Annotated in this window: 42 protein-coding genes (1 of these 42 running past the window's edge); 30 read left to right on the forward strand and 12 right to left on the reverse strand. The window is 45.4% G+C overall.

The genetic code is table 11. The annotated features are described in order from the left end of the window. From QUA25_RS12260 to QUA25_RS12275, 4 genes are all read right to left on the reverse strand, one after another. On the reverse strand, positions 1–1,816 hold a 1,816-nt coding region (locus tag QUA25_RS12260), incomplete at its 3' end, for an AAA-like domain-containing protein (protein ID WP_333038032.1). Next, a complete protein-coding gene (locus QUA25_RS12265; protein WP_333038034.1) occupies positions 1,816–3,591 on the reverse strand; it encodes an AAA-like domain-containing protein in 1,776 nt (591 codons plus the stop codon). The genes QUA25_RS12260 and QUA25_RS12265, both read right to left, overlap by 1 nt. 241 nt (positions 3,592–3,832) lie before the next feature. Beyond that, complete coding sequence (locus QUA25_RS12270; RefSeq protein ID WP_333038036.1) at positions 3,833–4,564, reverse strand: WecB/TagA/CpsF family glycosyltransferase; 732 nt, start codon at positions 4,562–4,564, stop codon at positions 3,833–3,835. Between the two features lie 207 nt (positions 4,565–4,771). Beyond that, positions 4,772–4,909, reverse strand: a complete 138-nt coding sequence (locus tag QUA25_RS12275) for a hypothetical protein (protein ID WP_333038037.1) — start codon at positions 4,907–4,909, stop codon at positions 4,772–4,774. A gap of 111 nt (positions 4,910–5,020) precedes the next feature. On the opposite strand from QUA25_RS12275, the gene QUA25_RS12280 reads away from it, so the two are divergent. From QUA25_RS12280 to QUA25_RS12290, 3 genes are all read left to right on the forward strand, one after another. After that, positions 5,021–8,230, forward strand: coding sequence for a glycoside hydrolase family 15 protein (locus QUA25_RS12280; RefSeq protein ID WP_333038038.1), 3,210 nt, complete (start codon positions 5,021–5,023; stop codon positions 8,228–8,230). Between the two features lie 151 nt (positions 8,231–8,381). Continuing rightward, positions 8,382–9,221: a TdeIII family type II restriction endonuclease gene (locus QUA25_RS12285; RefSeq protein WP_333038041.1), complete on the forward strand. Its 840-nt coding sequence runs from the start codon at positions 8,382–8,384 to the stop codon at positions 9,219–9,221. 74 nt (positions 9,222–9,295) lie between these two features. After that, entirely contained in the window at positions 9,296–10,246 is a 951-nt protein-coding gene (locus QUA25_RS12290; RefSeq protein WP_333038044.1) for a PmeII family type II restriction endonuclease, read from the forward strand. Positions 10,247–10,291: 45 nt separating this feature from the next. On the opposite strand, the gene hisB is transcribed toward QUA25_RS12290, so the two are convergent. Both hisB and fabI read right to left on the reverse strand, forming a co-directional pair. Beyond that, positions 10,292–10,930, reverse strand: a complete 639-nt coding sequence (hisB, locus tag QUA25_RS12295; RefSeq protein ID WP_190657741.1) for an imidazoleglycerol-phosphate dehydratase HisB — start codon at positions 10,928–10,930, stop codon at positions 10,292–10,294. A gap of 211 nt (positions 10,931–11,141) precedes the next feature. Next, positions 11,142–11,918: an enoyl-ACP reductase FabI gene (fabI, locus tag QUA25_RS12300; RefSeq protein WP_333038047.1), complete on the reverse strand. Its 777-nt coding sequence runs from the start codon at positions 11,916–11,918 to the stop codon at positions 11,142–11,144. 330 nt (positions 11,919–12,248) lie between these two features. Here fabI and ntcA point away from each other — a divergent pair, with 330 nt between their 5' ends. The 3 genes from ntcA (at position 12,249) to QUA25_RS12315 (ending at position 15,099) form a co-directional block, all read left to right on the forward strand. Beyond that, positions 12,249–12,914: a global nitrogen regulator NtcA gene (ntcA, locus tag QUA25_RS12305; protein ID WP_006634020.1), complete on the forward strand. Its 666-nt coding sequence runs from the start codon at positions 12,249–12,251 to the stop codon at positions 12,912–12,914. Between the two features lie 77 nt (positions 12,915–12,991). Then, entirely contained in the window at positions 12,992–14,674 is a 1,683-nt protein-coding gene (locus QUA25_RS12310; RefSeq protein ID WP_333038050.1) for a DUF3084 domain-containing protein, read from the forward strand. A gap of 29 nt (positions 14,675–14,703) precedes the next feature. After that, on the forward strand, positions 14,704–15,099 hold the full coding sequence (locus QUA25_RS12315) for a pre-16S rRNA-processing nuclease YqgF (RefSeq protein WP_333038052.1): 396 nt from the start codon (positions 14,704–14,706) through the stop codon (positions 15,097–15,099). Between the two features lie 133 nt (positions 15,100–15,232). Here the strand turns inward: QUA25_RS12315 and QUA25_RS12320 are convergent, their stop codons facing one another. Both QUA25_RS12320 and QUA25_RS12325 read right to left on the reverse strand, forming a co-directional pair. After that, positions 15,233–15,727, reverse strand: a complete 495-nt coding sequence (locus tag QUA25_RS12320) for a hypothetical protein (protein ID WP_333038053.1) — start codon at positions 15,725–15,727, stop codon at positions 15,233–15,235. Positions 15,728–16,187: 460 nt separating this feature from the next. Continuing rightward, a complete protein-coding gene (locus tag QUA25_RS12325) occupies positions 16,188–17,768 on the reverse strand; it encodes a photosystem II high light acclimation radical SAM protein (RefSeq protein ID WP_333038056.1) in 1,581 nt (526 codons plus the stop codon). A 374-nt stretch (positions 17,769–18,142) separates the two neighbouring features. Between QUA25_RS12325 and QUA25_RS12330 the strand changes: the two genes are divergently transcribed. The 3 genes from QUA25_RS12330 (at position 18,143) to QUA25_RS12340 (ending at position 20,565) form a co-directional block, all read left to right on the forward strand. Continuing rightward, the gene (locus QUA25_RS12330) at positions 18,143–18,532 is read left to right on the forward strand and encodes a DUF1830 domain-containing protein (RefSeq protein ID WP_333038060.1); all 390 of its coding nucleotides are present in this window, start codon (positions 18,143–18,145) and stop codon (positions 18,530–18,532) included. A gap of 237 nt (positions 18,533–18,769) precedes the next feature. Further along, positions 18,770–19,360 carry a hypothetical protein gene (locus tag QUA25_RS12335; protein ID WP_333038063.1) on the forward strand — a complete coding sequence of 197 codons (591 nt, stop codon included), beginning with the start codon at positions 18,770–18,772 and terminating at the stop codon, positions 19,358–19,360. 249 nt (positions 19,361–19,609) lie between these two features. After that, positions 19,610–20,565, forward strand: a protein-coding gene (locus QUA25_RS12340; protein ID WP_333038064.1) for an IS630 family transposase whose coding sequence is annotated in 2 segments (ribosomal slippage) — positions 19,610–19,952 and positions 19,952–20,565 — 957 coding nt in all. Because the reading frame shifts where the segments join, the coding sequence is not laid out codon by codon here. Positions 20,566–20,821: 256 nt separating this feature from the next. Here QUA25_RS12340 and QUA25_RS12345 read toward each other — a convergent pair. Further along, positions 20,822–23,095, reverse strand: a complete 2,274-nt coding sequence (locus QUA25_RS12345) for a bifunctional (p)ppGpp synthetase/guanosine-3',5'-bis(diphosphate) 3'-pyrophosphohydrolase (protein WP_333038066.1) — start codon at positions 23,093–23,095, stop codon at positions 20,822–20,824. A 463-nt stretch (positions 23,096–23,558) separates the two neighbouring features. Here QUA25_RS12345 and patD point away from each other — a divergent pair, with 463 nt between their 5' ends. From patD to QUA25_RS12395, 10 genes are all read left to right on the forward strand, one after another. Continuing rightward, complete coding sequence (patD, locus tag QUA25_RS12350; protein ID WP_333038068.1) at positions 23,559–23,957, forward strand: heterocyst frequency control protein PatD; 399 nt, start codon at positions 23,559–23,561, stop codon at positions 23,955–23,957. Positions 23,958–24,002: 45 nt separating this feature from the next. After that, the gene (locus tag QUA25_RS12355) at positions 24,003–24,587 is read left to right on the forward strand and encodes a zf-TFIIB domain-containing protein (RefSeq protein WP_333038070.1); all 585 of its coding nucleotides are present in this window, start codon (positions 24,003–24,005) and stop codon (positions 24,585–24,587) included. 426 nt (positions 24,588–25,013) lie between these two features. Further along, a complete protein-coding gene (locus tag QUA25_RS12360) occupies positions 25,014–26,687 on the forward strand; it encodes an ABC transporter ATP-binding protein (protein ID WP_333038073.1) in 1,674 nt (557 codons plus the stop codon). A gap of 126 nt (positions 26,688–26,813) precedes the next feature. After that, positions 26,814–27,887 (forward strand): RNA polymerase sigma factor, RpoD/SigA family, encoded by a 1,074-nt coding sequence (locus tag QUA25_RS12365; RefSeq protein ID WP_333038075.1) that lies wholly within the window; start codon positions 26,814–26,816, stop codon positions 27,885–27,887. Between the two features lie 175 nt (positions 27,888–28,062). After that, positions 28,063–28,554: a GNAT family N-acetyltransferase gene (locus QUA25_RS12370; protein ID WP_333038076.1), complete on the forward strand. Its 492-nt coding sequence runs from the start codon at positions 28,063–28,065 to the stop codon at positions 28,552–28,554. A 242-nt stretch (positions 28,555–28,796) separates the two neighbouring features. After that, positions 28,797–29,003 (forward strand): glycogen debranching protein, encoded by a 207-nt coding sequence (locus QUA25_RS12375; RefSeq protein WP_333038077.1) that lies wholly within the window; start codon positions 28,797–28,799, stop codon positions 29,001–29,003. Between the two features lie 374 nt (positions 29,004–29,377). Continuing rightward, positions 29,378–30,373, forward strand: a complete 996-nt coding sequence (locus QUA25_RS12380) for an AEC family transporter (protein WP_333038078.1) — start codon at positions 29,378–29,380, stop codon at positions 30,371–30,373. Between the two features lie 74 nt (positions 30,374–30,447). After that, positions 30,448–31,266, forward strand: coding sequence for a Uma2 family endonuclease (locus tag QUA25_RS12385; protein ID WP_333038080.1), 819 nt, complete (start codon positions 30,448–30,450; stop codon positions 31,264–31,266). A 76-nt stretch (positions 31,267–31,342) separates the two neighbouring features. After that, the gene (locus QUA25_RS12390) at positions 31,343–31,756 is read left to right on the forward strand and encodes a nuclear transport factor 2 family protein (protein WP_190657739.1); all 414 of its coding nucleotides are present in this window, start codon (positions 31,343–31,345) and stop codon (positions 31,754–31,756) included. A gap of 362 nt (positions 31,757–32,118) precedes the next feature. Then, on the forward strand, positions 32,119–32,607 hold the full coding sequence (locus tag QUA25_RS12395) for a hypothetical protein (protein ID WP_333038082.1): 489 nt from the start codon (positions 32,119–32,121) through the stop codon (positions 32,605–32,607). A gap of 123 nt (positions 32,608–32,730) precedes the next feature. On the opposite strand, the gene QUA25_RS12400 is transcribed toward QUA25_RS12395, so the two are convergent. From QUA25_RS12400 to QUA25_RS12410, 3 genes are all read right to left on the reverse strand, one after another. Beyond that, a complete protein-coding gene (locus tag QUA25_RS12400; protein WP_333038085.1) occupies positions 32,731–33,399 on the reverse strand; it encodes a 2OG-Fe dioxygenase family protein in 669 nt (222 codons plus the stop codon). A gap of 188 nt (positions 33,400–33,587) precedes the next feature. After that, entirely contained in the window at positions 33,588–34,352 is a 765-nt protein-coding gene (locus QUA25_RS12405) for an aldolase/citrate lyase family protein (RefSeq protein ID WP_333038089.1), read from the reverse strand. 88 nt (positions 34,353–34,440) lie between these two features. Beyond that, entirely contained in the window at positions 34,441–34,953 is a 513-nt protein-coding gene (locus QUA25_RS12410; RefSeq protein WP_333038093.1) for a hypothetical protein, read from the reverse strand. 161 nt (positions 34,954–35,114) lie between these two features. Between QUA25_RS12410 and QUA25_RS12415 the strand changes: the two genes are divergently transcribed. From QUA25_RS12415 to QUA25_RS12465, 11 genes are all read left to right on the forward strand, one after another. Then, positions 35,115–37,223: an FAD-dependent oxidoreductase gene (locus QUA25_RS12415; RefSeq protein ID WP_333038096.1), complete on the forward strand. Its 2,109-nt coding sequence runs from the start codon at positions 35,115–35,117 to the stop codon at positions 37,221–37,223. Positions 37,224–37,515: 292 nt separating this feature from the next. Beyond that, entirely contained in the window at positions 37,516–43,332 is a 5,817-nt protein-coding gene (locus QUA25_RS12420) for a HAMP domain-containing protein (RefSeq protein WP_333038098.1), read from the forward strand. Positions 43,333–43,505: 173 nt separating this feature from the next. Continuing rightward, positions 43,506–44,333, forward strand: coding sequence for a protein-glutamate O-methyltransferase CheR (locus QUA25_RS12425; protein ID WP_333038100.1), 828 nt, complete (start codon positions 43,506–43,508; stop codon positions 44,331–44,333). Further along, entirely contained in the window at positions 44,305–45,012 is a 708-nt protein-coding gene (locus tag QUA25_RS12430) for a chemotaxis protein CheB (protein WP_333038102.1), read from the forward strand. Before QUA25_RS12425 ends, QUA25_RS12430 begins: the two co-directional genes overlap by 29 nt. Positions 45,013–45,019: 7 nt before the next feature. Next, a complete protein-coding gene (locus QUA25_RS12435) occupies positions 45,020–47,086 on the forward strand; it encodes a response regulator (protein ID WP_333038104.1) in 2,067 nt (688 codons plus the stop codon). 142 nt (positions 47,087–47,228) lie between these two features. Then, positions 47,229–48,056 (forward strand): type I methionyl aminopeptidase, encoded by an 828-nt coding sequence (gene map / locus QUA25_RS12440; protein WP_333038106.1) that lies wholly within the window; start codon positions 47,229–47,231, stop codon positions 48,054–48,056. 205 nt (positions 48,057–48,261) lie between these two features. Further along, entirely contained in the window at positions 48,262–48,954 is a 693-nt protein-coding gene (locus QUA25_RS12445; RefSeq protein WP_333038110.1) for a response regulator transcription factor, read from the forward strand. Positions 48,955–49,060: 106 nt separating this feature from the next. Next, positions 49,061–49,204 carry a hypothetical protein gene (locus QUA25_RS12450; protein WP_333038113.1) on the forward strand — a complete coding sequence of 48 codons (144 nt, stop codon included), beginning with the start codon at positions 49,061–49,063 and terminating at the stop codon, positions 49,202–49,204. Positions 49,205–49,577: 373 nt separating this feature from the next. Further along, positions 49,578–49,937, forward strand: a complete 360-nt coding sequence (locus QUA25_RS12455; RefSeq protein ID WP_333038115.1) for a hypothetical protein — start codon at positions 49,578–49,580, stop codon at positions 49,935–49,937. A gap of 630 nt (positions 49,938–50,567) precedes the next feature. Further along, the gene (locus QUA25_RS12460; protein WP_333038117.1) at positions 50,568–55,775 is read left to right on the forward strand and encodes a WD40 domain-containing protein; all 5,208 of its coding nucleotides are present in this window, start codon (positions 50,568–50,570) and stop codon (positions 55,773–55,775) included. A 215-nt stretch (positions 55,776–55,990) separates the two neighbouring features. Next, a protein-coding gene (locus QUA25_RS12465) for an FdhF/YdeP family oxidoreductase (RefSeq protein WP_333038119.1) crosses the window boundary here: on the forward strand, positions 55,991–57,671 show its 5' portion. It continues 605 nt past the right edge of the window; the window shows 1,681 of its 2,286 coding nt (coding positions 1–1,681); its start codon is at positions 55,991–55,993; its stop codon lies beyond the right edge, outside the window.

Consider the following 57,671-nt stretch of genomic DNA (forward strand, 5'->3'; position numbering starts at 1 on the left):
TCCACAGTTTTATCGTCTTGTCATCGCTGGCTGAAGCCAAGGTTTTGCCATCTGGGCTAAAGGCGACACTCCAGACCCAACTGCTATGGCCTTCCAAACTATTGCGCTCTTTGACTTCAAAAACAGCTTTTTGCAGCGCAGGTATCACTTGTCCTTTCACATCTTTTGTTGTCTCGGCTGAAGCCTCGATTTGTTTGAAGGTTCGTCCTGCTTTTAAGGCTTCCAACAGAGCTTGAAAAGTTTGCCCAAAACTCAAGGATTGACTGGAAAAAGCTGTTTCCTGGAGAACATTGGCTAAAATATTAGCTTGCTCCACTTGCTTGTTAGCTTCAGTGACCTGCTTGTTAGCCTCAGTGACTTGCTTCCAGGTAAAAAAAGATGCTGCAAACGCCACGAACAAAGCTACCCCAGCCACAACCGAAGTCACCGTTCTAATCTTTAATGCCTTTTGCTGTGCTTGAGTAAGCGTTCGATTTGCCTCGGTCAAAAGTTGATTGGCTTGTTTCTGTGTTTCTAAATCTCGTTCAACTTCCCGTTGTTGGAGTTCCCTGCCGGCATTTAAAAACTGATAATCTAAATCACTCAAACTTTTGCCTGCTGCCCAAGTTTGAGCCTCTTGCAATGCCTGACCCCGCAACAGCCGCGATTCATCTTGACAGTCAGACTCAATCCAAACTTTAAAACTTTCGCTATAGGGGCGGAGATTGGCTAATTGTTTTTCTACCCAATCTCGATTAAACACTGACTGATAAATTGGGTTATAAACTTTCAGTTTGCCGGATTGCTTAACAACTAAGCCAGTTAAGCGTAATTCCATTTGTTCAGCCGTATCATCAGCCGCGATTTCGTTGTGTTGCAAAATTTGCTGATATAGCCCCAACAGCCTGCTGGCTCGTTGTTCGCTGCGGAGAATGCGATCTCGAATCGTCTTTAAATGTTCGGGTTCATCCTGCCCTTCCCAATTTTCTATCACCTTTTCTCGAACTAAACTTGCTACCCACTCAGCCGGATCTCGGATTAAGGAAGAATTGGCATGATTGAGAAGTAATTTACAAACTTTTTGCGTTAAAAATGGCTGTCCGCCAGTCCAATACAATACCGATTCTAACAAGGCTTGAGAATTTTCTGCTTGAGTTTCTAATCCAACAGCCAAAGGTTTGGCTTCTGTTTTTTGAAAGCCTGTTAATTCAATTGCCCGCCCAATATTAAAGGGAGTGCGAAGGTGATTACTAATTAAATCAGAAGGCGCTGCGACCCCTATTAAAGCAAAAGTCAAGCGGTTATAGCCGGGTTTATCTGCCCGTTGGTTAAAACAATCTCGGATGAGGGCAAAAAAATCATCAATATTAAACGGTAAAGCCAATACACTATCAATTTCATCAATAAAGATAACAATTGAGTTTTTAATAAATTTTAGTAATACCTCTCCGAGAAACTTGCTAAAGCGTTGCATCGGAGACAGCAACTCGTGACTCATCCACCACTCATAGGAATCAAAATAATTGTAAAGTTCAAAACTATTCACCAGCGAGTCAATGATGCCAAAATACCACTCTTTAGGACTAATATCTGAAGTACCAATTGCTGTAATATCAACTGCAGCACAGGCAAATCCTTCTTGCTGCAATCTAGCCATTGTTTGCACCCGTAAGCTGGATTTTCCCATCTGTCGCGAGTTGAGAACGTAACAAAATTCTCCGGCTTTTAATCCGTCATAAAAATCTTGGTCAGCTTGTCTCCTAACATAGGTTGGTGCATCTACAGGTAGGCTACCACCTACTTGATATTCGTAATGTAAATCAGGTTTTTCATTCATTAATGAACTTCCAATCTATCTTTAAAATAAAGGCGGTAGAGATTGCACAGAGGAATTACATCATTACCCCGCAGTTTCACCAAACCCAGACTGCGAAGTTTAAACGCTAGATTTGCTTCTAATCGTACCGGATGGGAACTAGCAATTACTTGTTTCATTGCTGCTTCCAAATTAGGATCGTCAGTGACATTAAATAAATGGCGACGTAAATGATCGCCATAAATTCCTTCTTCTGTAGGTGCCATTTGTAAAAATTGTTTTAGGTTCAAAGAACCGCGAGCAATTTCATAAAGGGCTTTTCTTAACAGGTAAGGATGCCCGTCTACCATTCCTATGAGTTGTTCTATTTCACTTTCCGAGCAATTCACTTGATGTTTTTGTACCAATTCATTAATTTGTTGAGGGTTGAATTCCGGCAACTCAATTGGTAAACCGACATTAAACGGCGATTGGTTGATATTGAGGGGAATATAAACTTCTTTGGAATGGGAGATTACTAAACGCAGTTTTTTCCAAGCTGGTTCGTTTTTCCCTTTTTCATGCCACGCCCGCAGTAATCCAAAGAATTCTTGGGCAATCTCAGGATACTGAAAAACTTGATCGACTTCATCCAATCCCAAAGTTAAGGGGGAAGTAATGGTTGCTAACAGATAGCGCTGAAAATAGTTGCCGCATTTTTGCTTGCTCCCCATGCCTTGTTTCCAGTAGTCTGCTACTCGATGTTCTAAGTTTAATTCATTGGTGATGTCGCCACAGAACCACTGCAACAACTCCTCAATATTGGTAAGAAAACTTGCATCAGCAGATTGAAAGTTTAAATACGCAGTCTGATGTCCTTGTTCTGTTGCCTGGTGCAGAATGCGCTGTAATAAAGAGGTTTTTCCCATTTGACGGGGTGCTTTTACTCGGATCAAAGCTCCTGGTTTGAGAATGGTTTGGTAGCAGTCGGATTCGATGGGAGGACGATAGATATATAGCTGACAATCTAAGCTAACAGAACCTTCTGGGTTATCTAAGTTGGAAATTGAAATGGCGGGTGAGGCAATGGCTCGGGTTTTTTCAATCGCAACTGGTAAATCTTCAACATTCTCGCTTACTGCTGTCTCTAAAGCCTCTGTCTCTTCAACTGTTGTCTCTACAGGAGAATCAGGCTTTGTCTTCAATACCGGGGTGAGTTTTTCTGGAATGCCGGCCATACTAATACTGGTACAACCCCATTCATAAGCGAATTCGACAGTTCTACCGGCACCCAATGCGTCGTAAAATCCTACCGCGAATTCTCTGGCAGCATTATCACCGACGGCTTGGTTCATGCCAATCACATAAGGAATATAGTCAGCGATGGCTTTGGCTTGCACTTCTGAATAACAAGCGTTTAGTACCACACACTCTACTTGATCCTGAAACAGTTTAAAGAGGCCGGCTAATGCTTTTGCATTCACCAGCTTAATTTGTCCTGTGTCATCTTCAAGGGCTAACCCGCCTTCTCCTGCACCATGTCCGGAAAAATGGACAATTTCTGGATTAAAATCTAAGACTGCTCGCTGCATTTCTCGTGGCGTCACCGCCCACTGTTGCTCCAGTTGAAATTTGTCACGCTTTTTAGAACGTTGCAACCCATCGGCAATTTCTTGAACTTCTTTACCTAAGCGCAGGGGCGTGGAGTTTTTGGGGTTAGCTGCCAAAAACAAGATGGTTTTTTTCTTTCTTGGGGAACTACTCATAAATGGGACTTTGACTAAAGGTGATGCACTATTACTCCCTTTGGGCCCCAAGAATATCTAGTGAAGAGGACAAGGCTTTGCTGCGGCCTTTGATAGATATTGGCTCGCGATCGCCCATACAAGATATTATTGTTTTTTCATGCCGATCTACTTACTAGATTAAGTTTACCAGCTCTACGGGAATATACTGTACCATGTCAGAGAAATTAACCACAATTATTGTAGCCGCGGGTTCACGCGCGATCGGCAATATCAGCCATAACACCCGTAAACCCGATTCTATTGGGAACTTTTAAGCTCGAAAATCCCCCAAAGCTTTCAATGCAAACTGTGGCAAAGCCAACATCCTGCGCCACCGCCAAGGTTCTTGATAAAGTCGGTACAGCCATTCTAAATGATTGTCGCAAAACCAAGCCGGCGCGCGGTCTTTTGTTCCCGCCCAAATATCAAAACTGCCGCCAACTCCCACCCAAATTGACTGAGGACAAAGGTGTCGGTGTTCGGCAATCCAAAATTCTTGGCGAGGCACTCCCAAGCCGACAAAAATCAGTTTGGGCTGCATTTGTTTGAGGCTTTCACGGAAGTCTTTCTCTTCATCTGCAGAAAGATAACCGTGTTGAGAAGCAATCGACAAGCCGTTAACCTTTTGTTGCCAATTTTCTGCCGCCGCAGCCGCCACTCCTGGGGAACCTCCAAAGAAAAATAGTGGTTCCGAATCAGGCAATTTTCCGGCTTGTTGTAGCAGCGATTCTGCTAATTCAATCCCCGGATAGCGCTGTGCCGGTTTGCCACGCAGCCGCAAGTACAGCACCACTCCCGAACCGTCGGGAATCACCAGTTCCGCTTTGCGGATTACATCTGCTAAAGCCTGATTTTGCTCGGCTTGCATCGCCATTTCAGCATTCAGCGTCACGACGTGACTTCCTAACCCTTGATGCAGGCGCTGCATCAGCCAACCTGCATAATCCTCTAATATGTGAACTGGTAATCCCAGCACTGAAAATTGCGGGCGCGATCCATCCATATTTTTTTCTTTGAGATTCCTACACACCTAGTTATTTAAATTAGCTGAGATTGGCGATCGATGCTAGACCACTTTTGGACGCAAAAAACCCGGTTTGTGCCACCAAAAGTCTGTTAAGTCATCGTTCGGTGGCCCAGAAACCGGTTTTTTTGTAAGCGACGGGTTGCCCAAGTTCATTAGAGTTGGCCAGCCAAGTGCGATCGAGCATTAGCGTTCGATTTTTTTGACTGATCCGTCTGCGTACCATTCCATCGGTACTAGCTCAATTTTACCATTAATTTTCACTGTAGAGTAGACAACTTTCACGAAAGGAACGCTGTTATTATTGTGGTTTTGGGTAGACATGGCAATTACCTTCTTGTGTTTGGATAACTTGAGAAATGATCTAATCTCTGATATATTTAAAAGTCTATTCACCGCAAATCTACTCGCATCAGGAAAAACAAGGAAAACGAAATGGCGATCGCAAAAACCCAGCGGCAAACCAGGTTGGATTATTACTACCAGCAAATCAAAAACATCATCCTCAAGCGCCAAAATCCAATTACTGGTTTGCTGCCGGCGAGTACCGCCGTTAACGCCCACGGCGACTACACCGATGCCTGGGTGCGCGACAACGTGTACAGCATTCTCGCGGTTTGGGGTTTGGGTTTAGCTTACCGCAAAATTGATGGAGATCAGGGCAGAACATTTGAACTAGAACACAGCACAGTCAAACTGATGCGCGGCTTGCTGTTTGCGATGATGCAGCAATCGAGCAAAGTAGAACATTTTAAAAATACTCAGTCGCCCCTAGATGCCCTGCACGCTAAATACAATACTCAAACTGGAAGTATTGTTGTAGGTGATGACAAGTGGGGACATTTACAGTTAGACGCTACATCTATATTCTTATTAATTCTTGCTCAAATGACGGCTTCCGGGCTGCACGTAATTTTTACAATAGATGAAGTCAATTTCGTGCAAAATTTAGTTTACTACATCGGTAGAGCCTACCGCACGCCGGATTACGGAATTTGGGAAAGAGGTCATAAAATCAATCGCGGCAATGCAGAATTGAACGCCAGTTCAGTTGGCATGGCAAAAGCAGCGCTGGAAGCAATAAATGGCTTGGATTTGTTCGGTATTCAAGGTTCTCAAGCGTCAGTTATTCACGTTTTGCCAGACGAAATTGCCAGAAGTCGCATTACTTTGGAATCGCTTTTGCCTCGCGAATCTAGTTCAAAAGAAGTAGATGCCGCTTTATTGAGTGTGATTAGTTTTCCGGCTTTTGCTGTGGAAGATCGAGAATTAATAGAACGGACTAGAAATAAGATTATTGACAAATTGCAAGGAAAATACGGCTGCAAGCGGTTTCTGCGGGACGGACACCAAACAGTTTTGGAAGATGCCGATCGCCTGCACTACGAACCCACAGAATTAAGGCAGTTCGAGCACATTGAATGCGAGTGGCCGCTATTTTTCACTTATTTATTGTTGGACGGCATATTTCAGGGAAATCAAGCCCAAGTGCAGGAGTACCAGCAGCGTTTGGAATCTCTAGCAGTTGATCGCTCTGGTTTGCCGCTGCTACCAGAATTGTACTACGTCCCCGCCGAAAATATAGAAGCAGAAAAGCTAAATCCCCGCAGCCAGCAGCGCTTACCTAATGAAAATATTCCCCTGGTTTGGGCGCAAAGTCTGTATTTTCTCGGTCAATTGCTGAACGAAGGATTAATCGCAGTTGGCGACATCGACCCGCTGGGAAGGCACCTGTCAGTGGGCCAACACAGAGAACCTTTAGTGCAAATTGCACTGTTAGCTGAAGACGAAGATTTGCAAGCAGAATTAGCCGCTAACGGCATTGCCGCACAAACCCCAAAACAGGTAGAACCAATTCAAGTCCGCCAGACTAAAGAATTATCAGCTATTTACACGCAAATTGGCCGCAACGACCAATTAGGCTTAACGGGCCGCCCCGTGCGCCGTTTGCGGAGTTTAACAACTTCTCGGGTGTTTAAAATTCGCGAAGAGGCGATCGTATTTCTCCCTTCATTTTTGAACAGACAAGAGTTTTACTTAACTTTAGATTACCATTTTTTAGTAGCTCAAATCAAGAGCGAAATAGCTCACATTCACCGGCACTGGTATCAGTTGGGACGCCCTACGGTAACGCTGATGCTGACTCACACGATGCTGGAAACCGGTCGGGAAGCGTTGTTAGAATTAATGAAGGAATTCCGGGATGGACACTGTAACAACACGCCCGTTAAACTCGGAAATCTTAAGCAGTTAATGCTGACTGCTGGCACCGAAAAAATTGATTTCATGCACGATTTTGAATTTACCGAATCTCCGGTGACAGGTGCAGTTGAAACGCGCCGATATCTAACTTACAATCCTGAAAAAACTTGGCCTTTGGGTCACACGCAAGAATTTAAATTAGAGTGCGAAACTAATACTCACTTCTTGCTAACTAGCCTGCGAGATTCAGAAAATTTGTACGAACAAATTGAGTTGTTGCACACCTTAGTTAGACTCAAAGGATTAAATTTTGATACAGGATTTGGAGGTGCGGAACCCACTGTACAAGTTGTGGATTTGCTCAACGAAGTTTATACAAAAGCTGGAGAAAGTTCGCAATCAAAAATCCAATGGGCAGTCATCCGCCATGCCGCAGGTTTGCTGGACAAAGTTGATATCAGCTTGTCTGATGCGGTGACAGACATTTTGGTGCGACAAAAGCAGATTGCTGTGGGTAAAGCCTACAGCGAAGATTCGGTGATTTCGCGCCCCGGTTCCTACACCGAAGTGATGGACAAAATTCGCCAATTCTGCGGAGAAGATATTCGCGATCGAGTTCTAACTCAAGAAGTTCTCATCTACCTCGGCCTGTTAATTAAAGCCGAACCGCATTTATTTAAAGGTTTGCTGACACTGAGAGTTAGCTACTTTATTCTGCTGTTAACAAGCGAGTTGGCGCGCGAATTGGGAGTTACGCAAAATGAAGCTTACGAACATTTAATGCAGCTAAGTCCCTTTGAAATCAAAAATCGCCTGCGCCAAGTGTTGACAGAATACGAGGAAATGAATCAAATCCTTAAACAGCAAGAATCCCTGCGCGTCAAACAGGCGGAAAAAGATATTGAATGGGTAGTAGCGCCTGTTTCCGAAGAACCGCAAATGCCTGGGGGAGGATGGCGGCGGAAGCGGCAGATGGAAGGTACTGTCAATCGCGTGCCCAAGGATTTTTATCCGAGTGTTTGGGGACTCCTGCGGCACTGCAAAGGCTTGATAATTGGCGACAAATTAGAGCGGCGCAATCGCTTAGATAGCCATATCATTTTATCGGAAATGACGCCGGGCGAAAAGAATTTCGCGCTACAAATCGAGCATTTGCTGAATAAGATTGTGGCGCCGGAATACCGACAAGTCAATATTGAGGCGCTGATGGAGTTGGCGGCGATCGCCCAGCGTAACCCAGATTTACAAGTAGAAGAATACATCGTTTTAGATGTATTAGTCGGTCACGCAGTGCGCCTGAATTGGCAAGGAAAATACCCGGAAAGAGCCGATAAATACGACGAAGATAAAGCGGCGGCTTGGCAAGCTTTTTACAATACTTCGCCTTACGTTTGCGCGAGTCACGTACTCGATGCTTTCCGGTTCTTGACGAAGTTTGGATAGATTGTTCGGCGGTTGAAACTGGGCAACCACGGGGGGATTGCCCCTACAGCAACGAAGTCCACTCCAAGCTGACTAAGAAATAAGGGAGTAAGCTTGATTTTGTCTCACAGTTTTGTCACAAGTCCAGTAAACTGAATATTTGCAGTAAAAAATGTCAGCTATTAGCTCAACTACCCGCGTCATAATCAAAGCTTACTTAGAAGTCTTCATCGAAAACCTTGTCAATGAATACAGAGGACGGCTAATACCGAAACTTGATATTCCAGCAGCATATTTATCATGCAAATCCTCTAAAGGTCAACTGAAACCGTTTCAGGCTGCTATTATGCCCTCAGAATTGCTACGGATTAACGAGTTTGAAAGAGGTTTCAGCAGCAGCTTGGGGACAACATATGAAGAATGTGCAAAACTCATTGCTTTGGAACATCACCAAGAAGCAAGCAGAAGCTATGAAATTTCTGGAGAAGTTAGCATAGAGGCTGTCAATGAAATTGAGCGTCAGATAGCGCTATTCGAGCAGTCAGCAGACAAGAATGCAACTAAACCTGGTTTTGAAAAAATGATAGAAGCTGTTCTTGAGGCTCAAAAAACTAACCATTTAGTTAGGCGATCGGTCAAAGCAGATTTGTACGTGCTATCCCGTGACGGGAGGAAATTTTTCTTTGAAATTAAAGGATCGAAACCCAACAAAGGACAATGCTTGGAGGTAATTCAACGCCTGCTGAGGTATCATTTACTGTGCGGACTGTCTCGGCCAGATGCTCAATCTTATTATGCTATGGCTTACAATCCTTACGGGCCAAATCGTTCAGATTATAAATGGTCAGTGGCAAGGAAGTACACCCCTTTTGAACAAGCTGTCATTATGGGACATGAGTTTTGGAATATTATAGGGGGAGAGACTGCCTACGAAGAACTTTTGGATATATATCAAGAAGTGGGGCGGGAGAAGGGTAAGCATATGCTTGATGCTCTTGCTTTTGGATTTTAGTAAAGCACGAATTTCTTCTCAGGTTTCTCTTTGAGTTTAAGTAATATTTAAAGCCGAGTTTAGGAGAAATAAAAGTGTCAGAGCAACTTCATGAATTATTAGCATTTGTTTTAGAAAAAGAAGTAGGATTGTCAGCCAGAAAGTCTCGATCTTTCGCCAGTCACTTTGCGGAGTTAGAAGAATTTATTAACTTACAAGCAGAAACGCTCATAAACGGCATTAGCAGCATATCTGGCAAAAGAGCGCTGAGATTTACTCCCGATGAGATTGAAGGCATTTTAGCCTTTATATCTTCAGGCAAGCTTTCGCTGCAACTTACGATCGCTGAAAATTTTTTAGCCAGCATTTGTCGAGATTTTACTGGGCGACAGCTAGTTATGGTGGAAAATCTGACTTTAGGGAAAATTCATCCCAACCCATTTTTAATCAGGGCGTTAAATCTGGACACTCCAGAAGAAGTTGTCAGGCTTAATGTTTATATGACGGCTACTAGGTTTATTGTCACATCAATGGGATTTTTTATTCAAAAACTATTGATATCTTGCTCTGAAAGTGCAGAAAGTCCACCGGAAGAGTCAGGATGGGACGCAATTAAAACTACCAGTGATGGCGAGAAATGCTGGATACAGGTAAAAAGTGGCCCGAATGATATGGATAAAGACCAGATAGTATATTGGGCTGCGAAAATTGAGGAAAAAATTAACGAGGGCGATCGCGCTTATATTGGTATAGCTTACGGCAAAAGAACTAATAAAACTGTAACACTTGGTTTGCTGAAGCAAATTTTGCCTAATTCGGAAATGATAACTTTAATAGGTCGAGAACTGTGGGATTTTGTCAGTGAAGATACTGATTTCACTGTCAATTTGTTTGAAGTTTTGCGTCTATCCGCCAGTCAAGTTTTAGCACAAAGTTCTATTGCTGAAGCTATAGAAAGGTGTAGCGATCGACTAATCGCTGAATTTATCGGAAAGTACGGTGAGGGAAGTCAAGGTGTTTTTAACTATATAGCAGATATATTTTGATTTACAGCTTTGCAGTAGCCCAGAAGCGCTACTGCAAACCCCAAACTACAAAACTCCTTTAGAACTCGGAATCCGGCTGGCGCGGCGCGGATCGATTTCTACCGCCATCCGCAGAGCTCGCGCAAATGCTTTGAACGCCGCTTCTACAATGTGATGAGAATTTCCGCCCTGCAACTGTCGAATGTGCAGTGTCATTTGAGTGTGGTTCACCACCGCCGAAAAAAACTCTTTCACTAATTCGGTATCGTAAGTGCCGATCCGCTGGTTGGGAATTTCCAAGCTGTAACTTAAGTGAGGGCGTCCCGAAAAATCTAGCACTACCTCAATTAAAGCTTCATCCAAAGGTGCGATGAAATGCCCGAAGCGAGAAATGCCCGATCGATCCCCGACAGCTTTTGCTAGCGCTTGGCCTAAAGTAATTCCCACGTCTTCGTTCGTGTGGTGGTCGTCAATCTCCAAATCACCGATCGCCTGCACGTCCAAATCGATCAATCCGTGAGAAGCAATCTGGTGCAACATATGGTCTAAAAACGGAATCCCCGTAGACGCCTTGCAAGTTCCCACACCGTCGAGATTGAGGCTGGCCGTGACATCCGTTTCTAGTGTCGTGCGTTTCACCAAGGCGGCCCTAGCTGGTTGAACTGAAGTTGCAGGAGGTACAGAAGGGCGATCGATTATCTCCATAATTCGCAATTGGTCATTCATTAGTTATTGATAATTAGTAATTGAAGATTACAGCTTGATAAGCGCTAATTCTCAAATGTTTAGTTAAGAGAATTATGCAAGCAAAACTCAAAACTATCGAAAGGGGCGGCTTTTGCATAAAACTTACTTGTTAAAGTTAAAGTTTATTGTCTAAACCCGCCCCTACATAACTCACAACTCTCGACTACCGTTACATCCCCATGATTTCGTAACCGGCATCGACATACAAAACTTGACCCGTAATCCCGCTAGCGAGATTGCTGCACAGAAAAGCCGCAGCATTTCCCACTTCCTGCTGAGTCACCGTCCGCCGCAGCGGCGCCACTTCCTCAACGTGATGGATCATGTCCAGAATACCGCCAACTGCTGACGAAGCCAGAGTCCGAATCGGGCCAGAAGAAATCGCATTTACCCGAATATTTAACGGGCCCAGTTCAGCAGCCAGATAGCGAACATTCATTTCCAAAGCCGCCTTAGCAATTCCCATCACATTATAGTTAGGAACTACCCGGACGCCGCCCAAATAAGTCAGGGTCACAATACTGCCGCCCTCGGCCATCAGCGGTTTAGCAGCAGCACAAAGCCGCACCAGCGAGTAAGCGCTAATATCCAAAGCATTGGAGAAACCTTGGCGCGATGTGTTGGTGAAATCTCCCGAAAGTTCGTCCTTGCCGGCAAAAGCCAGACAGTGGATCAAGATATCTAACTTGCCCCACTTGTCGGCGATGGTTTGAAAAGTAGACTCAATTTCGCTCTCGTCTTGGACATTGCAGGGCAAATACAGACTGGGATTGAGCGGTTCCACCAGTTCAGCGACTTTGCGCTCGTGCTTGCCTTTCTCGTCCTTCAAATAAGTTATGCCGAGGTTAGCCCCAGCTTTGTGGAGCTGCTGAGCGATACCCCACGCGATCGAGCGATTGTTGGCAATGCCCGTAACAAGAGCATTTTTTCCGGTCAAATCTATCATCTGTATTTCTTCTAGAAGCAACTAGCACCGTTCTCATTGGCTCTCTGCGACAACCCCGGCAGTTTAGACACAACTGATTCAGCTTTAACTGATCCAGACACAATTGAGACACAATTGAGACACAATTGATATTAATTTTGCTGTGGAGCTACATGGGGGCGGAATTGAAAAAGTTAAGAGAAGGGCTAGATTTAATCATACAGTGCGTGTTTACCTTAACATTAGATGGAAGTAACCGAATCCTTGGATATTGGAGGTTGGGCAGTATATTTTACTCAATAAGGTTAATCGGCAAGTTATAAAGTATTGATTAGTACAAAGGATCTAGTCGTGACGCATGATAGACCGCTAGCAGCCGTGTTCCGCCAAATCAGCGGCGGGGCGTTTCCACCCATTGTGGAAACCTTTGAACGGGGCAAGACAATTTTTTTCCCTGGAGACCCGGCTGAGCGCGTCTACGTTCTCATTAGAGGTGCTGTGAAGCTCTCCAGGGTGTACGAAGCAGGGGAAGAAATTACAGTCGCCCTCCTGCGCGAAAATAGCGTATTTGGGGTGCTGTCTCTGATTACGGGACACCGATCGGACAGGTTTTACCACGCGGTAGCCTTTACGCCGGTGGAATTGATCTCGCTGCCGATCGAACAAGTCGAGAAAGCGCTCAAGGAAGACCCGGAACTCTCGATGGTGATGCTGCGGGGACTGTCGTCTCGGATTTTGCAAACCGAGATGATGATTGAAACGCTGGCGCACCGAGATATGGGTTCGAGACTCGTCAGCTTTTTGCTGATTCTGTGCCGGGATTTTGGCGTGCCCGGTACAGAGGGGATTACGATAGATTTGAAGCTGTCCCACCAGGCGATCGCCGAAGCGATCGGCTCGACACGGGTAACTGTGACTCGTTTGCTCGGGGATCTCAGACAAGAAACCATGATCTCGATCCACAAGAAAAAGATCACAGTCCACAACCCGGTGGCTTTAAGCCAGCAATTCACTTGATGCCGAGAAAGTATGCGATTTTGGATTTTGGATTTTAGATTCAATCCAAAATCCAAAATCCAAAATCTAAAATCGGAATGACTGCTGGATACATCCTGGTATTTGTAATTTTAGTGTTAGGGGGTGTGATCGCCACTGTCAGCGATCGCCTTGGGACGAAAGTCGGCAAGGCAAGGTTGAGCTTGTTCAAACTTCGCCCCCGCGATACTGCTGTTGTTGTGACAGTGATGGCTGGCAGCATCCTGTCAGCACTGACTCTGGGCATTTTGTTTGCTACTAGCAAGCCGCTGCGAACGGGAGTTTTTAGAATAGACGAGATTCAAAAAAGGCTCAACAACGCCCGCAGAGAAATCAACCAAGCCACTCAAGAAAAAAATCGAGTTGAAAGTGAATTAGCTCAAGCCAGAGCCGCTCAAGCGCAAGCTAGAGCCAATTTAGAGCAAATTAATCAATCGCTCCAAGCAGCTAATGCTGAGCAAGCTCGGACGCAAACAAAATTAAACTCGCTGCGGGCCCAGCTCAACAGCGTGCAAGCAGCCAAGTCTAAAACTGAAGAGCAGTTAAGTCAGGTAGAAGCGGCTAAATCTAAGACAGAAGAACAGCTCAGCAGCGTGGAAGCAGCTAAATCCCGCACCGAAGAACAATTGAAACTGGTTGAAACGGCCCGATCAAGTACAAAAGCTCAGCTCGATCGCACCGAGAACCAATTGAAAACAGTTTCTGCTCAAAAAACGACTTTAGGCTCGGAAATCGCCCAACTGCAAGAAGAGCGCCAAGAGTTAATCGACCAGGTAAAAACTCAAATTGCCCAGCGCGATCGAGAAATTGCCAAGCGAGACGCAGAAATTGCCCAGCGGGACAAGGAAATTGTCGATCGCAACGAACTAATTGCCCAGCGGGACAAGGAAATTGCCCAGCGGGTGCAAAATCTCGCCGAGCGCGATCGAACTATTGTCGAGCGCGACAAAGTAATTGCCGAGAGGGAAGCACTCTTAGAAACCTTGGCACAGCAACAAACTCAACTCGAACAGCAACAAACTTTATTGCAGCAGCAAGTGCAACTTTTGGAACGCGATTTTCAGGCAATCCGCGAGGGTACAGTTGCCATCAGGCGCGGTCAAATTTTAGCTGCTGGCGTCGTTCGCATTATTGAACCCGGTATGGCGAGTCGCGCGATCGATCGGCTTTTGCAAGAAGCAAATAAAACCACTGTCGGACTCATGCAGCCGGAAAATAGAAAGGTTAGGGAGCAGGTTATTCAAATTACTAAAGCAGAAATCGATCAACTCATTAGTCAAATTAAAGACGGTCAAGACTACGTGGTGCGGATTGTCGCCGGCGCTAATTACCTGCGGGAAGAAAAGGTAATTAAGGTATTTGCAGAAGCAGAAATCAATCGAGTGGTTTTCCGCGCTGGAGATGTGATTGCAGGGGTTGCTGTCGATCCGGTGACTTTGACCGACGAACAGGTGCGGCAGCAGTTGCTGCAATTGATAGAAGCTTGTCAATTTCGCGCTCGCCTGATCGGTGTTGTCGGCGGTAGAGTTCAAGTGGCCGACAATCAGATTGAAACTTTGGCTGGTTTTATCGAGCGATTGCAGCAGTACGAGAAACCGCTGGACGTTCAGGCGATCGCCACAGATGTCACTTACATCGCCGGCCCGCTTAAAATAGATTTAGTTGCTCTTGAAAACGGAGCCGTTGTTTTCCGCACCGGACAACAAAAACCAGGCCCAGGAGACTTGAAAATAAAAAAATAAAGTTGGTAATTAATAATGGGTAACTGGCTATGATTTTAGGTTTCGACCCAGGTAAAGACAAATGCGGCATCGCCGTCATGGGTAGAGACAGAAGCGTCTGCTACCATCAAGTTGTGTTGTCGGAAGCAGCGATATCTACTATTCAATCTTTGTGCGAACAGTTTCCCATTGAGTTATTAGTCATGGGAGATCAAACGACTTCCAAAAGTTGGAAACAAAAACTGACGCAAAGTTTGTCGCCGGAGATCGAAATTGTTCGGGTTGACGAGAGGTTCAGCAGTTTGGAAGCCAAGGAACGCTACTGGGAAATGTACCCTCCGACGGGACTTTCTCGCTTGATTCCCCAGGGGATGCGGACTCCGCCACGGCCGGTAGATGATATAGTGGCGATCGTCTTGATTGAGAGATATTTGAAAAAAAGTTAGTCAATTTTATCAGCTTTACCACAGATTCTATTTCATTATTAAAGAATCAATATGTTTCTGCTGCTATTGAATTTTTAACTTAAATAAAATACACCCTAAATTTAGTGAATTTATCATTAAATAACAGTTAGAGTTACTTGATGACAGCTTCCGTCAAGATTACCTTGCCATTCTGGCGGACTTGCAGGCGTTGCGGGTTAATCGAATAGATAATATTGCCGTTAGTCGCTTCATAAGTTCCGTCGTCACCTGTCGTTACTTGCATGACATTGATTTGGCTGCCATTTATTTTGCTGAGGCCGCGGTAAAAAATATCGCCTTCCTGGGTTTTGCAAATGTATATAGAAAAGTTGGGCGTTGCGAAAAATTGCACCATTTCGGCCCTCGGACATCCCTCAACTTGAGCAATTTGCAGCGGTTGATTATTGCCCAAAGTGTTGGGTGCGATCGCCCGAACTTTGCCAATCGGTTGATTTAGTGGAGTGGCTTCTGCTGAGGCTGTCAAAAAGCCGTGAAGCGAAGCTATCCCGTTCCCCGTAGTGGTTCCCGAAGGGTAGGGAATCGCACTAATGCCTGCCATAACTAGAACTACTCCTTTAATGCTCTTAACTCTATATTTATCAAACATCTTGTCACTCCTGGTTTTAACTATATAATTACATCTTAAGCGATCTTTGCTGGATATTAATAATATTTAATATCACAGGTGAAAGCTGCAGGAACACGGTACACTGTCGGTTTAACTAAGGTGCGAACTGTGCCCCCTACACCAGTGAAAATACATAAGTATGTCAATGCGATCGCAGGAAAGCAATCTCTTGCATTGATGACATTTTTAAGATTTTATGACTTGTTCACGCTGATCTGAGAAACCCGGTTTCTTCATATATTTCTCGTTACTAAACCTTTGATTTTCCTAGAAACCGGGTTTCTCGCCTCCCATGCGATCGCGAACTGACTCAGTTACACAGTAATTTTTTATTGGCGCTTAGCTATTTAGTGAATAATAAAAAGGGAAACAGAAGATACATTTTTCCTCCTATTTCCCATTTTTTAAATAACCGTCGTCATGACTGCGAACCTGGTAATTAATTAACTGCTGCCAACTGTTTGTCTTTGATTTCCACAGGCGCGGTTAATGCCTCTTCCAAATCCGCACAGCCGAGTTTTTCCTCCAAAATTGCCATCACTTCGCGGCCGAAATCATTGGAATTCCGCTGCCAAGCTTCTAAACAAATCTGTCCGAAAAACGAACCCAAAGGCTCTGGATTCCACAGCAACTTGCGCGCTGTCCAAGGCATCAAGCTCATGGGATCGTAACCAGGTTGCAGAATCTCCTTTTTAAAGGCGTATTCTTCCAAAATTGTGTGCGGCTGCAACCCGATAAAGAAAATAGCGGGTTCTACTTTATCCGCACCGAAAATTCGCTCTAATTCTCGGTGATAAGCAATAGTTTGCCGGATAGTTTCAAAGGTTTCGTCAATGACGTTAAACGAGTAATTAACTGAAACCACATCGTTGTAACCGGCGGCTTTTAAATCGCGGCAATTCTCTAAAACTACTCGCAAGTTGTAGCCCATCCGCATTTTCCGAACCAGTTCCTGGGAACCGCTGGTGATGCCGATTTCAAAGTAATTCATCCCCGTTTTTACCATCAAATCGCACAACTCGGGTGTGAGATTGTCCGCACGGATGTAAGCGGCCCAGTGTATGTCATCCATACCGGCGGCGATGATTTTTTGCAATAATTCAACTGCATCGTCGATGAATTTGCGTGCTGGGATAAATTGAGCGTCGGTAAACCAGAAATTGCGGATACCTCGATCGTACAATTGCCGCATCTCCGCCACCACCTCATCCGCCGGATTGATCCGCACTTGCTTGCCTTCAATCACCGTATAAATGCAGTAACAGCAATTATGAGGACAGCCGCGTTTGGTTTGGACTCCGACGTAGAAGTCCATATCTTGTAGATAATAGGAAAATTCCGGCCAAATGGTTTCGATGTAGTTATAGTCGCAAGCAGTTTTCTCGATGTTGGCTGGCTTTTCGTGAATTAGCTTCGCGCGCGGCACGGTTTCTCCCACCACATAACATCTTTCCTCTGCCAAATCTTCGCCCTTAATTAACTTCTCCAGCAAAGCTTCGCCTTCCCCCACCGAAACCACAGTTCCCGCCGGCAAACTGCGTCCCAACTGCTCGTAAAACACGCTCACAGCACCACCGCCGACCACTGCACGAGCTTCGGGGCGGTATTTCCGCGCCCGCTTCAATCCGCGCTTAATCAGTCCCAAATTGCGCCAGAGTTCGGTGTAGTAAGACGCGGCTAAACGCAGTCCTCCGAGTGCTCCCCGGAACTTGATCAGCGGATTTTTGGCGTAGTAAAACTCGAAGGCATTTTGCAGCGGGTTGCCGCCCCTGCCGCCCACGGGCGCGTAAATTTGAATGTCCCGCCAAGAGAAAACCAGCAGAGTCGGCTTAAACTCGTCTATGCTGGCATCTAAAGCTTTAGCGAAATCCAGGGGGGGTACGGCACCTAAATCAAAAATGCGCTGTTGGACATCGGGAAACAGCTTGTGTACGTGATCCGAAAGATAGACAACTCCGATCGGGAAAATAGGATTGCAAGGGAGGCGGACGTACAGGACTCGGTTTTCTCGGTTTTCCATGATTGCCATATCCTAAAGTGGAACTTTTTCAGCTATGTTAATATTCTTTTAATATAACTTTACAATATGTCTAATTTTCGCAATTTGACATTAAATATTCTTAAATTTTTCTATTTGGCTCAAGGCCGAGCTTGTTGGTGTCGATCGGCGACGGCAGCAGAAAAAAGCTAATTTTTAAGTCAATACAGCGTATTTTGGCTTAAAATCGCAGCGGGGAGTCAAAAATCCGATATTTATCCGGTTAGATTTTAAGTTAGGTTCGATCGGTCTCTCATGTATTAGGGAGTTGGTAGTCGGCTTTACAGTAGGCGGGATCACCTAGTGTTAGCCTGAGAAGATAACTAAAACTTTTAGGCAAGGCTCCCTCAGCAGTTATGGCTCAAATTCTTGACCCCGTACCCTCAGACACCGACAGCAAGATTCTGTGCTGCTACGTCAACGCCACCAGTCAGATTCAGATTGCTCGCATCGCCAACATTCCTAACTGGTACTTTGAACGAGTGGTGTTTCCCGGACAGCGCTTAGTGTTTGAAGCGATGCCGGCCGCAGCATTGGAAATTCACACCGGGATGATGGCTAGTGCAATTTTGTCGGATAAAATTCCTTGCGATCGCTTGCAGATTAACGAAGGCCCCTATTCAAACGTCAATCCTAGCAGATCCCCAGAGGCAGTTCAGGGCGATCGAACAGCGATGGCCCGCCGCCCCAAATCCCGAGAAATCTCAGAACCTTTGACTGTACCGGCGCTAACCGCCGTTGATTAATCGGAGTTGTGAGTTTTGAGTTATAAATTGTCATTTAATTGATAACTCCGCGCTCAAAATTCCAACTTCAGCAAAGTGGTAAAAACTCAACACTTAAGAATCAAAGTTTGTGAAATGAATTTTAGATCAAAACTCGCAACTGCAAAGATTGTCCGGTTTTTCCTAATTCCCTGAGTTTGGTTGGCGAGTTCGACAACTGTGCAAAAATATCATTAAACAGCTTCTCGAATTTCAGCCATGTCAGCACAACCTATCGCCTCTTCCCCATCTTCTGCCCCAGTATTTGAGCCGGCGATATTCCGGCTTTCTCCCCTGATTAGAATCACGCTGTTGAGCTTGTACACAGCCCTGACAATTCCATTGCCGTTTTTATCGGAAGTAACTAAAGCACCCGTTCCTCCCGCCGCACTCTGGGCGGCAATTTTTGTCGGGGCTGTGGGCCTCTACGGCGTGCTCAGTGAAAGGGTAATTTTGAGCGATGAGGGGATTGAAGTCACATATCCCAACTGGTTTCCGCGTTGGTTTCGCAAGGGTTGGTCGCTATCTTGGACTGAGGTAAAAGCTCTCAAACCTCGATCGACTGGTCAAGGAGGTTTAGTTTACTATTTTTTGAGTCATTCGGGTGAAGGTTATTTGTTGCCAATGCGGGTGGCTGGATTTGCTAAATTAGTCGGTTTGGTGGAAGCAAAAACAGGTATTGATACTAGAGATGTCCGTCCTTTGTCGCAGCCTTGGATGTATCTTATTTTACTTTTATGTACACTGCTGTTGCTGTTGGTAGATGCGTGGACTATTGTCACGGCGATCGGGCTCAAAGGTAATCTGTAATATTATCTCCGGTATATAGCCTTTCTCAGGTAGATGAGGTACAATGTGAGTAACCCGAATTGGCTGGAAAATATCAAATAACAAAAATCAGTTCGCTATAATTCAATCGGTGAGTGTGCGCCCCGCGCGGATAATGCGAACCAGGGTGGACTAGCAGTCGATCGGGCTGATGCACTCGATCGCACCACTTCGGTCAATCGGGTTGATGCGGAGAGAAAGATTACAAAAAATATCAGATATCAATCAAAAATGAAATTTTACTCTGTTGACTTGCGGCAAAAAATAATTAATGTTTATGAAACTGAACCAATTTCGCAAAGACAACTAGCCAAGCGGTTTTGCGTTGCTCTGAGTTTTGTGCAAAAATTACTCAAACAATACCGTCTAACCCAAGATATTTCTCCTCAAACTCATAGATGTGGAGGTCAACTTAAACTGGATTCCGAGCAACTGGTAATTTTAGCCCAATTGATTGAGACAAATAACGATGCTACTCTCGAAGAACTCTGCGAATTACTTCACGAAAAAATCGGTGTTACTGTCAGCCGAGCCACAATGGGAAGAATGACCCACCGGTTGAACATGACCTTCAAAAAAAAACGCTCTTTCCGTCAGCTTCATGCAGTGAAAGAGTTCAAAACCTCCGATATGAGTTCTGGAAACAAGTGAACAACCTGAACGTGCAGGACTTAATCTTTATTGATGAGTCCGGGGTGAATCTGGCTATGGTTAGGTTGTATGCCCGATCGTTAAAAGGTTCAAGAGCCAGGGGATCAAAACCAAATAGGCGTGGCAGAAATGTATCGATATTGGGAGCAAGATCCGTCAAAAAAGTTGTGACATCTGTGAATTTATTAGGCTCAATAGATGGCATTACTTTCGAGGCTTTTATCATCAAAAAACTCGTTCCCCAACTCTGGAAAGGTGCTTGTGTAGTAATGGACAACTATGGCATCCACAAAGGGGAAGAAATAGAAAAAGCAATTAAAAAAGCCGGGGCAAGGTTAATATTTCTACCTCCCTATTCTCCTGATTTCTCCCCAATTGAAAATTTTTGGTCTAAAGTTAAAGGCATTCTCCGTACTTTGGGGGCAAGAACTTATAAAGCATTGTCATCATCAATAACTAGAGCTTTTGAGCAAGTTGACGAGCAAGACTTCTGGAATTGGTTTACTCACTGCTGTTATTGTACCTCATCTACCTGAGAAAGGCTATATAACCTGACGAAGTTTACCTTTATCGGATGTTGAGGCCTTGCGCTCTACTCGATCAGATGCAATGTTTTTGAGGATAGTTTCTAACTGACTGTCATCCATGCTTTAACTTATTTCGCGTAAACTATTTTTACTGCTGGCTAACAACAGACTGCGGCTACTTGGGGAATTGTTAAGAGTTTAAATAAAAAAGTTTATTGTCAATTACTACTTACCAACTTCCCACAGCAGCCGCTCAATTAAATGGCTAATTCACTTCACTCAGCCTCCGCAAATTCAAAATATCGCTCATCTTTTTAATTTGCATACAAGTCCGCTCGAACTGTTGTTTATCCTGGATATCCATGCACAAGTCAATTAATGCGGGCAATCCGGGATATGTTTTGACTTGAGCGCTGCGGACGTTTACTTGGTTGTCCTTCAAATGCGATAACACATCATTGAGAACTCCCACTCGATCGAGGGCTTCAATTTGAATGTTAACCGGATAAGTGTTGGGTCGAGATTCATTGCGGTTGCTGGAATTCCAACTCACAGGAACCAAGCGATCGCCTGGTACGCTCTCAACATTTGAACAGCCTTGCCGGTGAATCGAAATTCCGCGAGTGCGAGTCACAACTCCAATAATTGATTCCCCAGGAATCGGACAGCAACAGCCGGATAAATGGTAGAGCAATCCCTCTACACCTGCGATCGGCGATTTGCTCGGAGACGAACTAGGTACTGGTTTCGGTGCCGTCGATGCAGGTATTAGCTGGGGCACTTCGTGGGTTCCTGCGGGAGCAGCTTCAATTTTTTGCTGCACTTTTACTAAATCTCGCAGTCGATTTACTACGAGATTTAGGGTGACTTCGCCGTAGCCCAAACCGGCGATTAAATCTTCGACGCTGTGGTAGTTGCAGCGCTGAGCCACCGATTGCATGGGCTCAGATTTTAGCAAAGATTCCAAGCCATTTTTACCTAATTCTTTTTCCAGCAATTCCCGGCCGCGAGCGAGATTTTCATCTCGGTGCGATCGCTTCAACCACTGGCGAATTCGGTTTTTGGCTCCGTTTGTCTTGACAAAATTCAGCCAGTCGGAACTCGGATGACCATTTTTTTGGGTCAAGATTTCTACAATATCGCCGTTCTTTAAAACCTTGTCTAGTGTTACCATTCGCCCGTTTACTCTGGCACCGGTACAGCGATTGCCAATTTCTGTGTGAATGCGGTAAGCAAAATCTACGGGAGTTGAGCCGCTATTGAGAGCAATCACGTCTCCGTTAGGAGTAAAAACGTAAATATCTTCGTCGAATAAGTTGTCCTTAATACTTTGTAAATATTCGCGATCGTCTTTCAGGTCGCTTTGCCATTCTAGGAGTTGTCGCAGCCAAGTAAATTTCTCGTCGTCGCCGGTAACTGTTGTGTTAGAACCGCCAGTTTCTTTGTATTTCCAGTGCGCGGCAATGCCGTATTCTGCAATGTGGTGCATTGCTACGGTGCGGATTTGCACTTCGATGGGGCGACCGCTGGTTCCGATTACTCCGGTGTGCAAAGATTGGTAGCGGTTGGCTTTTGGTAAACCGATATAATCTTTAAAGCGGCCGGGAATCGGGCGGAAAGAATCGTGGACGATCGCCAAAGCCCGATAACAGTCATCATTGGTTTCTACTATGATCCGCACCGCCGCAATATCGTACACTTGCTTAAACCCTTTTTGGCGGCGCTGCATCTTGCCGTAAATCCCGTACAAATGTTTGGGACGGCCGCTAACTTCATAGCATTTAATGCCTAAATTGTCAAGCCTTTCTCGCAAACTATCTGTGACTTCTGCGAGTTGAGTTTCTCGATCGGCCCGCTTCTCTGCCACCAATTCTTGAATTTCGCGGTAAGCTTCGGGTTCCAGGTATTTAAACGCTAAATCTTCCAATTCCCACTTAAAGCGACCAATACCCAAACGGTTCGCTAGGGGAGCAAAAATATCTCGGGTTTCTAGGGCAATACTGCGCTGCTTTTCTTCGGACAAATGCTCCAAAGTCCTCATGTTGTGCAGCCGATCTGCCAGTTTGACGACAATGACGCGAATATCTTTAGCCATTGCTAGGAACATTCGGCGGAAATTTTCCGCAAGGCGCTCTGTTTTGCTGGAAAAATTAAACTTAGAAAGCTTGGTGACACCTTCAACCAACTGTCGCACTTCGGCGCCGAACCGCTGTTCTATTTCTTCGAGAGTAATATCTGTATCTTCAACAATGTCGTGGAGGAAGCCCGCGGCAATCATGACGTTGTTGCCGCCCATATACCGGAGTATTCCAGCCACAGCTACCGGATGGCAAATGTAAGGTTCTCCCGATTTGCGGTATTGTCCTTCGTGCAAGTCGCGGGCAAATTCAAAGGCCCGACAAATTAAGCTGTCGTCAGTCGAGCAATTCGGGTTAGGGTCCCCATCAGGCTGCGATCGAGTATTCAGGCATTCTTGCAGCCAGTCGGGAACTACAGCAGGATCGATCGAAGGAGAGGGAGTCAGAGTGTTCGCGTTCATGGGGTACACCTTTAAAACTTAGAAATACAAATGGTTAAAAGCCGGTTTCCGGTTGAATTGCCGAAATTATGTGTTTAGCTATACTAAACTAATTGAATGCCACAATTTGCAATTCAAAAAAATAGTCGATTTTTCTCAAACTATACCTATGTAATCCCGAGTCGCCCCCCCTCGTAGGTAGGAAAATGTAGTGACATCACTGCCGCCGCAGCAGTCTGTCGCTCGGGGAAAATCGGGTAAAATAAGCATATTTTGGGGGTAGCAGTTGAGGTTGCGGGGGGATCGGCATTTACCGGCAACGCTAAACTAAAAGCAGCAGCCAGAAGGGTAGAGCCAGGGAAACAAATCAAAAAAAGTTCTCACAAAACAGGGAATTGCTCCAAAAACGCACGGCTTCCCTCCATATGAGCAAACTTAAGTAAGTATCTACTTTGATTATAAATACAAATTTGTTTACAAAATCATGATATTGTCCGAAGACCGCCGCCAGTGCTACCAAGAATTACAGCAAGCACTAGAACAACTACAAAGAACTGCTGCACAGGATAATCTGGATGGGGCCGCGCTGGCGATCGAATACAGAAAAGTGCAACAATTTTTCGGAAACCAAATTATGAGAGCCGAAAGCGATGAGTTAGACGCCTCAGAAACACCCCCAGAGCAGTCCTATTTGACGGAAATTCACAAGCAACTGCGGTTGTTGGGGACAGATGTCACGTTTTTGCAAGCGTCGCGCCAGCCAGCGACAGCAAAGGCGAGGCAAACTGCGGCGATCGCGCGGCTCAACACGCTAATTGGCTACTGTGGCGCGCTGCTACAAAAAAATTCTGGTTCTTCAGGGCCCGCCCAGATACAGAATTAATAATTGAATTAACAGGGAATTAATAAGGCAAGGAGAAATAAAGCGGTGGAATGTCCAAAATGTAAACATCCCAATTTAGAAGGCGGTACCTTAGCCGGCCGTATGTCGGTGCAGTGGTGTCCCAACTGTTACGGTATCTGGATTCCAGGCAGAGAATACGAAGCTTGGCAAAAAGAACAGAGCCAGTGGTACAACAAATCCGAGAAGCCTGATGCGACAGGGACTCTCGGCATAGAATTCACCCCGTCTGTCTACGACAGCAAAGCAGCGCTGTGTCCTGAAGACGGTCACTATCTGTCGCGGGCGAAAGTTCCTTTCAGTAGAGTGCCCTTTTACATAGAGCGCTGTATGTTGTGCGGGGGCATTTGGTGCGATAACGGCGAGTGGGACATTCTCGAAAGTCTGGGATTCCACACCGAGATTGACAAGATGTTTTCTCCGAATTGGCAAGCTAAGGCCCGCGTGCAAGAACTCGCCTCTCGGGAACGTCAAGTGCTGACTGAGAAGCTGGGGCCGGATATCGCCGGATATGTGTTGGAACTCGCGGAAGTTTTAGCAGACCATCCTCACGCAGATTGTGCCGCTACTTACATACTGCGGAGAGCTGAGTTGAAGCGAAAGGAAATTTAGTCTGTTGGCTGTTGACAGTTGACTGTTGATGGTTGACTGTTAACGGTTGACTGGTGTTAGTAAGCGGTTGGTCGGTTAATGATGTAGTGATAAAATCTTTGTTTGTAGCAATTTCTATTGGTATTTACAAACTGTGGACGGTTGACTGTTAACGGTTGACTGTTGACTATTTTTAGTAAGTGGTTGGTCGGTTAATGATGTACTAATAAAATTTTTGTTTGTAGCAATTTTTATTAGTATTTACAAACAGCATATCGGTCTCTTGCCAATCACTAATAAGCCATGAAAAATACTAATAACTAACAACTAACCGCCAGTATATTGATAAATAATAAATAACAACAGACAACAGTTAACCGTCAACAGACAACAGACAACAGTTAACCGTCAACAGACAACAGACAACAGACTAAGGACTAATAACTAATGACTAATGACTCTTCTCTATTTTCCGTTGACAATCTGCGAGTAGCTTATCCTCAGCGGCGAGGCCAATCTGGTTGGGCCGTTGACGGGGTTTCCCTGACGCTGAAACCGGGGGAAAAGCTCGGATTAGTTGGGGAGTCTGGCTGCGGTAAGTCAACTTTGGGAAGGGCGGCGATGCGGTTGCTGCCGGATTCAACGCTGATTGAGGGGCGAGTTAGTTTTGCTGGAGAGTCGGTGTTTGATATGAATGCTTCGCGGCTGAGACGGTTTCGGGGCGAAGCTGTAGCATTGATTTTTCAAGATCCGATGACTCGTCTCGATCCTTTGATGACTGTAGGAGAACATTGCATCGAGACTTTGCAAGCTCACAGACCGAATTTGGATCGCAAGCAAGCTAAGAAACGGGCAATAGAAACTCTGGAAGCTGTGAAAATTCCCGCGTCTCGCTGGTCGCAATTTCCCCACGAATTTAGCGGCGGAATGCGACAAAGAGTAGCAATTGCTTTGGCTCTTTTGCTCGATCCCAAATTAATTGTGGCGGACGAACCGACTACAAGTTTGGACGTAACTGTAGCTGCTCAGATTTTGCAGGAATTAACCAGACTTTGCGAGGAACGGGGAACGGCTATTTTGTTGATTTCTCACGATTTGGCGATGGTGGCTGAGTATTGCGATCGCATTGCGGTGATGTACGGCGGTAAAGTCGTAGAAACAGGGCCGGTGCAAAACGTTTTTGAAAAGCCGCAGCACGAATATACTCGATCTCTCCTCAAAGCAGCTTTGCACATTCAAGCCGATTCTGAAAAAGGGTTAGCATTCGAGGAAATCAGGACTGAAGCCGTTACTGCAAACTTAACAAATTCGCCTCTTTTGACCGTAACGAATTTGCAGCAACACTACAGTTTAGAAAGCAATTTATTGGATCAGTTGTTTTCCAGGAATCGCCAGGTAATTAAAGCAGTAGACGGCGTTAGTTTAGAGCTACAACGGGGAGAAATCCTAGGGCTGGTGGGGGAGTCCGGCTGCGGCAAAAGTACCTTGTCACGCACGATTTTGCAGCTAATTACCGCGACGGGCGGCAAAGTTGTATTTCAAGGAATAGATATAACTGCCCTGAACCGCGATGCTGTGAGGAAGCACCGCCGCGAAATGCAAATGATCTTTCAAGACCCCCACGCTTGCCTGAATCCGATGATGACTGTCGGGCAAAGTATTGCTGACCCTTTGTTTATTCACAAATTAGCTAATGGCAGCGAAGCTAAAAAACAAGTAATCCAAATGTTAGAGCGGGTGGGTTTAACTCCAGGGGAGGATTTCTTTCGCCGCTATCCGGGGGAATTGTCAGGAGGACAACAGCAGCGAGTTTCGATCGCCCGCGCTTTGATTACTCGGCCGCAACTGATAATTTGCGACGAACCTGTGAGTATGCTGGATGCCAGCGTGCAGACTCAAGTATTAGAACTGATGTTGGAGTTGAAGAAGGAATTTAATTTGACTTATCTGTTCATTACGCACGATTTGTGGGTGGCGAGATTTTTTTGCGATCGCATTGCGGTAATGAATGCTGGAAAAATTGTTGAAATCGGTAAGACTAGGGATATTTTTACTAATCCGCAGCACCCTTATACTCAGCAATTATTGCAGGCAGCTCCTTTACTGGCTCGAACTCAATAGAAAGGTATAAAATTGGGGCCATCTAATTTCTGTCACGAGCTTCTAGATGGATTTCGGAAATTTCCGGTTAAATTGGTTAAAGTTAAGGGATACTTTTCAAATCATTCCACCGACACCAAGCACGATATGGCAGAATCTGACCTAGGCAGTTTTGCGGTGGCACCCGAAGCCTCATTCGCGATCGCAGAAGATGAAGACACCGAGATTGATCGTCCGACGGTAACTCGGTCGTCAGCATACAACAACTGGTCTGCCGACGATCCAGTGGGAGCTTTGTTCAAGGAAATGGCTCGGTATCCTCTACTAACAGCAGCCGAAGAAGTAGAGTTGGCGCGCCGCGTTCAAGAATTGGTAGCCCTGGATGAACTAGAACAGCGTTTGCAGCAGGAATTGGACAGAGTGCCGACAAAAGCTGAACTCGCAACGGCTTTGGGGATAAGCGAAACTCAACTGCAACAGCTTCGCCACCAGTGTCAGTCGGCGAAACGGAAAATGATCAGCTCGAATTTGCGCTTGGTGGTTTCGATTGCCAAACGCTATCTTAATCGGGGCGTCCCTTTTCTCGATTTAATTCAGGAAGGAGCTTTGGGTTTGAATCGGGCAGCCGAAAAGTTCGATCCGGAGAAGGGTTACAAGTTTTCTACTTATGCCTATTGGTGGATTCGCCAAGGAATTACCCGGACAATTGCCAATCAAGGGCGGACGATTCGCTTGCCTGTTCACATTGTCGAACAGTTAAATAAACTCAAAAAAGTTTATCGAGATTTGAAGCGTTCTCTTCAACGCAATCCAAGTGAAACTGAACTTGCTAGAGAAATGCAAGTTACTTGCGAACAGCTTCGCTATCTCCAGCAAGTACGCCGGCAATCTTTGTCTCTCAACCACCGCATCGGCTCCGAAGAAAGTTCGGAACTTTTGGATGTTCTCGAAGATAACGCGACGCAATCTCCCGAAGCTCAGATGAATGAGATGATGATGCGCCAAGATATTTTGGAGGTGTTGGACAGTATTTTGACTGAGCGGGAAAAAGAGATTGTTGCTATGCGTTACGGTTTGCTGACCGGCGAACCTTACACTTTAGAAGAGGTCAGCAGTTTGTTCAATTTGTCCCGCGAACGAGTCCGTCAAATTCAAAATAAGGCAATGCGAAAGCTGCGCCGCCCTCAAGTGACTGAACGATTGAAGGGCTGGTTGAAATAAGCAAAAAAAATTGAGTTGGCATTTTGAAAAATCTTAAAATTATTGTGGGGTGGCACTCCGAGGCTATCGAAAATATGCTGGTTCAAGGTGGAAAAAATTAATAAAAAATTACAAATTAAAAATGTCTTAATGTGGTATTTTTAATTGTTGATTGTCGCTTACTACTTACTTATTTATGTCTTCTGAGGTAATTTTGCGTCCAGCTACCCGCGCCGACGTGCCGGTGCTGTTTGATTTGATTAAAGCTTTAGCTGAGTACGAAAAATTATCTCATGCCGTTACTGGCAATGCCCTTGATTTGGAGCATCATTTGTTTGGCGATCGACCTTTTGCTGAAGCGATTTTAGCGGAGTGCGAAAATCGAGTTGTGGGCTGGGCGCTGTTTTTTTACAATTATTCTACTTTTTTGACTCAACCGGGAATTTATTTGGAAGATTTGTTTGTGATCCCTGAGTTTCGAGGGCGGGGAATTGGCAAATCTTTGATAGTTTATTTAGCGCAGTTGACGGTTGAAAGGGGCTGCGGGCGTTTGGAATGGAGCGTTTTGGATTGGAATGAATTGGCGATCGGATTTTACAAGGGTATCGGTGCTGATGTGATGCCCGACTGGCGGATTTGCCGGGTTGCGGGCGAGTCTTTGGCAACTTTGGCATCCAAACAAGTGTAAAAACCCCTCGATAAGACTGGGCGATTGCAATTGATCCTACAAAAATTTTCGTCCCTTTCGCTTGAGACTAAGAAATCAAGGTGTGTACCGCGCACCTTACAACGAATCAGTAGGGTGCGCCACAAGCACCTTACAACAAATCTGTAGCGCCTCAAATCTTGCGTTGCGTAAATCCGAGTAGATAATTGGCAAAAATATAGGAAAATTTAAATAACAGTAGATTTTGATTGAGAGAGTAGATCGTGATTATTTGGGTAAACGAGCAAATCGATCCGTCGGGCATTCTTTATTCTTGCATTGCTTGTTGCGATGAGACTCAAGCGAAGGATTGCCACGAATCTTTTGAGAAGAATTTGACGGCAGAGCAAAAACAGCAGGGCTGGGTTGCTACCTTGCGGACTGTTAGTTCTTGGGATGAGGTGCCTGTTAATGCTTTGAAATTGAATTAATGAGTGCAAGTCATTAGTAGCTTTAGTATCGCCGTATTTCCGTTAGAGCGAAACGGCAGGAAAACGTTCCACGTCTGTTCGGAAAAGGCAAGATAACTCGATCGCACATTGGTCAAATTAACAGAAATTTTGTAAATCTGAAGGCAAAAAGCTGCAAACATTGGGGGCTGACAGTCTGAGGATTGTGCCCTGCAATGTGCGGGGATTTGGGCGGAAATTTTTGGGCCTGGAGTGCTGCGAACACGCTAGGACGAAAAAGCGTGCAAGTGCGATCCTCTTCGAGGGCTCCGCTAACGACAATTCGCATTTCTTAAACGGATTTTAGGATTACTATTAATAGATAGAGGCATTTCCAATTGTCTAGTTAAATTTTTATGATTGAAACCTTATTTCACGCTTATACCCCTCTAGTTATCTGGACGGGCTTAGGACTGCTGCTGTTTCGGTACATCCCAGTTGATTTTCCCAAGCTGCTGAGCCACTTTCTTTTCTGGATTGGGATACCGCTGCAAATTCTAGTTTTAGCCCGTCAGAGCGATTTTTCGGGTGCTGTGGGATTCACGCCGGCGATCGCCATATTCGTGTTATTTCTGAGTACGAGTTTTGCTTGGCTGACTTGGGTATTATTGCGTAGGCTGAGTGCGGCCCACATCCAAAAGCCCTATTTTCAGGGCAAAAATTCTCTGGTAAATTTATTTTTATTAAATTTTAATTCCCTGAAGCGATCGAGCAAAGGGAGTTTTATCCTAGCTGCGATGTTAGGGAATACGGGCTTTGTTGGATTAGCAATCACCCCGTCTATCATCAGCACCGATAACAGCAATTGGGCGGTCTTGTACAGCGTCACTAACAACGTTATTGGAACTTATTGTTTCGGTGTATTTATTGCTAGCTATTTTGGGAACTCCGAGCAAAAAAATCACTGGTGGACTCAGATCCGGGACGTGCTGACAGTTCCCGCTCTGTGGGCATTTTTAATTGGTTTTTATACTAGAAACATCCCCCTGCCCGAGACAGTGGAATCGGGATTGCAGACTGCTGTTTGGGTGGTAATTGCCAGTGCTTTGCTGCTGGTTGGCATCCGGCTGAGGTCTATTAAGAAATGGGAAAGTTTTGAACTGGCTTTAATCCCGTCGCTGTTAAAAGTGGTAATTGTGCCGGTGTTGATCGGATTGGGTGCTAGTTATTTCGGATTGAGTGGCGATCCGAGGTTCGTGTTGGTGTTGATGTCGGGAACGCCCACAGCTCTTTCGGTGCTGATTTTAGCAGAAGTTTACGAGCTAGATCGCGATTTGTTAGCTAGCAGCATCGCCATCACTTCTGTCGGGTTGCTGTTGATGCTTCCGCTATGGTTAGCTGGGTTTAGTTAATATTAGCTATAGTTTCAAATCGGATTGCTTTAAAATTTCGCAGTACAATCAACCATAACTGCACGGAAAAGACTATGAATGAGATAATAACTGCTACAGGTCTGCCTCCTGCATTCCCCGATCATACCCAACTGCCAGACGAAGACGGTACATTTGTGAAAAATTTTCAGGAGCATCCCCAGAGTATCATTCTGACAGATTCGATCGGGCCGGTTGTAGAGCGGCTGCATCCAGACGGACAATATGCGATCGGGCAAGATTGTGGCATTTACTGGCGAGAAACTGACCCGCCAGAGCGAGGCGCAGAAGCACCGGATTGGTTTTACGTGCCGAATGTACCGGCAACACTTGACGGTTTTCGCCGTTCTTATGTACTTTGGCGGGAACACATGGCTCCGTTCATTGCTTTAGAATTTGCTAGCGGTAATGGAGATGAAGAGCGCGATCGTACTCCCTTGACTGTGGCCGCTGACGGTACCAGCACTAAACCGGGTAAGTTTTGGGTGTACGAGAGAATTATCCGCATTCCTTACTACGGCATTTATGAAATGAGAACTGGCAATTTAGAAGTCTATCACCTAATAGATTTTGTGTATCAAAGGATGCAGCCCAACGAACGCGGTCACTATCCCATTCCTGTACTAGATGTAGAATTGGGAATGTGGCAGGGAAGCTATCAAAATCAAGAACTTCTTTGGCTACGGTGGTGGGATTCGCAGGGGAATTTGCTGTTAACTGGCTCCGAACAAGTTGAAATTGAGCGGGCTAGAACCGAGCAAGAACGGGAAAGAGCTGAACAAGAACGGGAAAGAGCCGAACAAGCAGAGCGAAAAGTTACCCAGTTAGCGGAGCGACTGCGAGCAATGGGAATCGATCCCGATGCTGAGGATTGATATCAAATTCCCAAAACTCTCTCTGTAGCGCGAGCATCCCGTAATTTATCTTTTTTAATCACAAAAAACAAAGCTGATGGAAACTAAACCACCTCTACCGCCCTTTACGTTGGAAACAGCTAAAGCCAAAGTTCAAGCTGCTGAAGATGCCTGGAATACCCGCGATCCAGAACGAGTAGCCTTAGCTTATACGGAAGATTCTCAGTGGCGAAACCGTGCCGAATTCTTCAGCGGACGGGAAGAAATCAAGGCTTTTTTAAGACGAAAATGGGCAAAGGAACTAGATTACCGTTTAAAGAAAGAACTGTGGAGTTTTACAGACAATCGGATTTCTGTTCGCTTCGAGTATGAGTGGCACGATGATTCTGGCTACTGGTATCGCGCCTATGGTAATGAACAGTGGGAATTTGCCGAAAATGGGTTAATGCGAAGACGTGAAGCCAGCATTAATGATGTTCCGATTCAAGAATCGGAACGGAAGTTTCGATAAGATTTATCTGTGAGTTGTTAGAGGCATAAACCTGGTTTTTTAGGAAAATACGCAGGTTTGTAGTCAGGACTTTAGTCATGATTGACTCAAGGCCCGAAAGACTAATAAAGTCATCACTACTAACGACAGGTTTGTAGTAAGGTGTTGAGTCATGATTATAACTCTTGCAAAAATACAAAGCACCTCATCCCAAACCTCCCCTTGAATCAGGGGAGGAGGCAAGATTATTCTTGTTTCCCCCCTTAATAAGGGGGGACTTGCGGGGGGTAAATTGGACTTTTGCCAGAACTCTAGAGAAGTTTATAGAGCATCTGCGATCGTGTAGAATCTGAAAAAACAATTTTAATGGAGTTTTGTTGCAAATGAAATTTTCGGCGATCGAAACACTAATTGTTAGTTCTATCCTTCTGTCAATCTCATCATTGTCATCTGCTCAAAGTAATCCACAGGGCTCTACAATTCTACCCACAGGAGCTTACTACGCTGAAGGAACAATGTTCAATAACTCCCGTAGAGAGATTGCACATCAAAACAATAGAATCTGCATCAAGATCGTCGATGGCCCTGCAAGTCCCTACAAAGGCGTCGAATCTATCACAATTAGCAGCGTGTCTTTGGAAAATGGGAAATACTATATTGATGCAACTGGCACAGAGCTAGTATTAAAAAACAATGGAAAAGCATTCTCTGGCGACATTCGCGGTACATGGGAGTATAGAGGTATCTCCCCCGATCGAAGGAGTCAACCCATACAAGCTAAAAAAATGGCAGAATGTGTAGCTGCTCAAGGACGATATGTGCAGAAGATGGAAGGAATATCCATTTCAGGAATCGATTTTCCCAAGCATTAACCACGATCGAGATGGGTGGGGGCGCAACCAAAAGGTGATCTGTGGGATGCAGTAATGGGTAATCGGAGTAAGGTGCGCGGCGCGCACCCTACATCATTACGTTATGCGTCCAAGACTGTATCCTCAATCGCAAAGCAAACTCGGAGAAGTCAGCACAAATACATCCCTGGTTCCCACCCCTTCAGATTCCGGTTTAATCGGCGTAGTAAAGTGGAAAAACTCGTGGTCGTTAACTAACAGCAATTCTCCTGGCTGCAGAATTTTATTAAAAACAGGCTTCTCTTTTTTAGCCAAGTACAAATGCGTTTCCCCGCCTACAATATTAGTTCTGTCAACCGAGAAAATCCCGATAAAATCAGTACCGTCTTGGTGAATGCCTTCCGGTGCGGGGTTGCCGAAATTGTGCGGCGAACAAGTAGTCCTGATTTGATGGATGCCGATTTCAGCTTCCGGGTGAATTTTGCAAGAATCGAAAAAAGCAAAAATCATCTGTTTGAAATTATCCAGGGCAATTAGCCGATCGTCCAATTCGGCAAATTCCCGCCTGATATCACCCACTAGCGGATTGTATGTTTTGCTTTGATACAAATAGCCGTGAGGTAACTTAACTAACTCATCTCCGTTGACTGTAAACCGCGATAATCTTCTAGAACGATACTTACCTTTCACATACGGATCGACAGGCATATCGTCAAAAAATTCCTTGAAACCTTCTAGCTTAATCGAGTTTACTTTTTTGAAAGTAAACATGAAAGCATAATCCAAATGAATGGATTCTAATACGGTTTTCATAGATTTTACTCCCTGAAGCCTTGCTCCCCTCCATAATTTTGCCTTGAGGAGGTGTATGCTTCTACTCTAGCGCAGGTTTTTTGTATGTGTCGTAAAAGACACTACAAAAATTGCAAAGATATCGTAAAGCTTGCAAGATGAATCCGGGGGCTTGTTCTTCTTTTAATCCCAAATCTAAAATCTAAAATCTAAAATCGATTGACTGCTTTCACCAGCGACTGACAGGCGCGCAGGAAAACGGCAACATCGACCCCAAGTGTGACGTACTGAACGCCAGCATCAATCCACTGCTGGGCGATTTCGGGGTGGTCAGCAAAAGTACCGGCCGCTTTGCCTGCTTTGCGGATGGTTTGCACTGCCTCCTGCATCATGTCGATGACCCGGGGATCGCGGACTTGGCCGGGAATGCCGATCGACTGTGACAGATCGTAAGGCCCTAGAAAAATCACGTCCACCTCTGGCACAGTAACAATTTCTGCCAGGTTGTCGATGCCGCCTTTGCCTTCGACATGAATCACAACTAAGGATTCTTCGTTGAGTCGATCGGTGATATTTGTACCTGCGGCGGTGTAAAGTCCCGCCCGCGTAGCGAAGGAAAGGCCTCGCGCGCCCAGAGGACTGTATTTAGCGCTTTTGACAGCGGTTTCGGCATCGATTTTGCTTTCAATTTGAGGTACTTGAACGCCTGCACTGCCGATGTCGAGAGCTCGTTGAATTTGCGGCCCGTCGTTTTTGCGGACGCGAATAATCGGTGCAATTCCAGTGCAGTCGGCGGCGCGACACAAATCTTCAGCAGCAAGCGGGTTCAGGGGGCCGTGTTCCATATCGATAACGGCGAAATCGAATCCAGCGTGACCGCATATTTCCATGAATGCGGGATAAGCGCAGTTCATAAATAAACCGAGGACGGTTTCCCCTTGTTTAATTTTTTGTTTGAGTTGATTTTGACGCATAAATTTGGATTTTTTTACCGCCGCTGACGGCCGATGAACCTAAATTTTTTTTAATAATACAGCTAAAATATTGCCGTTACAAATTACTTTAGGTTAAGAGAATAGACAAAAATTTTGTAGCTGCTTTTGCTTCTATTTTAAAAGGAATCAAGCATAAAAGCCAGCCAAAAATAAACATTCCTAAAATTGGTAAAAATATTGCTCCCACGGAGGGTTCGACCAACCAAGCAAATAAAGCAAACATTCCAATACTGCCAGTTGTCCACAGCCAAAGAATCAAAATTCCTATAACTATTTTATGTAAAGTCATCCTAATTTTGATGGAACAACCGAACTGTTGAGTCTGTATTTCTCCTTGTATAATTGGGAACAATAAATTTCGACCGATCATAATGCGATTGATTGTGAAAGTTTTGCCAGAAATCGTTCCTTCATAGGGTTTAGCAGGTGGCGGGCCAAAGGGTATAATTATTCTAACAACTTTTGGAGGAGTAACAACTTCGTCCAACCTGCGTAAAACATCCGAAAAAGTTAAACTGGTGGTAATTGTTAAACTCTCAAAAGGAATCAATGACCTAAAAATTTTGACGATTTTGAGCATAAGGTAGAGCCGGCTGTTCAATAGTTGTTGCTGGTATTAATGCCTCTTCTCTAAAAAAGTTTTCCCTGACAACACCGCGAAATACCAGTATACTGCAAAATAAACATTTAGATGGCATGAGTGTTTTTCGCGCTATGTCAAAATTAATTCCACAATCTCTGATGAAACTTCGACACTATCTATTTTTGCTCAAAGGTCGATCGATCCTTAGCCTCACCCTCGGCATAGTTTCCGCAATAGGGAGCATTTCGCCAGTATTTGCCGCACCTCCGCGCAATCCAGACAATGCAGAAACTTGCGACATTCTAGTAGCAGGCGGCGGGCTCGCAGGCGCTGCTACCGCTTACGAAGGTTTGCTGGCGGGGCGCACAGTTTGCCTTACTGAAATTACTGACTGGGTAGGCGGTCAAATTTCCTCCCAGGGAACTTCCGCACTCGATGAAAGAGAGACTCAGCGATCGCTCTTATTTTACCCCCGCGGCTACCTCGAATTGCGGGGGCGGATCAAGGAACATTACGGGCGGCTAAATCCCGGAGGCTGTTGGGTTAGCTATTCGTGTTTCATGCCCTACGACGGTCACAAAATTCTATTTAACATCTTGCAGGATGCAGCTAGAAAAGGCAAAGGCACGCTGAAATGGTTTCCCAATACGGTTATTAAAGAACTAGCAATTACTCCTGCTGTGGCGGGGAATGCGGTTGGGGGCCAACAAATTAAAAGTGCGATCGCCATTCAACACAAACCCGCCGCCAACACGCCACCACTCAACACCGAAACTCTTTCTCAAACTATCGAAGATGCCTATCGCTACGAAAATTCTCCGCGATTTAACAAAACTATTATTCGGTTTATTTCTAAAGCCTCTCAGAACCCCCCTAACAAAAAAAGGGGGGGAGATTCCCCAAGTTCCCCGCCTTTACAAGGGGGTGCTGATTGGTACGTTGTAGATGCCACTGAAACAGGCGAATTGATCGGACTTGCGGATGTTCCCTACCGCCTCGGAATTGACCCGCGTTCCCCCCTCGAACCTTCCTCCCCCAGCGCAACCGGCGACGCTTACTGCACTCAAGGTTTTACCTACACCTTTGCGATGCAGGCAACGAAGGAACCGCAGCAGCATCAAGTGCCGTCTTTTTATCAACAATACGCTCCTTACTACAGCTACGAATTGCAGAGATTGGCGAGCTTTCCCTTAGTTTTCACCTACCGCCAAATCAGGAGCATGAGACCGGATGAAAAGCGACCTTCAGACCCGAAGCAATTCCCGATTTATCCCGGCGATATTTCGATGCAAAACTGGACTTGGGGCAATGACTATCGTCCCGGTTCTCCCCAGGATAATTTAATTTATTCTCGCGAGCAGTTGGCAGAAGCAGGCCAACTGCAACCGGGGGGATGGATGGGCGGTTTGCGAACCGAAACTTTGCGAAAGGGAGAGGAAAATGCCAAAGGATTTTTCTACTGGCTGGTAACAGGAACTACTGACTCACAGCTAGGAGAAGGAGTGAAAAAGCCTAATCCAAACAATCGTTTTTTGAGCGGGTTGGATTCGCCGATGGGGACGGTGCACGGACTTTCTAAATATCCTTATATGCGGGAGGGCCGGCGCATTATTGGGCGGCCGAGTTTCAATCAGCCTCAAGGTTTTATGGTGTGGGAAGTTGATATGTCTCGCACTGATTTTACGGCTGATTTTTATCGCCAGAATTTGTCGGAGGAAGAGTATCGCAATTTGTGGTTGGCTGTGGGTGGTTTGAATGCGCCGGCTTTGGCTGTGGGAAGTCAATCTGTTGAGGATACAAAATCGCGATCGCGCGCTACGATTTATCCTGATTCTGTGGGTATCGGTCATTATGCGATCGACTTTCACCCCTGCATGACCAACAGTCCGCCGGAAGCACCGGGAAATACCGAACGGGAAGGCACTCGCAAAGCTCAAGGGCAAGCTTATCCGTTCCAAATTCCGCTGCGGGCAATGATTCCCCAGAAAATTGACAATATGTTAGTAGCGGGTAAAAGTATTGCTGTTAGCCACACAGCGGCGGCTGCTTATCGAGTGCATTCTTTTGAATGGTCTGCCGGTGCGGCGGCGGGAGTTACGGCTGCTTTTTCCCTAGAAAAGGGGATTCTACCTTATGACTTAGTGGACGAATTGCCCTCCCGCGAGCCAAACTTGGAAGTGTTACAGTTGCGGTTGCAACAAAATGCCAATCCCATCGCATTTCCGGGTACTTCTATTTTCAATAGTTCGTGGCAAAATTGGAAATAATCGCAGTTGGTAATCTGTAGGGCGGGCAGGATGCCCGCCCTACAATAAAATTCACTCTTTGTAGAACAGGGTGGAACAGGCTTTCGGGCTTGTTCCTGACACCCGACAATTAACTGGTTACCAAGAAGAGCCTGCGAACCACTATAAAATAACCAATAACAAAATAGCTGATAAACAGCAATTTGTCATCCATCTTTCGATAGAAGCAATCAGACACTGCTTTAGTCGGATAATATCAATAATCTCAAAAATATTCCCCCCTTCCCCTCCAAACTCGTCAAAGGTAACGGCCATGTCAACTGCACAGATAACAGCCCCCAATTCCAATAATGCTTATGCCAAACAGTTACTTAGAACCTTAGTGGCCGTCAAAAAAGGGGACTTTTCAGTTCGGATGCCCATAGATCAGACCGGTCTAGCGGGGAAAATTGCTGACGAACTTAACGACATTATCGATCTCAATGAGAGAATGGCGGCCGAACTCGAGCGGATCGGCACAGTTGTCGGTAAAGAAGGCAAAATCGCCCAGCGGGCCACCATCGGCAGCGCCGAGGGGTCATGGGCAGCTAGCGTCAACTCTGTCAATACCCTAATTACAGATTTAGTGCAACCAACCTCTGAAACCGCCAGAGTAATTCGGGCCGTAGCAAAAGGGGATTTATCGCAAACTATCGCCTTAGAAATAGAAGACAGACCCCTCAAAGGAGAATTCCTCCAAACAGCGCAAATTGTTAACACAATGGTAGACCAATTGAGCTCCTTTGCGTCGGAAGTAACGCGGGTGGCTAGGGAAGTGGGAACCGAAGGGAAGTTAGGCGTGCAAGCAGAAGTTAAAGGAGTTGCTGGAACTTGGAAAGATTTAACGGATTCAGTTAACTCGATGGCGGGGAATTTAACAGCACAAGTGCGTAACATTGCTGAAGTGACAACGGCGGTGGCAAATGGCGACTTGTCGAAGAAAATTACCGTAGATGTAAAAGGTGAAATTCTCGAACTGAAAAACACGATTAACATCATGGTGGATCAGTTGAGTTCCTTCGCATCAGAAGTAACGCGGGTGGCGAGGGAAGTGGGAACGGAAGGTAAATTAGGTGTGCAAGCTGAAGTGCGGGGAGTTGCAGGAACCTGGAAAGATTTAACGGATTCAGTTAACTCGATGGCCGGCAATCTTACCGCACAAGTGCGGAACATTGCTGACGTGACGACTGCTGTGGCAAATGGTGACTTATCTAAAAAAATTACTGTAGATGTTAAAGGTGAAATTCTAGAGTTAAAAAACACTATTAACATCATGGTGGATCAGTTAAATTCCTTCGCATCAGAAGTAACGCGGGTGGCGAGAGAAGTAGGTTCCGAAGGCAAACTCGGCGGTCAAGCAGAAGTTAAAGGAGTTGCAGGAACTTGGAAGGATTTAACGGATAGCGTTAACTTCATGGCAGGCAGTTTGACAGCACAAGTGCGAAACATTGCTGAAGTGACAACCGCTGTGGCAAAGGGCGATTTATCTAAGAAAATTACCGTCGATGTAAAAGGCGAAATTCTCGAACTAAAAAACACCGTCAACACCATGGTTGACCAGTTAAATTCCTTCGCATCAGAAGTCACCAGGGTGGCTAGGGAAGTGGGGACGGAAGGTAAATTAGGCGTACAAGCTGAAGTGCAGGAAGTAGCAGGAACCTGGAAAGATTTAACGGATTCAGTTAACTCAATGGCCGGGAATTTAACGGCACAAGTCCGCAACATTGCTGAGGTGACGACGGCGGTTGCTAACGGTGACTTATCTAAAAAAATTACGGTACAGGTTAAAGGCGAAATTTTAGAACTGAAAAACACCATTAACGTGATGGTGGATCAGCTTAATTCCTTTGCATCTGAAGTAACCAGGGTTGCTAGGGAAGTGGGCTCGGAAGGTAAACTGGGCGGTCAAGCGGATGTCCGAGGCGTAGCAGGAACTTGGAAGGATTTAACGGATTCAGTTAATTTTATGGCGGGTAGTTTGACGGAGCAAGTACGGAATATTGCGGCTGTTACGACTGCTGTGGCAAATGGCGACTTGTCGAAGAAAATTACTGTAGATGTTAAAGGTGAAATTCTTGAACTGAAGAACACCGTCAACACGATGGTGGATCAGTTAAATTCCTTCGCATCTGAAGTAACTAGGGTTGCTAGGGAAGTGGGAACCGAAGGGAAATTAGGCGTGCAAGCGGAAGTTAAAGGAGTTGCGGGAACCTGGAAAGATTTAACGGATTCAGTTAACTCGATGGCGGGGAATTTAACAGCACAAGTGCGTAACATTGCGGAAGTGACGACGGCTGTAGCAAATGGCGACTTGTCGAAGAAAATTACTGTCGATGTAAAAGGCGAAATTCTCGAACTGAAAAACACGATTAACATCATGGTGGATCAGTTGAGTTCCTTCGCATCTGAAGTAACCCGAGTTGCTAGGGAAGTAGGAACGGAAGGTAAATTAGGCGTGCAAGCTTACGTGCGTGGTGTAGGGGGAACTTGGAAAGATTTAACTGATAATGTTAACTTGATGGCGGGGAATTTGACGGCGCAGGTGCGGAATATTGCGGAAGTGACGAAAGCGGTGGCAAATGGCGATTTGTCTAAGAAAATCACCGTCGATGTCAAAGGCGAAATTCTCGAACTGAAAGATACTATTAACGTGATGGTGGATCAGCTTAATTCCTTCGCTTCTGAGGTGACGCGGGTGGCGCGGGAGGTGGGAACTGAGGGTAAGTTGGGCGGTCAAGCTGACGTGAAAGGAGTTGCGGGAACTTGGAAAGATTTAACCGACAACGTAAATTCGATGGCGGGGAATTTGACTGCGCAAGTGCGGGGTATTGCTAAAGTTGTGACGGCGGTGGCGAATGGCGATTTGAAGCGCAAATTAATGCTGGAAGCAAAAGGAGAAATTGCGACTCTGGCAGATACGATTAACGAGATGATCGATACGCTGGCGACGTTTGCCGATCAAGTTACTACAGTGGCGCGGGAGGTGGGAATTGAAGGGAAATTGGGCGGCCAGGCGAAGGTTCCGGGTGCGGCGGGGACGTGGCGAGATTTGACGGATAATGTGAATGAGTTGGCGGCGAATTTGACTACTCAACTGCGGGCGATCGCCGAAGTGGCAATTGCTGTTACCAGAGGCGATTTAACGAGGTCAATTTCCGTCGCCACGGAAGGAGAAGTTGCGATCGTTAAGGACAACATTAACCAGATGATCGCCAATCTCCGGGAGACTACGCAGAAAAATACTGAGCAAGATTGGCTGAAAACAAACCTTGCTAAGTTTACTCGAATGCTACAAGGTCAGCGGGATTTAGAAACAGTTTCTAAACTAATTCTCTCAGAATTGACGCCGTTGGTTTCTGCTCAGCATGGCGTCTTCTTCATGATGGAATCGGTCGAGCACGATCCGTTTCTCAAACTGTTAAGTACCTACGCATACCGCGAACGCAAACAGTTAGGAAATCGATTCCATTTAGGCGAAGGTTTGGTAGGACAATGCGCCCTGGAAAAAGAACGGATACTGTTGACCGAAGTGCCGGAAAACTACGTTAAAATTGGATCGGGACTGGGAGAATCTACGCCGCTGAATGTGGTGGTTTTACCTGTATTATTTGAGGGACAAGTGACGGCAGTAATCGAGTTAGCTTCGTTCCGCCGATTCAGCGAAATACACTTGACATTCCTCGATCAACTTACAGAAAGTATCGCCATTGTCTTAAATACAATTGCGGCGAGTATGCGGACGGAAGAGTTGCTGAAACAGTCACAGTCTTTGGCAGAAGAGTTACAAACTCAGCAAAAAGAACTAACGGAAACTAATAAGCGTCTCGAACAACAAGCGCAGTCACTCCGCGCATCTGAGGAACTGTTAAAGAGTCAGCAGGAAGAGTTGCAACAAACGAATGAAGAACTAGAAGAACAAGCGGAATTGCTAGCGCTGCAAAATAAGGAAGTGGAGCGGAAAAACCGAGATATCGAACAGGCGAGGGGGTTGTTGGAAGAAAGAGCAGAACAGTTGGCTCTAACTTCTAAGTATAAGTCGGAGTTTCTGGCAAATATGTCTCACGAGTTGCGAACTCCGCTAAATTCGCTGTTGATTCTGGCTCGATTGCTTTCTGACAATACTGAAGGCAATTTGACTCAGAAGCAAGTTGAATACACGCGCACAATTTACTCGGCGGGAAATGATTTGCTGGGGCTGATTAATGACATCTTGGATCTCGCTAAGATTGAATCAGGCACGATGTCGGTGGAAATAGAGCAAGTGTTGTTTACGGACTTGCGAGATCATTTGGATCGCACTTTCCGCCAAATCGCCCAGGATAAGAAGTTGAGTTTTAAAATAGAGCTGGAGGCTGGGTTGCCAAAAGGTCTCTATACTGATGCTAAACGGCTGCAACAAGTTTTGAAGAATCTCCTCTCTAATGCGTTTAAGTTTACAGAGCGAGGTGAGGTGAAATTGCATGCCGAAGTAGCGCGGGAAGGGTGGAGTTTAGAGATACAAAGTTTAAGGAGTTCCCCTACTGTTTTGGCTTTCTCAGTTAGCGATACCGGGATTGGGATTTCTGCTGAAAAACACAGGGTTATTTTTGAGGCTTTCCAACAAGCAGATGGTAGCACTAGCCGCAAATACGGGGGCACGGGTTTGGGTTTGTCAATTAGTAGAGAAATCGCTAATTTGTTAGGTGGAGAAATTAAATTGACAAGTCGCCCTGGTGAGGGTAGTAGGTTCACGCTTTATCTGCCACAAACTTACCAAGAATCGCGAATAATGAATGAAACGAGTTCGGGAACGGGCAAGCAAACGCCTCAATTACCCGCTGCTAACTCTCCCGCACTTCCTTTGCCGAATTTCCACTTGCCGATCGCGCCTTACCCCTCACCTTTAATCTCTGATGATCGAGAAAATATTGAGAGTGGCGATCGCGTGCTTTTGATTATTGAAGATGATGTAAACTTCGCTCGAATTCTGTTGGATATGGCGCAGGAACAGGGTTTTAAAGGTTTGGTGGCTTTGCGGAGCGATATCGGTTTGGCGATGGCGCGAGAGTTCAAGCCAACTGCGATTATGCTGGATCTAAATTTGCCTGTGATGGATGGCTGGACAGTGCTCGATCGCTTGAAGCACGACCCAAGTACGCGCCACATTCCGGTTCACATTGTATCAGTTGAAGAAGGGCGGCAGCGCAGTTTGCAGTTAGGGGCGATTGCCTACTTACAAAAGCCTGTCAGTCGCGAAGCATTGAGCAAAGCTTTGACTGATATTAAGGGGTTTGTGGAGCGGCCAGTGAAGAATTTGCTAGTCGTCGAAGACGACGAAACACAGCGTCTGAGCATTGTGGATTTAATCGGTAATCACGATGTTTCTACAACGGCTGTGGGGAGTGGTGCAGAGGCGCTAGAAATTTTGAAATCGGGGCATTTTGACTGCGTTGTACTCGATTTGGGACTACCAGATATGACTGGTTTTGAACTGATCGAGCAGATCAAGCAAGAGGCTACTTTGAAAAGTCTGCCACTTATTATTTATACGGGCAAAGAGTTGACAAGATCCGAAGAAGGTCAACTCAAGCGCATGGCCGAAACAATCATTGTTAAAGATGTGCGATCGCCGGAACGTTTGTTAGATGAAACAGCTTTGTTTTTGCACCGAGTGCAAGCAAATTTGCCGGAACCAAAGCGCCAAATGCTAGAGCAATTGTATCAAACAGATTCGACGCTGGCGGGCAAAACAGTCTTGATTGTTGACGACGATATGCGGAATATTTTCGCTCTCACAAGTATGCTGGAGCGCCATAAAATGGAAGTTGTGTATGCTGAGAATGGCAGAGAGGGCATTGCTAAATTGCAAAATACGCCTGAGATAAATATTGTGTTGATGGACGTGATGATGCCAGAGATGGACGGTTACGAAACCATGCAAGCAATTCGTAATATGCCTCAATTTGCTTCCTTGCCAATGATTGCTCTGACAGCGAAAGCTATGAAGGGCGATCGAGAAAAATGTATCGAAGCTGGTGCGTCTGACTACATTACCAAACCTGTTGATACGGAACAGTTGCTCTCGCTGCTGCGTGTCTGGCTTTATCGATAATGGAAGTAACTTGTCAGTTGGCAGTTGACTGTTGGCAGTTTTTAGTTATTAGTTGTCAACAGTCAGCAGTCAACAGTCAGCAGTCAACAGTCAACAGTCAGCAGTCAACAGTCATCAGTCAACAGTCAACAGTCAACAGTCAACAATGCCCAATAACCAATTAGTAATTAAAAATGTCCGAAAGCCATGAACTTGAAACCATCGAAATTCAACTCCTACTAGAGGGAATGTTTCGCTATTACGGATTTGATTTTCGCAATTATGCTCTTGCCTCTCTCAAGCGCCGTATTTGGAACACTATTCGCTCGGAACGGCTCACCACTGTCTCGGCACTTCAGGAAAAGGTACTGCACAATCCTGCTTATCTAGACCGTTTACTGCTGGACATTTCTGTCAATGTAACGGCGATGTTTCGCGATCCCAGCTTTTACATTAGTTTCAGAAATAAAGTGGTGCCGCTGCTGCGTACTTATCCTTTTATTCGGATTTGGCACGCTGGATGTTCAACGGGAGAAGAAGTCTATTCTATGGCAATCTTGCTGCAAGAAGAAGGACTGTACGACCGTTGTCGGATTTACGCTACGGACATGAATGAATTAGTTTTAAAAACCGCCAAAACAGGGATATTTCCACTGAAACAAATGCAAGAATATACGCAACTCTACCACCAAGCGGGGGGCAAGAAAGCGTTTTCTGAGTATTATACTGCTGCCTATGAAAATGCGATTTTTCGCTCTTCCCTTAAAGATAATATTGTCTTTGCTCACCACAACTTAGCAACGGATAACTCTTTTAATGAATTTAATGTTATTTTATGCCGTAATGTGATGATTTATTTCAATCCACACCTCCAAGAGCGGGTACACAAGCTTTTTTATGAGAGCCTGGGAATGTTTGGGGTTTTAGGACTAGGACATCAGGAGTCTCTAACTTTTACACCTTATGAAAAATACTATGAACCCATTGAAAGTAGTGATAAACTCTACCGGAGAATTAAATAAAAAAAATTTTGAAATAGTGGTTGTGGGCACGTCTTTGGGAGGGCTACAGGCTCTGACTGTGCTGCTGGCAGATTTGCCACAAAGCTTTCCTTTGCCTGTAGTTATTGTCCAACACCGCCATAAGAGTTCTCAGAATAGGCTTACTGATGTTTTACAACAGCAATGCTCTCTGCAAATCACAGAGGCCCAAGACAAAGAGGAGATCGTACCTGGACGGGTTTACTTGGCTCCTGCTGACTATCATTTGCTAATAGAATCGCCCTCTGACGAGGAGTTTAGCCTGTATGAAAACGACTTTACAGAAGGGGGGAGCGTGGCAGTGGAGTCAATCCACAATTCAAAATTCCCAATCCCCTATCGCGGAACTCCTAAATTTGCACTATCAACTGAGGGTCCTGTCAGCTACGCGCGGCCCTCAATCGATGTGCTATTTGAGTCTGCTGCGGATGCGTTTGGGGAGAAAGTTATCGGCATAATTTTAACGGGAGCTAATTCGGATGGCACTAAAGGGCTGGCAAAAATTAAAGCTGAGGGAGGATTGACATTTGTGGAGGAACCGGCTTCAGCTCTATGCCCGGCCATGCCAGCGTCGGCGATCGCAAATGTTGAAGTAGACTGGATTTTACCCCTCTCTAAAATCGCTCTCTGTTTAGTCAATTTGCTAAGAATTAAAGATTAAAAAAATTATGAATCTGCAGTCCCCCCATCGAGTAAATGTCCTTTTAGTTGACGATCGCCCAGAAAATTTGATAGCTCTAGAAGCTATTCTCAACAGCCCGTCTTATCATCTAGTACAAGCTAATTCGGGCGCGGAGGCTCTGAGATGTCTGCTTAATGAAGATTTTGCGGTAATTTTGCTTGATGTGCAGATGCCGGGAATGGATGGATTTGAGACAGCTACATTGATTCGCTCTAGAGATCGATCGCGAGCGACTCCGATTATTTTTATCACAGCATTCAGCAGTAATGACACCCACGTGTTTAAAGGTTATTCTCTGGGTGCGGTGGATTACCTGTTCAAACCCTTAGAACCGGAAATATTGACCTCGAAGGTGCAGGTATTTGTGGAATTGTTCCAAAAAACAGTCGAGGTGAAGCAGCAAGCAACACAGTTAGCTGCGGTTAATAGTGAACTAAGGAAAAGTGAAGAGCGGTTTCGCACTTTGTGTGCTTGTTCACCACTGGGAATTTACTTAGCTGACGTTGAAGGCCGCTGTACTTACATCAACCCGCGTTGTCAAGCGATTTGCGGGTTAACTTTGGAGGAAAGTTTGGCAGAGGTTTGGCAGCGGGAAGTTCATCCAGAAGATCGCGATCGCGTAGTAGCAGATTGGTTAGCTTGGATTAAAGAAAGCCAGGAATATTCTAACGAGTTTCGATTAGCTGGTAGCGAAACTGTGAGGTGGATTCACGTGCAGTCGTCGCCAATGTTTTCGGATTTGGGAAAACTGATCGGTCACGTGGGCACGGTTAGAGATGTCACAGACCGCAAGCAAGCAGAGGAAGAACGCGGCAGACTACTCCGGGAACAAGTGGCGCGGCAAGAAGCTGAGAGAGCTAACCAGATGAAGGATGAATTTCTAGCTATTCTCTCTCACGAACTCCGCACTCCTTTAAATGCAATTCTCGGCTGGTCTAGGCTGCTTCGTACCAAAACATTTGACCAAGACACTATAGAGAAAGCCCTAGAAACAATTGAGCGCAATGCTAAATCTCAATCTCAACTCATCGAAGATATTTTAGATGTTTCGCGGATTCTGCGGGGGAAACTAAATTTAAATCAGCATCCGATTCGGTTGGAATCTGCGATCAACCTGGCAATAGATTCTTTGCAGCCCCTGGCTGAGGAAAAATCAATAGTCCTAGAATTAACATGCAGTCCAAATGTAGGTGAAGTTATCGGCGATTTCGATCGCTTGCAGCAAATTGTGTGGAATTTGCTGTCAAATGCGATTAAGTTTAGTCCGCAAGAGGGTAAAGTACAGGTGCGGTTAGAGTCAGTTGGAGATGAGGCTCAAATTGAGATAATTGATAGCGGCATTGGTATCGCTCCTGATTTTTTGCCTTATGTTTTCGATCGCTTCCGCCAAGCTGATAGCAGCACAACTAGGTCTTACGGGGGTTTGGGACTGGGATTGGCGATCGTCCGTCACTTGGTGGAACTGCACGGCGGTAAGGTGTATGCAGAGAATAATCCGGGCGAGGGTGCGAAATTTACGGTGGCTTTACCTCTTGCTCAGAGGAACGCCCTCGCTGCTGACGATGATTGGTCGTCGCTCAATGACGCGACAGAGGTTCTCCCCACTCTGGCTAATTTGCAATTGCTGGTGGTGGATGATGACGATGACACGCGGGAGTTTTTGATTGCTTTACTCGAGGACGAAGGAGCTATCGTGCGCTCGGCGGCATCGGTGGCCGGGGCTCTAGCTGCACTGGAGAGTTATTGGCCGGATCTGCTGCTGAGCGACATTGGAATGCCGGAAGCAGACGGCTATGAGTTGATCGCGCGCGTGAGAGAAATGGAATTGCTCAGGGGTGGAAAGATGCCTGCGATCGCTCTGACGGCCTACGCCAGAGAGGAAGAGCGCCAGCAAGCGCTCGAAGCTGGTTTCCAGATGCACTTATCTAAACCAGTTGACATAAATAAGTTAATTGCCACAATTGCTAACCTCACAGGAATGCTCGGAAATCCCGCTCCAACGGGCTCGGCGGTTGAAACCGCTTTGTTGACCCGCCAATCCCGTGCCGATTAGTGAGAAAAATATTAAGCTAGCTACAAGGACAAGCGATCGACAGTTCGGAACAAGACACTCGTTTTTCCACAAAAAAGTGGATATTTGCCGTTTTTTTGCTTCAACCTGCCGTCAAAGTACAACATTACCCGCCAATCAATTCATGAATATTTTTAGCAGTCTGCTTTCTAGCCCAACTCAAGCACCCCAAGTCAAAAAACAGCGTCGAGGCATTGAAATTAAGTCTGAACGCGAAATCGAAATTATGCGGCAGGCAGGGAAAATCGTTGCAACGGTACTCAAAGAAATTTCCCAAATGGTGAAACCGGGAATGACTACTGCTGATTTGGATGCTTATGCGGAAAAACGCATCCGCGAAATGGGGGCAACTCCGAGTTTTAAAGGCTATCACGGTTTCCCCGGATCGATTTGCTCTAGCATTAATAACGAAGTTGTTCACGGCATCCCCAGCGCCAAAAAAGTAATTCGGGCCGGAGATGTTCTTAAAGTAGATACGGGGGCATATTACCAAGGTTTTCACGGCGATTCTTGCATTACGATCGCAGTTGTGGAAGTGACTCCCGAATCGGCAAAATTAATCCGAGTCGCAGAAGAAGCTCTGTACAAAGGCATCGAACAAGTGAAGGCTGGAGCCTATTTGCTCGATTTGGCTGGTGCGATCGAAGATCATGTCAAAAGCAACGGTTTTAACATCGTTGAGGAGTTTACCGGCCACGGTGTCGGGCGAAATTTGCACGAGGAACCGTCGGTTTTCAATTTCCGCACGCGGGAAATGCCGAACGTGAAATTGCGAGCGGGCATGACATTGGCGATCGAACCAATTCTGAATGCCGGTTCTAAGTACACTCGGACGCTTTCTGACAAGTGGACTGCTGTAACCGTTGACAATGCTATGTCGGCTCAGTTTGAGCATACTGTGTTGGTGACAGAAACTGGTTATGAAATTTTGACCGATCGTTCAAAAGTTTAAGTGGAAGGGTTCAATAATAATTTTGAGTTTTGAGTTTGGAGTTTTGAATTAAAGATTTAAGAACTTTTTCATCGTTAAATCAAAACCTAACTCAAAGCTCTTGAGTTGAACAATAATTTTTTGAGTTCCTTCGAGGGATGGAGTGACAATAAGACTTAAATGCGGCTAAATTAAAAAATAGTGGTAAAGCGTAAAGGTAACAACTATGTCAGCACGATTATTATTGGTAGATGATGAACCGGGCTTGCGGGAAGCAGTACAAGCTTATTTGGAAGATAGCGATTTTGCGGTTGAAGTTGCCAGTAATGCTCGGGATGGCTGGGAACTCTTGCAGCAGTACAATCCCGATTTGGTGATTTCAGACATTATGATGCCCCAGGTGGACGGTTATCAATTTCTCAAACAAGTGCGGGAAGATCCTCGCTATAAGGCTTTGCCGGTGGTATTTTTGACGGCTAAGGGGATGACGAGCGATCGCATTCAAGGCTATCAAGCAGGCTGCGATGCTTATCTTTCTAAGCCCTTCGATCCCGACGAGTTAGTAGCAATAGTAACCAATTTGCTGGCCCGTCGCGCGGCTGCTAAGGAGACGAGCGAAAATGCTGAAAGTCCCGATATTGCTGCTTTGACAAGCCAAATGGCAAGAATTGAGTCTTTGTTGAGCGGGCGGAGTTCGATCGCCCAAAGTCCTTCGCCGATTAAAATTGATTTGACTCCGCGAGAACAAAGTGTTTTGGATTTGGTTGCTCAAGGTTTGATGAATAAGGAAATTGCCCGCCGCTTGGAAACTAGCGTGCGTAATGTGGAAAAGTACGTCAGCCGTTTGTTTAGCAAGACGGGTACTAACAGCCGTACTGAGTTGGTTCGCTTCGCTCTCGAACACGGCTTGACGAAATAGGAGTCCTCTCGACTTGGCTGGAGGCTCTGCCTCGCCGAGCTGCGTTACCAGGCTCTTCCTGGTAACGAGAATTATGCAACAACTTAGAAATGTTAAGATATAAGTATTGACAGATATCCGGTGGCTGTGGTATGTCACATCAGCTTGCTGGTGGCAGCGCGGGAGTGCGAAAACTGGTGTGCGAAAACTGGTGTGCGAAAACTGGTGTGCGATCGAACTTCTCACCCACTTTGCTTTGAGTCTGAGATGAACACTCGCAAAGGCTGGAGAATTACTTAACGGGAAAACCTGACTGTTTAAGAGTTTTCACGTAGTAAATAGAAAGGCAAACAGTGGACCGGATATGCTCAGTTAAGCAAACCTGCCGCGAAGAGTCACAGATAAGGTTAGAGTCTGTGGAAAAACAAGCCACTATTAATTAATGACTCTGCTCAAAAACGGATACTTGTGAACTGCCATAGAGGTAAGTACCCCACAATTTTAGGCCCTAGTTCAAGCTCTCAGATTCATCTATGGAGTAAATCTAAAATCTAAAATCTAAAATCGACTGACAGCGCTCTAAAGTAGCCGCAGATGTTGAATGTATAGCAGCACCAAAGTTGAGTTTATACCAGGAGAATACCATGAGGAAAATCACGGCGCGACAAACAATAAGTGCCCTAGTAGCACTGCCGCTCGTACTAATAGCCAATACAACTGAAGCTTTTGCCACTGAGCCCGGTCAGAAAATAGATCCAATTAAGAAAGTTGCGGATTTTGGCGATGAGCTAGATGTTGATATTGGGTTACCAACAACCATTAGCATTGAAGAAAGCGAGGATTGGGATGAACCTGATTTTGCAGCTACTTTAGATATGGAGATTAGTAAATTTATGACAAAAAATCTTCAAGCTGTAATTGATGAGCCACCGCCGATAGTTTATCTCAGTGCTGCAAGGGGTCAGTCAAGCAAGGAATGCCGGATTTCAGCGATATGCGAATAACTGAATCGGATTTGCGCGATTTGGGCGATGGCTGGGAGCCCCGCAAACAAAGACTCTTTGGGTGGATAGAATTTGATCAATTATCAAGATTTCAGTAAAATCCGGTTGATTTTGCTGGGAATATGCGAATAACAGAGTATGTATTTTTTTGGGTATGCTTTAATGCGATCGGCTAACATAATAAGTATGCAGGCTGAAAGAAACTTAACTAATTAATAGTTTCCACTGATGGGAAATAGCCCACAAGGGCAGAAATAAAATTAATCATGTGATTCTTCGCTGTGATTGGCAAACGTAAAAGCGGGTAAAAGTAAACTTAAAGCAACCGCCAAAACGGTTAGGACGTTCTTAATTGCACTTTCCCCTGCGATCGATTCCTTCCATCCGTTACATCCGTTAAATAATCCGTTGCCGAACTTCCATCCGTTACATCCGTTAAATAATCCGTTACATCCGTTACATCCGTTACATCCGTTAAATAATCCGTTGCCGAACTTCCATCCGTTACATCCGTTAAATAATCCGTTACATCCGTTACATCCGTTACATCCGTTAAATAATCCGTTGCCGAACTTCCTTTTTTCGACAGTTTACAGCACCTATCCTGAGAAACTTTTTCACTAATTAATTATGATGAATTCGCACTGCCAGCAAGACACCGCAGCACAGCAAAACAAAAGTTCGCTGCAAACTCTCACCCGGACTCTCTCGATGTCTCAGGGGCAATTTTCGCTGATTTTGGTACGGTGCAATTACAGTGCGATGAGAGAGGAAATTGTAAGGCAATTGCGGGAGCAGTCTGATATCGAGATTCAAGAAATTGTCCTCCCGCCATCTGTTAAAACTCTTTACACGACAATAGAAACCAAACTTTCCTGCAGCCATCCGGCAGCTTTAATGGTGTTTGGATTGGAATCGGTAAGCGCGATCGATCGACTGCTGACTTCTACCAACTACGTGAGGGAAGAATTTCGGAATAATTTTCCATTCCCGGTGGTGCTGTGGGTGACAGACAAAATCTTAAAAAAACTGATTCGGTTAGTAACAGATATCGAAACTTGGACGACAAGTGTGGAATTTGTGATTGGCCCCGACGACTTGGTGGATTTCCTGGGCAAAAGTGCCGATCGCATTTTTTCCAACATTTTGGAAAGTGGCAATTGGCGTTTAACTAATTCTGCCATTCTCGGAGCCAATTCTTTGAGTGAACTAGAGTCGGCTAGCCAAGACTTGCAAACTTGCAACATCAGGTTAGAACCAGCTATTGAAGCGAGTTTGCAATTTATTCGCGGTAGGCACGAATATGCTTGTCACCGCATCCCTGCAGCTATTGAATTGTATCAAAAAAGTCTCAGTTTTTGGAAGCATCAAGTAGCGTTTATTGGACAAAAAACCGAATTTAGCAATTTGTTATTTACCGTTCATCCTGCCCCCGTGTTAGAGGGAATTATGCTATTCCACATCGGTCTTTGCTACCGCTTCCAAGCAGAAAAACACCGCAGCGGAAACCGTCCTTACTGGACGGAAGCTAAGAATTATTTTCAGGAATGTATTGATGTTTTAGAACGGGCGGGACGGCAGGATGCCGTTGGTATATTCATCAATCAACTTGGCGAAGTATTGCAATATTTAGAAGATTGGGATGCACTCTGGAATTTAGCTATCAAAGCTCGGAGGTTACATGAAAATATGGAAAATTCAGCAGTTAATTTGGCTCAAGATTACGGCTTTTTGGCTAGAGTAGCCTTAGAGCAAAAGAACTGGCAAGGGGCGAAAGAATGGGCTTTAATGGCTCTAGACGTTCTCAACTCAAATTTAGAAGCGACGGGACAGGGAACCCCTGTAAAGTCGCAGCATCTAGGCTTGTATCTGTTAATTTTAGCAGAGGCCCAGAGTCAGTTGGGTGAGGTACAGGAGGCGATCGCGCATTTAGAGCTTGCTCGCTCGGAAACCGAAGCGTGCTACAACCCGCAACTGTATTTGCGGGTTTTAGAAATGCTGCGATCTCTCTATTTTCAGCGGGGACAATATCTCGAAGCATTTCAAATTAAGCAAGATTATCGAGCGGTGGAACACACGTATCGGTTCCGAGCTTTTATTGGAGCCGGAAAGTTGCAGCCGCACAGAGAAGCGGTTAATTCCGTCGCCGAAACTATTGCAAACGCGGCTACTATTGCTGACGAAATTACAGCTTCCGGCAGAGAGCAAGACCTCAACCGCTTGATATATAGGATGAACAATACCCCAGACAAACTGACAGTAATTTACGGTCAGTCTGGAGTTGGCAAAAGTTCAATAGTCACGGGAGGATTAGTACCAGCTCTCAAACAAAAAAAAATAGAAATGCGGACTGTTTTGCCCGTAGTGCTGCAAGTTTATAACAACTGGCCGCGGGAATTAACCAGACAGTTATCTGCTGGGAAAGCTGAAATATTCGATCCGGAAATTACCGAAGCAGTACCAGAAATTTCTCCGGTAGATTTTCCAGTAGAAGCAGGTGCAGTCAAGGGAAATCTTATTTCGGGATTTCACAGTGGCTCGACTGGGAATAATGAGGGGCAAAGGGAGCAGTCACAGCCAGTAGAATTAATCATACGACAACAGGCGATCGAATACGAAAATATTCTCAAGGAGCTGCAAATAAATTCCGAACATTTAGTGACTGTTCTGATATTTGACCAATTTGAAGAATTTTTTTTCGTGTGGAAAGAGCCAGCGGAAAGACAAATATTTTTTGATTTTTTGCGGGAATGCTTGAAAATCAAATATTTAAAAGTCGTCCTGTGTTTGCGGGAAGATTACCTGCACTATTTGCTGGAATTTTCCCGACCCAAAAACCAGACAGGATTCGTTAACAATGATATTTTGGAGGACATTCTCAGCAAAAACATTCTGTTTTATTTGGGAAATTTTTCGCTGGTCGATGCGCGATCGGTAATTCGCACTTTAACTGAACGAGCGCAGTTTTACTTAGAACCGGATCTGATCGAAGAATTAGTCAAAGATCTAGCTGGAGAATTGGGAGAAGTCCGCCCGATCGAACTACAACTTGTCGGCGCTCAACTGCAACAAGAGAACATTAGAACTTTAAGTCAATATCAGGAACTCGGCAACAATCCGCAACAAAAATTAGTAGAAAGGTTTCTCGAAGAAGTCATCAAAGATTGCGGCCCGGAAAATGAAGTAGCGGCGCGCCGAGTTTTGTATTTGCTGACAGATGAAGAGGAGATCCGTCCCCTAAAAACCCGCGCCGAATTAGCCTCAAATTTAGCGACGTTTGCCGAAGCTGATAAATTAGATTTAGTCTTAGAACTGTTAGTAAACTCAGGTTTAGTTTTTCGATGGACGGAACTACCGGCAGAGCTTTATCAGCTCGTTCACGATTATTTAGTTAGCTTCATTCGCCAGCAGCAAGAATTAGATCAAAAGGCAGAATTTGAGGAACTGCGAAAGCAAAACCAAATTAACCGAGATGAAATTGAACAAATTCGCAAAGACAGAGAGCAAGATGCTTTGCTGTCGGAAGCTAGAGACAAACAGTACCAAGCGGAAGCTCAACTTTACCAAACTCGGAGATGGCAATTGCGGGCGGCGGTTCTAGGAGTGCTTGTACTCGCAGGTGTTTCAGGGATGGCATTCGAGCAAGCAAAATTAGCAGAAAGCGCACGGCAAGAAGCAGAAAAAAGTCGGACTGATGCCCTAAATTCTGCGTCGGAAGCTTTGGTGCTTTCTAATGAAAAAAATCAATTAGGAGTGTTGGAAAATAGTATCAAAATTGCTCGTGATTCTCAGAAAAGTACAGCGCTGCCTGTGGAGACTAAAAATCAAATTGCTGAAAGACTCAGACAAGCAGTTTCCGGGGTGCAAGAACGCAACCGTTTCGAGCAGCACAGCAAATTTGTTTTGGATGTGAGTGTCAGTCCCGACGGCAATTCAGTTGCTTCGGCAAGTGCTGACAAAACTGTTAAATTGTGGACCAAAGAAGGTAAGTTATTAAAAACTTTTAATCACCCAGATAGCGTGACGAGTATTAGTTTTAGTCCCGATGGGAAAACGATCGCTACTGGTTGTGCCGATCGCATAATTAGAATTTGGCAAGTAGATAACGACAAAAGTGCGATTCCCTACGGGATAGCTCCGCTTCACGGCATTTTATCCGGCCACCGCGATATCGTCACCAGCGTCAGTTTCAGTCCAGACGGCAAAACCCTAGCTTCTGCCAGTCACGACAACACCGTCAAAATCTGGAACCTGGCGAACAAAAAATTGCTGCAAACCTTAACCGGACACAAAGACTGGGTGCTGGGCGTCAGTTTCAGCCCCGACGGCCAAACAATTGCCTCAGCAAGTGTAGACAAAACTGTCAAACTTTGGAACCGAGAAAGTAAAACCCAGAAATTTACAATTAATCCCAAAACATTAACCAAACATTCTGACATTGTGTACAGCATTAAGTTCAGTCCAAACGGCAGAGAACTCGTTTCAGCAAGTGCCGACACCACAGCTAAAATTTGGAAGCGAAACGGTGAGGAAATCAGAACTCTCAAAGGACACAACGATGAAGTTGTCAGCGCGAGTTTCAGTCGCGACGGCAAAAAAATTGTCACGGGCAGTGCCGACGATACGGTGAAAGTTTGGAGTGGCAGCGGCACTTTGCTCAATACTTTTCGAGGACATCAAGACGACGTAAGGGCCGTAAGTTTCAGCGGTGACGGCACTATTGCTTCCGCAAGTAAAGACAAAATAGTGAAAATTTGGAAACCGGACAGCACTCCGCTGAATAAGATTTTATCGGGACACGGAGACTGGGTTTACAAAGTCAGTTTTAGCGCTGATAGCAAAACAATTGCTTCTGCTAGTGGGGACAAAACCGTGAGACTTTGGCGGGATGACGGCAGTTTATTCAAAATCTTAGAAGGTCACAAGGATTCTGTTACCTGGGTGAGCATTTCGCCTGATGATAAAACTGTTGCTTCGGCGAGCGATGACAAAACAGTGAAAGTCTGGAGTTTAAACGGCAAACTGTTAGATACTCTCAGCCACAGCGGTATTGTTAGAAGCGTGAGTTTTAGTCCAGACGGAAAGATAATTGCCGCCGCCAATGCCGATCGCAAATTGTACCTCTGGCGCTGGAACGGTTCTAAAGCAACTTTGTTTGCAAAACTCGATCACACCAATCCAGTAATTAGCGTTAGCTTCAGTCCCGACGGCAAAACTATTGCTACTGCTACCGCTGCGGAGGACAAGGCAAGCGGGAAGAAAAAGGCTTTTGAAATTACCGGAGAAAAGAGAGTTTACCTGTGGCAATTTAACGGTTCATCTGCGAAAATTATGAAAACTATCGACCACCGGGACAGCGTTAAAAATGTTAGTTTCAGTCCCGACGGTAAGACTATTGCTGCTGCTTGCGCTGACAAAAAAGTTTACTTGTGGGGGTTTGATGGCAAGGCAGTTAATTTAACTGAAAAACTCGACCACAGCGATACTGTAGAAAGCGTGAGTTTTAGTCCAGACGGCAAATTGATTGCGGCGGCGAGTGGGGGAAATACTGTTAAACTTTGGGATTTTGACGGCAAGAAGGCGCTGCTATCGAAGACTTTGGAGTCGAGCGATCGGGTGTTGAGCGTTACTTTTAGTTCGGACAGCAAAACTCTGGCTTTTGCTAGTAGGGATAGGAATGTAATTCTGTTGCCTGTGGAGAATTTAGAACTGAATAATATCATTGCTCGCAGTTGCGAGTGGTTGGGAGATTATTTGCAGAATGACCCGAATGTTGCTGAGGGCGATCGGCTGCTGTGTCTGGGGTTTGGGAAGCAGGCGTTAAATAAGAGGAAGTAAACCTTGTTTGTAGTGAGGAATTCATTTCTCTCTCTGCCGATGAAGAAAGAATTCTCTTCATGACTGCTAACCTAGAGTTTAATTTAGATTAAAGTATCTATCTGTTGACTGGTGTTTTTGGCTTTAACTTTGCGCTAAAATTTCCGTAATAAACTTAACTCCTTTGGCGGTTCGCCCGCCGCATTAATCCGCAATTCCAACAAAAGGTAAACCGCATGGATGTCAACTCCCAAAATGTCCAACCAATCCCGCCATTCAACGAGACAAACGAGGAAACACCAGAGATAGGTGGCGGTTTGCCCGTAATAGAATATTGGGCAAAACATACATTGTCCCCGGAAGGCCCGAAACTTTGGAAAACTTTGCTGCACAAAAGTGCTTGTTTGTCATGTTCTTGGGGCACTGGCGGGCAGAAAGGAGGTTTTACAAATGAAGAGGGCGAAAAACTTCAGCGCTGCATGAAAAGCGTTGAAGCAATCTCCGCTGAAATCAAGCCCGCTATCTCTACTGAATTTTTTGAAAAGAAGAGTATTGCACAACTTCAGCAATTAACTTCAATGGAAGCCGACAGGTTGGGAAGGCTGAGTTTTCCGATGATTTTGCGGGCTGGTTCATCTCATTACGATCGCATTTCTTGGGAAGAAGTTTATCAGATTGCCGAAGCTGCGTTTCGCAAAACCCCGGAACGAGTAGCATCTTACAGTTCCGGCCGCTCTTCCAACGAAGCGGCTTTTCTGCTGCAATTGATGATGAGAGCGATGGGTTCCAATAACTTAGCAGATTGTTCCGATCTCTGCCACGCTCCCTCGACAACTGGCTTAAGCGAAATGTTTGCCACACGCACCTCGATAGTGAGTCTAGAAAACTTAAAGCAAGCAGATTGCGTCGTGCTCGCGGGTGCGAATTCTGCCTACAACCATCCCCGCTTCATGAACGAATTAATTAAAATTCGCGACAAAGGCGGTAAAATCATTGTAATCAATCCGGTGATGGAAATCGGATTAGTCAAGTTTGGTTCTCCGGCATTTCCCGTCAAGTCGCTCATCCCCGGTTCCGATATTTCCTCCTTATACTTGCAACCAATTCCGGGCAGCGATACGGCGCTATTTGTCGGCATTCAAAAGTCTATAATCGAACAAGGATTGCTGGACGAAAAATACTTGCAAGCCTATACAGAAGGCTGGGAAGCAGTAGTCCAGCACGCCCGCGAAACCGATTGGGAAACTATTACTAAAACCTGCGGAGTTTCCCAAGCAGAAATTGAGGCAGCAGCCAAAATCATCGGCACTTCAAAGCGAGTTGTATTCGGTTGGGCGATGGGAATTACCCAACACGATAACGGCGTAGATAATGTTTTTAGCATTGCCAACACTGCCTTGATGACGGGAAATGTCGGCAAAGAAGGGGCGGGATTAATGCCCGTCAGAGGACACTCAAACGTCCAAGGATTCGGCTCTATGGGCGTCACTGTGAAGCTGAAAAAAGAAATCCAGGCCGCTCTCGAAAAGTTGTTAGGGCGTCCCCTCAGCCGCGTTAAGGGTTACGAAACTCGATCGCTCATTGAAGCAGCAGATGCAGGCAAAGTCGATACACTGATTTGTCTGGGCGGTAATTTGTATGGGGCGAATCCAGATTCAACGCAGGCAAAACGCGCTTTAAGCAATGTTGAAACCGTTATTTACCTCGCAACCAAACCGAATTTAGGGCATTTTCACGGATTGGCAAAGCACAATACAATTGTGATTCCTGTACTGAATCGTTTTGAAAATCCCCACAAAACAACGGTGGAATCGGGGAATAACTTTGTGCGTTTAAATGATGAGGGTGAAACTCATCTCACTACTTCCGATTTGATTCCTGAAGTAATTTTTTTAACAGAATTAGCGAGCCGAATTC

This window comes from Microcoleus sp. Pol17C6, assembly GCF_036701145.1.
Taxonomy (GTDB): domain Bacteria; phylum Cyanobacteriota; class Cyanobacteriia; order Cyanobacteriales; family Microcoleaceae; genus Microcoleus.

Excerpts from the sequence above, each read along its gene's own strand:
- QUA25_RS12270 (WP_333038036.1), bottom strand. The coding sequence starts at position 4,564 with ATGGATGGATCGCGCCCGCAATTTTCAGTGCTGGGATTACCAGTTCAC.
- QUA25_RS12275 (WP_333038037.1), bottom strand. The coding sequence starts at position 4,909 with ATGTCTACCCAAAACCACAATAATAACAGCGTTCCTTTCGTGAAAGTT.
- QUA25_RS12280 (WP_333038038.1), top strand. The coding sequence starts at position 5,021 with ATGGCGATCGCAAAAACCCAGCGGCAAACCAGGTTGGATTATTACTAC.
- QUA25_RS12285 (WP_333038041.1), top strand. The coding sequence starts at position 8,382 with ATGTCAGCTATTAGCTCAACTACCCGCGTCATAATCAAAGCTTACTTA.
- hisB (WP_190657741.1), bottom strand. The coding sequence starts at position 10,930 with ATGGAGATAATCGATCGCCCTTCTGTACCTCCTGCAACTTCAGTTCAA.
- fabI (WP_333038047.1), bottom strand. The coding sequence starts at position 11,918 with ATGATAGATTTGACCGGAAAAAATGCTCTTGTTACGGGCATTGCCAAC.
- QUA25_RS12310 (WP_333038050.1), top strand. The coding sequence starts at position 12,992 with ATGACTGCTGGATACATCCTGGTATTTGTAATTTTAGTGTTAGGGGGT.
- QUA25_RS12315 (WP_333038052.1), top strand. The coding sequence starts at position 14,704 with ATGATTTTAGGTTTCGACCCAGGTAAAGACAAATGCGGCATCGCCGTC.
- QUA25_RS12320 (WP_333038053.1), bottom strand. The coding sequence starts at position 15,727 with ATGTTTGATAAATATAGAGTTAAGAGCATTAAAGGAGTAGTTCTAGTT.
- QUA25_RS12325 (WP_333038056.1), bottom strand. The coding sequence starts at position 17,768 with ATGGAAAACCGAGAAAACCGAGTCCTGTACGTCCGCCTCCCTTGCAAT.
- QUA25_RS12330 (WP_333038060.1), top strand. The coding sequence starts at position 18,143 with ATGGCTCAAATTCTTGACCCCGTACCCTCAGACACCGACAGCAAGATT.
- QUA25_RS12335 (WP_333038063.1), top strand. The coding sequence starts at position 18,770 with ATGTCAGCACAACCTATCGCCTCTTCCCCATCTTCTGCCCCAGTATTT.
- QUA25_RS12345 (WP_333038066.1), bottom strand. The coding sequence starts at position 23,095 with ATGAACGCGAACACTCTGACTCCCTCTCCTTCGATCGATCCTGCTGTA.
- patD (WP_333038068.1), top strand. The coding sequence starts at position 23,559 with ATGATATTGTCCGAAGACCGCCGCCAGTGCTACCAAGAATTACAGCAA.
- QUA25_RS12360 (WP_333038073.1), top strand. The coding sequence starts at position 25,014 with ATGACTAATGACTCTTCTCTATTTTCCGTTGACAATCTGCGAGTAGCT.
- QUA25_RS12365 (WP_333038075.1), top strand. The coding sequence starts at position 26,814 with ATGGCAGAATCTGACCTAGGCAGTTTTGCGGTGGCACCCGAAGCCTCA.
- QUA25_RS12370 (WP_333038076.1), top strand. The coding sequence starts at position 28,063 with ATGTCTTCTGAGGTAATTTTGCGTCCAGCTACCCGCGCCGACGTGCCG.
- QUA25_RS12380 (WP_333038078.1), top strand. The coding sequence starts at position 29,378 with ATGATTGAAACCTTATTTCACGCTTATACCCCTCTAGTTATCTGGACG.
- QUA25_RS12385 (WP_333038080.1), top strand. The coding sequence starts at position 30,448 with ATGAATGAGATAATAACTGCTACAGGTCTGCCTCCTGCATTCCCCGAT.
- QUA25_RS12390 (WP_190657739.1), top strand. The coding sequence starts at position 31,343 with ATGGAAACTAAACCACCTCTACCGCCCTTTACGTTGGAAACAGCTAAA.
- QUA25_RS12395 (WP_333038082.1), top strand. The coding sequence starts at position 32,119 with ATGAAATTTTCGGCGATCGAAACACTAATTGTTAGTTCTATCCTTCTG.
- QUA25_RS12400 (WP_333038085.1), bottom strand. The coding sequence starts at position 33,399 with ATGAAAACCGTATTAGAATCCATTCATTTGGATTATGCTTTCATGTTT.
- QUA25_RS12405 (WP_333038089.1), bottom strand. The coding sequence starts at position 34,352 with ATGCGTCAAAATCAACTCAAACAAAAAATTAAACAAGGGGAAACCGTC.
- QUA25_RS12410 (WP_333038093.1), bottom strand. The coding sequence starts at position 34,953 with ATGCTCAAAATCGTCAAAATTTTTAGGTCATTGATTCCTTTTGAGAGT.
- QUA25_RS12415 (WP_333038096.1), top strand. The coding sequence starts at position 35,115 with ATGAAACTTCGACACTATCTATTTTTGCTCAAAGGTCGATCGATCCTT.
- QUA25_RS12420 (WP_333038098.1), top strand. The coding sequence starts at position 37,516 with ATGTCAACTGCACAGATAACAGCCCCCAATTCCAATAATGCTTATGCC.
- QUA25_RS12425 (WP_333038100.1), top strand. The coding sequence starts at position 43,506 with ATGTCCGAAAGCCATGAACTTGAAACCATCGAAATTCAACTCCTACTA.
- QUA25_RS12435 (WP_333038104.1), top strand. The coding sequence starts at position 45,020 with ATGAATCTGCAGTCCCCCCATCGAGTAAATGTCCTTTTAGTTGACGAT.
- map (WP_333038106.1), top strand. The coding sequence starts at position 47,229 with ATGAATATTTTTAGCAGTCTGCTTTCTAGCCCAACTCAAGCACCCCAA.
- QUA25_RS12445 (WP_333038110.1), top strand. The coding sequence starts at position 48,262 with ATGTCAGCACGATTATTATTGGTAGATGATGAACCGGGCTTGCGGGAA.
- QUA25_RS12455 (WP_333038115.1), top strand. The coding sequence starts at position 49,578 with ATGAGGAAAATCACGGCGCGACAAACAATAAGTGCCCTAGTAGCACTG.
- QUA25_RS12460 (WP_333038117.1), top strand. The coding sequence starts at position 50,568 with ATGATGAATTCGCACTGCCAGCAAGACACCGCAGCACAGCAAAACAAA.